Origin of the sequence: Raineya orbicola (assembly GCF_002843425.1) — a bacterium.
Lineage (GTDB): Bacteria > Bacteroidota > Bacteroidia > Cytophagales > Thermonemataceae > Raineya > Raineya orbicola.
The window spans coordinates 1-53,116 of the sequence record NZ_NKXO01000026.1; the positions used below are offsets into that span (position 1 = coordinate 1).

The following is a 53,116-nucleotide window of genomic DNA, read 5'->3' on the forward strand; positions in this document are numbered from 1 at the left end:
AGCTCTGCTATTTTGACCTGTTTCAGACCTTCTTTCCGTAATTTGAAAACCATATCATATAAAATTGCTCTATCCATAATTTTCTCTTTTTTCTGCAAATATAAATCTTATTATTGATTATCTATAACCTCCCAACGAATGGCAAGTAGCGGCACATTGGTAGTATAAACTACCTCTTCGGTGCGACTGCCGTCAAAGATTTTATCCCAAAAACTGCGTTTGTGTGTGAACATTACAAGCATATCAGGCTTATACACGCGTACAAACTCCTGCAAACCGCCGTGAATATCATTTTCTTTGCGGGTTTGCATAAAAAAGAGTTCTATTTTAGAATAAGCTAATTTTTCTCGCAATTCTGCAATAAAACGCCGATTAGGGAAACTATCTAATTTCACCATTTCAGGATAATTGGGATATACGTGTACCAGTTGAAGTTGAGCTTCAAAAATTCGAGTAAATTCCAAAACTTTACTAATTTTAGTTTCAGGGTTGATTAAGTCGGTGGCAAGAGCAATTTGTTCAATTTTCCCACCCCGATAAGAAGCTGGCACAGCAATTACAGGAACTTTTGAGTTTTGAATGGTATTAGAGGCATTGCTACCGAAAAAAAGTTTTTTCATTCCGCTTGCCCCTGTAGTTCCCATTACAATCAAATCGGCTTTGTACTGCTCGGCTACTTCGGCAATGCTTTCACTCACAAGAGGGCTTAGTCGTACTACATAAGCAACTTCTCTTTTGGTAGAGGCTTGTACGCCAAGAGCTTCTATGTGTTTTTGGAGCTTATCTTTTTGCAAAATAGTATAATTTTCCAAAGCCTCGCTGTGTTGCTGTCCTGTGAGATTGACAGGAATTTCGGGTTGCGAAACATTTACAAACACAAAACGGCAAGGTTCTTCCTGATTGATACGCAAAGCAAGTGTTACAGCCAAATCGGCATTGGCAGAAAAATCCGTAGGAATGATAATGGTCTTCATTGCTCAAAAGGGTTTGGGGTAAAGTTATTAAAAAAACACAAAAGCCCAAGATAACTTTTCTCATTTTTTTGGCTGATTTTGTAACTATATCTAAACTTACGCCAAATTCTTACTTCTTATTTCTACTTCTCAAACACAAAAAAATAAAGCATACCCATAAGGTATGCCCTATTTGTATTCCTTCGTTTTTTTTCTTGTTTAGCTATGCTTATTATTTTCTTATAGAGTGCGAGAAGTTGCGTTAGTTACAGGAATTTGCATATTAATAGTACCACTGGCAGCTCCTGTGTTGCCATTGAGGACTTGAGCTACTGCATTACCATTGCCATCGGCATTGCCACTATGGTCTTGTAATTGCAAATTAAGTGTTAGAATACCTGTACTAGAGTTGTAGCTGATAGAGGTGATATTGATAGTATCAGGGTTATTGAGCTGGGTATCCGCTAACCCCCCCAAACTTTTTATGTGCAAACCACCTGTTACAGAGAAACGAAGTTGCCCACCTATAATTATTTGTGAAATATTTGAGGCATTCATCGCTCCTATATTAGCCGCAGATGATTGTATAAAAATGTTCAGTGTGGAACCTAAATTATTAGTCAATTAATTATGAGAGAGCCATTACTACTGTTTGTATTGTAATTGTACATCACCGGTTGAGTTAATCTATTCAGTGTAGTATTATCATCAGCGGGGCTACCTCCTAAATGGGTAGAATTATCGTTCAATTTTGCTCCACTCAAAGTAATGCTTACAGGAGTAGCCAAAGTAATAAAGGCATCTTGTCCGTTAGAGCCATTAGCTCCTGCGGGGCCTTGAGGTCCTGCGGCACCATCTTGTCCTGCAGGTCCTGGGTCGCCTTTGTCCCCTTTGGGTCCTTTACAAGCTCCGAACGTGAGTAACAAGCCGAAAAATACGGCTACAAAAATGCGAGTTGTGTAAGTGAGTTTTTTCATAATTTTTGTTGGTTTTAAGTGAAAAATTAAAAAATCTAATTTCTTACCTTCAAGTATTGTTCCAAAAAATTAAAAGTTAGGTTGCTATTGAGTAAATGGTAAAAGATTTTTCGCAAATGGAATAAAATAAATTTTTATTGATATTTAGAAGGAGATTCTTTGTGTTTGCAACAATATTGCAAGTTTCGTGAGTGGCTACTTTTTTTGCGTAAAAGGTAGTTACCTTTTTATGATGTTTTGTATAAATAAGTACAAAAAACACTTCTGTATGTTTCACTCACTAAAAAGTATTTTGCCTATGAAACAACTTGTACAATTCATTGTAGATTTAGAGGAAAATTGCCCCTTGCATACGGCATTTGAAAAAATCAGGAATTTACCTTTTGTGAAAACGGTGTATCTGAACACTAAAAAATTTTTAGAAATCGCCGACCGCAAGCAAACCTATCAAATTCCTTTTGATGAAATCATTTCCTTGCAAGCAATGGGCAATTACACGCAGGTATTTACTACCGAAAAGACGTATTGTTTTTCGTGTTCCCTGAAAAAGCTATTACAAAAGTTACCTGACGAATTGTTTGTACGTCCTCATCGATCCTTTGCAGTAAATAGAATGTTTGTAAGAACTTGGGGAAAAGACGTTTTGGAAATTTCCACAGGAGAGAGTATTCCTATTTCAAGGCGGAAAAAAACTGAATTAAGCGTTGCTTAAATACCCTTAAAAAAGCCTTCTTTGAAGGCTTTTTAGTTTTTCTTGAAAAGCGAATCTACAAACTCGGCTCGGTTGAACACTTGCAAATCTTCAATTTTTTCACCCACTCCAATATATTTCACAGGAATTTTGAACTCATCAGAAATGCCAATCACTACACCACCTTTGGCAGTGCCGTCTAATTTGGTAATCGCAAGAGCTGTAACATCGGTAGTTTTAGTAAATTCACGAGCCTGCATAACGGCATTTTGTCCTGTACTGCCATCAAGTACAAGCAAAACTTCGTGAGGAGCATCGGGAATAAACTTCTGAATAGTTTTTTTCATTTTGGCAAGCTCGTTCATCAGATGCAATTTGTTGTGCAATCTACCCGCTGTATCAATAATAAGCACATCTGCTTGCATTTCAGAGGCTTTTTTAGCCGCTTCAAATACTACACTGGAAGGCTCTTTGCCCATACCCAACTCAATAACAGGCACGCCTACGCGTTCCCCCCAAATTTTCAGTTGCTCTACTGCCGCCGCCCTGAATGTATCCGCCGCTCCCAAAACTACTTTTTTGCCTTTCAAATGATATTGAGCCGCTAACTTACCAATTGTTGTAGTTTTTCCCACGCCATTTACGCCTACTACCATTATTACGTAAGGGTGATTGAGCTTGGGAATTTCAAAATCTGCCAAATCTGCGGATTTGTTTTCTTGCAAAAGAGCCATAATCTCTTCACGTAAAATCTTATCCAGCTCTTCGGTATTAAGGTATTTATCGCGTTTCACACGCTCCTCTAAACGTTCTATAATTTTCAGGGTTGTTTGCACGCCTACATCTGCCGAAATCAAAATGTTTTCCAGTTCGTCTAAAACCTCTTCATCAACTTTGGATTTACCCGCAATGGCTTTGCCTAATTTGGAAAAAAAATTCGTCTTGGTTTTTTCTAAACCCTTATCCAGTGCTTCTTTTTTTTCTTTGGAAAACCAACCAAATAGTGCCACAATCGTAAAATTTTTGATAAAACTTTGGCAAAAATAAGGTTTTTTTGAATTTTTGAGAAAAAAATAAGCGGTTTATGCTGAAAAAAAGAAACTTTTTGCCCGAAAACTTTCAAGTGCAATCTTGGGAAACTATTTTACCTTTTTATCAAAATCTTTTAGAAAGAAAAGTTACGAGTGTATATGATTTGCGTCAATGGTTCAGAGATAGGAGTGAATTAGAAAGTATGCTTTCCGAAGATTTGGCTTGGCGTTATATCCGAATGACTTGCAACACGGCTGATGAAGCACTTGCCCAAAGTTTCAATGATTTTGTCAGCCGTATCCAGCCCCACGCTACCGAATACACACACAAACTCAACGAAAAATGCTTGCAAAGCCCTTTTCTTGATGAATTGCAAAATCTTGAACCTGCTTTTCGTATTACGATTCGCTCCTTGCGTAAGCAAGCCGAAATTTTCAGACAAGAAAATATCCCTTTACTCACCGAACTGCAAATAAAAGAGCGTGAATACGGAGCTATTGCAGGAGCTATGACTATCACTTGGGAAAATGAGGAACTTACCCTACAACAAGCCTCCAACTTACTTGATGAGCAAGACCGCAATATCCGTGAAAATGCTTATCGGGCTATTCAGAATCGCCGTCTGTCTGATAAAGACAAATTAGACCATTTGCTTTCTGAACTTATTCGTTTGCGTCATCAGGTTGCAGTAAATGCAGGTTTCAAAAATTTCAGAGATTATGCTTTTGCCTCTTTGGGTAGATTTGACTACACCCCCCAAGATTGTTTCGCTTTTCACGAGGCTATCAAAAAAGAAGTTATGCCCCTTGTCAATGAAATTTTTGAAAGACGTAAAAAGATTATGCGTTTGGATAGCCTCCGCCCTTGGGATTTGCAAGCTGATGCTAACGGCTTACCCCCGCTTAAAGTCTTTGAAACTACTGATGAACTTACCGAAAAAACCATTGCTTGCCTTGATAAGTTAGACCCATTTTTAGGCAACTGCCTTCGTAGAATGAAAGAAATGGGGCATCTGGATTTGGCTTCTCGCAAAAATAAAGCCCCTGGTGGCTACAATTATCCGCTTGCCGAAACAGGCTATCCTTTTATTTTTATGAATGCCACTTCTAACTTACGAGATTTAACTACTTTGCTTCACGAAAGCGGACACGCCGTTCATTCTGTTTTATGCAAAGATTTGGAAATCAATGCTTTCAAAGACCCCACTGCCGAAGTTGCCGAACTGGCTTCTATGAGTATGGAACTCATTACGCTTCCTTTTTGGGATATTTTTTTCAAAAATGAACAAGAACTCAAAAGAGCAAAAAAAGAGCATTTAGAGGATATTTTGAGCGTGCTTCCTTGGATTGCCTGCGTTGATAAATTTCAACATTGGCTCTACGAGAACCCCGAACACACCATAGAACAAAGAAAAGAGGCTTGGGTAAGCATTTACAATGAATTTTCGCCTCAAATTGTAGATTGGCAAGGTTTAGAGCATTTCAAAGCCTACCATTGGCAAAAACAACTGCATATTTACGAAGTGCCTTTCTACTACATTGAGTACGGCTTTGCTCAACTTGGTGCTATTGCCGTATGGCAAAACACCCAAAAAGACCTTAAAAAAGGCTTAAATGCGTATTTAGATGCCCTTGCCTTGGGTTATACGAAAACAATCCCTGAAATTTACCAAACCGCAGGTATTTCGTTCAATTTTTCAGCAGAGTATATCAAAAATCTGGTGCGTTTCGTTCAGCAAGAATGGGAAACCTTATAGGCTCTTTATGGCAAGCTCATCAAAGCTGTGGGCTTGCCACTTGCTCCTACAACAAATTACAATTATTCACAACAAAGCCTCAATAATGTTATCTACGCTAATTCTTTCGGCTTCGGCTTTGAAATTGCGTACAATCCTATGGCGTAAAATTGGTTTGGCTACTGCTTTTACATCTTCTATATCAGGCGAATATTTGCCGTGAAGCAAGGCGTTGCATTTAGCCCCAACAATCAAATATTGCGAAGCTCTGGGACCTGCCCCCCACTCCAAATATTCATTGGCTTCTTTGGAAGCGTTTTGTGTATGCGGACGTGTCTTTTGAACCAATTTTACAGCGTATTCTACCACATTATCTGCTACAATTACTTTCCGAATAAGTGTTTGGAAATATAAAAGCATTTCCGCATTCAATATTTTTTCAAGTTCTACTTTTTGCCCCGAAGTAGTGTTTTTCACTACTTGTACCTCGTCCTGATAGCTCGGATAGTCTAAAATCACATTGAACATAAACCTATCCAATTGGGCTTCGGGCAAAGGATAAGTTCCTTCTTGCTCAATGGGATTTTGAGTGGCAAGCACAAAAAAAGGTTTAGGCAGTTCGTAGCGTTTGCCCGAAATAGTTACGGCATATTCCTGCATTGCTTCCAAGAGTGCCGCTTGCGTTTTGGGGGGAGTACGGTTGATTTCATCAGCCAAAATAATATTGGCAAAAATGGGACCTTTGATAAATTGAAAATTGCGGTCTTTATCCAAAGTTTCAGAACCCGTAATATCCGAAGGCATTAGGTCGGGGGTGAACTGAATGCGATTGAAACTCAAATCCAGCACCGAAGCAAGCGTTTGCACGAGTAAAGTTTTGGCAAGCCCAGGAACTCCAACCAGCAAACAATGCCCTTGTGAGAATATAGAAGTGAGCAAAAGTCTTACGGTTTCCTCTTGACCTATGATGACCTTCCCGATTTCTTTTTTGAGCTTTTGGTACGATTGAGCAATAGCATCGGCGGCTTCTACATCAGACTGAAATGGTGTCATAGCTTTTTGGATTGTGAAACGTAAAAGTATAAAATTTCGTATTCCCTACAAACTACTGCAAGCAGATTTTGTTTGTACGGAAGGCAATTTGGCGAATTGAAAACCTTTTTCAGAGAAATGCTGTAAAAAACGGGGCAAGGTATAAATTAAATTCCGAGTTGCCTTAATGTTGTCGTGAAAAACCACAATAGAGCCGTTTTCAGCGTGTTGAATGGTGTTTTGCAAACAAACTTCTGGGTCAAGGTCTGGGTCAAAGTCATAAGAAAGCACGTCCCAAAGAACAATTTTCAATTTTTTTTCAATTTCTTTTCTTAAACCATAAGCCAATTTTCCGTAAGGCGGGCGAAAAAGAGTGTTTTCTGCTTTTTTTTCTTGCATCACATTTTGGCAAAGTTGAATATCCTCTAAATATTCATTCTTTCCGACCTTCCAAGCATTGAGGTGATGATACGTATGATTGCCTATTTGATGATTTTCTTGCAAAATAGTTTTGAAAATGGAAGGGTGCTTACGAATATTATCACCTACGCAAAAAAAAGTAGCTTGGGCTTGATACTTTTGCAAGGTTTCCAACACAAAAGGGGTAAGTTCGGGAATGGGACCATCATCAAAAGTGAGGAAAATCGTAGGTTTTTCTTGAGGCAACCGCCACCAAAAAGATTGAAAAATTTTGGGTAAAATAGCAGGAACTTTGAAATATCGCATCAAGGTAAAATTTTGCAAGAAATCATTGTAATATCATCTTGAAGCGGTGTTTCTTTCCGAAAATCGTTCAGTGCCAAAATAAATTCGCTGTGCAATTTTTCCAAAGGATAATATGCCCATTTCTTGAGCAAAAGAGCTATTCGCTCATCACCAAACAATTCATCTTGGGCATTGGCGGCTTCACTTAAACCATCAGTGTAAGCAAAAATAAGGCTTTCCTCTTTTAGAATCATTTGGGCTTCTGCTACAAAAGGCAGGGGGTCAAAAATACCCAAAACCGTAGTACCTTGTTCCAAGCGTTGCAAGTGCCCGTTAGCCATAAGGAAAGGTGGATTATGCCCTGCATTGATGTAGTGCAAAAGATAACTTTGGTAATCGTAGGTAGCTACAAAAAAAGTAATAAAGTTTTCGCCTTGTGCGTTCTGTAAAACCAAATAGTTTAGCTCGGCAACTATATCTCGTAAGTTTTGTGTTTGGCGGGTAATGGTACGCAAAGAAGCCTGAAAGTTAGCCATCATCATAGCCGCCGCAATACCTTTTCCCGAAACATCAGCTATGCAAAACAAAAATTTTTCTTTCCCCAAAGGAATAAAATCGTAATAATCGCCTCCTACGGTGAAGTGTGGGGCATAATACGCCGAAATCTGCAATTTTTCGGTTTGTGGTAAATTTGTAGGACAAAGCCTTTGCTGAACTCTGGCGGCAATATCCAACTCTTTACGAAAAACTTCTTGTTCTAATTGCTTTTGGGCAAGTTTTTTGTTTTCAATCGCCACAATCAGAATATTGGTAAGTGTGCGGATAAAATCCGTATCCAGCTCATTATTTTTACTTGCCGAAGCAAACAAAAAAGCAAGTGAATTACCTTTATGAAAAACAGGTATCACCCATTCAAATTCATTAAAGGTTTCTGCAAATACACTTTCTTGCACGGGTAAAACATTTTGAGGTGCTTCTGGTAGGAAACGCTCAAAATCAAGAGTTGCTACAAGATTTTTTGTACCAAAATGCGTTTTGCAGTACCAATTACCAAAATCATTTACCCAAAGAGCCATTTTCTGAAGGCTCAAATTACCTCGCAAAATAAAGTGATAAATGCGGTACAAATGGTCTTCGGGCATATTGTTGTTGATAGCCTGCGTGATTTCTAGCAAAGCCCCCAGCGAAAGTTCCTTTTTTTGCAGAAGAGTATTTAAGGCAATCATTTGACAAGCGTTTTAGGGTCGTAGGCATCGCGTAAGCCATTCCCTAATAAATTGAAAGCAAGCACTAAAAGACAAATCGCCATACTCGGATAAAAAATCAGATGCACTCCCAAACCTGTATCCGAGCCAATGAAATCTTTGCCTTCGGAAACCATCATTCCCCACGAGGGCGTTGGTGGTTGAGCACCCATTCCTAAAAAGCTCAACCCTGCTTCGGTAAGAATAGCGGCGGCAAAATTTGAGCTAATCATCACAATCAGCGGACCAAAAAGGTTAGGCAAAATGTGCCTGAACACAATACGGAAATTGCTCAAACCCAAAGCACGAGCCGCTTCAATATACTGCTTTTCCTTGATAGCCATAATTTCGCCACGCACCAAGCGAGCAATTTCTACCCAAGTGGTAAGTCCCAAGGCAATAAATGCCCCCAAAACCCCTCTCCCCAAAGCCAAACTAATGACAATCACCAGCATAATTTGCGGAATAGACCACACGATAGTCATTAGGAAATTGATAGCATAATCTATTTTCCCACCAAAAAAGCCTGCAAGCGAACCCAAAGTTACCCCCAATATCACGGAAATAAATACTGCCACCAACCCAATTCCCAAAGAAATTCGCGTGCCTAAAATCAGACGGCTAAGCAAATCTCTGCCCTGTTTATCTGTACCCAAAAGAAAAGTACGTTTTTCAATATTTTTTTGCTCAAACTCGCTGATAATTTCAGCCTTAGTGGTCTGATTGATTTTTCCCTCGTAATCAATATAAAAAACCTTTTCTCCCTCCGTATAATAGGGCTTCCCATTGAATTTTTCTGCATTAGATAGATTTTTAAGCCCATTCAATTCACCTACATACAAAGACTTTACCGCAGCAACAAGGCTGTATTTTTCCTTCTTGGGCGAATCGTCTTTGTTAGTTACCCCTTCCATAATGTAGGTAACTTCCAAAGTTTCTCTATTCACCTGATAGCTTTTGATAGGTACAATGGTGTATTCGCTAGGCAAGCCAAAAAGCATTTTTTCAAAAAACGAAGGCTTGTGTTGAGGAATATTTTTATGCTTTTTCAGAAAAGTAACTTCATAGCCCGGGGGTTTGAGCTTTACATATACCGAGCCGTCATCGGCATTAGGTGTACTATCGGGCATTATCAAATAGCCCAAAATAGCCACAATTACCGCAATAATTACCACCACTAAGCCCGCAACAGCAGTGATATTGCTAAAAAAACGCTTCTTTACGTAATATCCGGGCGAATGATGTACTTCTTCTTTTACAGCTTGCATACTAACGGCTATTATGAGCTAAAAGTCCTTCTTTGGTAGCTAAATAATAATAATTGCGAAAATTTTCCTCAAAGCCTTCGGTACTGCTTACCACTTCTGAAAACTGATTCAAAAAACATTTTACCCAACCTTTTTCAATCATTATTTTAAGAGTATTTTTTAATGTTGCTTCGTCAATTCCTGTGGCTTGCTGTATCTTGGCAAAACTTTCAACGAAGTAAATTTGGTCAAGCACTTCAAATTCAAGTTCGTTCATAATGTCGGCTTTTCCATTCATAGCTTTTCAATCGGCTTATCAGGGCAAAAAAAACTGCATAAACAGGGTACAAAACAAATAGAATAGGTATCCAGAAAGCTAGCTTTTTTTGCTGAAAAAAACGTAAAACGGCTGTCAAAAATACAAATTCTGCCACAAATTTGAAAACAAGTAAGCCCAAAACTACCCAAGTTTTTTCAAAAATCCAAAAAGGAAGCACCAAAACAGAAAGGTTTGCAAGAAAAACAAATACTGCAAGCATTTTGGCAAAAGAATTTTGGTAATGCTCCCACTTGCTCGCCCAACGCTTGCGTTGATGAAAAAACTGATGCCAGTTTTCATTAGCTTGCGTACTTACAAGCACTGCTTGTGATTTGAGAAATTGTACTTTCAGGGGAAATTGCTTTGCTATTTTGTGCATCAAAAACTCATCATCTCCCGAAGGAATATGCTCCGAGCCTGCAAAACCACCAACTTGCTCAAAAATAGCTTTGTTGTAAGCAATATTTGCCCCATTGCACATCGTAGGTTTTCTCAAAGCCACGCAAACTGCCCCCGTACCTATGAGGCTGGCAAACTCAACAGCTTGCCATTCTTGAAAAAAACTATCTTGGGCAAATATACGTACAGGCATACTTACAAAATAAGCGTCTGTCTGCTGAAAGTAGTTCAAAATAGTACTTAACCAAGAAATAGGCACTTGGCAGTCGGCATCAGTGCAGACAATCCATTTTCCTTCTGCCCGACTGATAGCTTGTGTAATAGCCCGTTTTTTGGGTGAAAAAATATGAGAAAATGTATCATTTCGTAAAATTTGGCTATTGGGCAAAGAATTCTGAGCCTTTTTTACAATTTCTAAGCTTTCATCTTCCGAAAAATCATCAACCCACAAAATTTCCCAGTATTTTTGGGGCAAATCTTGCCGAACCAAATCTGCTATTAGTGCAGGTAAATTTTTCGCTTCATTCCGAAAAACAACTACTACTGATAAGCATTTACTCTCTGCTTCTTTGGAGAAAGGTATAGGGTGTGAGATTTCTCCCCTGTTTTTTTGGAGCGATGCTTGGGCAGAAAGGTTTGCCCACACCCAACTAAAATAAAGCACCATTCCCGCATAAGCCAGAATAAGCAAGGCAACAATTGCCAAAAAAAACATCACAAATTACGCAATTTGAGTTCTTTCAGAAAGTCGGCAAGAGCTTTTTGATAAGTTTTGCCGTCTTTTTCTTTGATTTGTTGCAAATTTTTTTTCAATGTAACGATTTTTTTTTGCTCTGACGCAGTTTTTTCGTAAAGTATCTGCGTGTGCCGAAAAGGAAAGGTTTCGTCTTTTAGAGAATTGAAAAAGAGAATAGGTTTATCCAAGTCTGCTATTTCTTTTTCCACATTTAGCCAATTTGGTACTACCCAACGAACATTAAATATCGGGTATAAATCTTGCAAATAGCTTTGTAAAGATACAAAACCATTTTCAACAACAATTCCCGCCAAACTCATTTCATTACCAAGTCTTATAGCAGAGTACGTCCCAACGCCTTCGCCATAAAACAAAATTTTATCAGAAGGAACGTCTAATGTACTTGTCAGGTAGTTGTAGGTAACCAGTGCCGTTTGATACAATTTTTCAGGATTTTCAACAGATTGAGTTTGCTCATTGAGAATATAGTTTGGTGTTATTACATTCATTCCCAAATAGTTCCAAATTTTATATCGCCAGATATTTTTTTCTGAATGATACAACTTATCCGAATTTTGCAGATACAAAAGCCAAATTTTATTTTCCGACTTACTCGGAACAATACAGGCTTCAATATTTCCATAAGAACTTGGCAAAGAAACTTTCTCATATTCCAAGCCAAACTGCTTCATTTTTTCAGAAAAAAAGAAGGTTGGTACTTCTACAAGGCTCGGAAAAGCAAGTTTCTGAAAACTACTCTTTAGCCAAAAATAGCCTCCAACATAAGCTCCAAAAAGCAAGATAAATAGTCCTATGAAGGCTTTTGTTCTTAAATTTTTCAAGGATTGCTCAAAATTTTTGAGTAAAAACGAAATTGGCACGAATTTATGAAAAATTTTACGTAAATTGCCAAAATTTTTGATACACTAAATAAAATTCCCAATGCTCATTGTTGAAAACACCTATATCTCTGACGATATTGCCGAATATTATTTCAAATGTGATTTAGAACGTTGTAAGGGTGCTTGCTGTGAAGCAGGCGATTTGGGTGCTCCGTTAGAAGAAAGCGAGCTTTCTATTTTAGAACAAATCTTTGAACAAGTAAGACCCTATATGTCTGAAAAAGGCAAAGAAATTGCCGAAAAACAAGGTTTATACATTTTAGATAGCGACGGCGATTTTTCTACAACTACCATTGAAGGAAAAGAATGTATCTTTGCTGTAAAAAATGAAAAAGGCACTTGGTCTTGTGCCATTGAAAAGGCTTACCAAGAGGGTAAAACCGAATTCCAAAAGCCTATTTCTTGCCATTTATATCCCGTACGCATCACCAAATACGACCAATATGAGGCTATCAATTATCATCAGTGGCACATATGTTCGCCTGCTTGCGTATTGGGTAAAAAAATGCAAGTAAAAGTATTTGAGTTCCTTAAAGAGCCGCTAATTCGCAAGTATGGAAGTCAATGGTACGAAAAGCTCAATCAAGAAGTAATGGAATGGGAAAAAAGACGAATAAACCACTAACTATGGCTTGATTTTCGCTTGTGAATTTACCAAATTCAACAACCCTACCTTATGAAGCAGACCGCTTTTCTTTGGTTTATACTTTTTTCTTTGTCTGGCTGTAAGCATTACCACAATGTTACGGCTCATTACAACGCTTATTTTTTGGCAAAAGAAAAAATGTTAGAAGCTGAGAAAAAAATTTTTAGCAGTCGTAAAGATAATTACAATCGAATTCTGTACGTCATTCCGCTTTTAGATACCAATATGCTCAAAGGAATGAAAACTGACTTTGACGATTGCATCAAAAAAGCCGCCTATGCCATAGAACGCCACGAAATTAGCAACTGGACTGATGACTCTTACCTGCTTGTGGGTAAAGCACGCTTCTATAATCGCGAGTTTTCTGATGCTACCAATACTTTCAAGTACATCAATGGCACTTCCAAAGATAAAGTAATGCAAGAAAAAGCACTCATTGAGCTAATGCGTACTTACATAGAAACCAATCAGTGGAATGATGCCGATATGGTTAAGAATTATTTACGTAAGTTTGAAGTAAGTAAATCCAACTTATCTCAGTACTATTTGGTTCAGGCTCATCTATACCGCCTTCGTAAAGATTATGAACGCACTGCTAAAAGCCTAGATTTGGCTTTGCCCGATATAAAAAGAGGCGAAAAAAAAGCACGGTTACTCTTTTTACAAGGACAACTCTACCAAAAACTGAAAAATGATAAAAAAGCCTTTGAATACTATGCCCAAGTTATTAGAAATAAGCCCCCTTACGAGCTTGAACTACAAGCGAATTTGGCTATGATGCTTACGGGCGATTCTGCTAAAATTTTTTCTCTCAAAACGCAAAGAAAACTTGAAAAAATGCTCAAAGATTTCAAAAATCAAGATTACCTTGATGAAATCTATTACGATTTGGCTATGCTTGAACTCAAACGTAACGATTTACGCAAAGCTGTAAGTCTGCTCCAAAAATCTGCCCAAGCCAAAGGTACAGGCGGGCAAAAACCTTATACTTTTTTGCGTTTGGCGGAAATTCATTTTGATAAATTACGTGATTATGAAATGGCTAAGCTATATTACGATAGCACAATGGCTCTTTTGCCCAAAGATGAGGAAGGTTATGAAAAAATTGCCAAGCGTTATGAGGTGCTTGATGAGTTTATCAAATATTTGCGTATTGTTCAGCTAGAAGATAGCTTACAAAGAATGGCAAAAATGCCTGAAAATGAATTAGACGCTTATTTAGAAACAAGCATTGCCAAGCAGGTAAAAGTTGAAAAGGATTTACAAAAAGCTCGTGAAAAAGCCAAAAAGCAAGCTGAAGCCGAAAAGGAGCTTTTAGGCAAAAATACCTTGCAAGAAGAAAAAAACCGCCAAAATAGCGAGTGGTACTTTGATAATACCGCCCAAGTAGAGGCAGGCAGAAAAGAGTTTCGTCAAAAATGGGGAAACCGCCCGCTTGCCGATAATTGGCGTATTTTGAGCCGTATCTCCAATGAAATTGATGAAACTATTCCCAAAGAAAACCTAACCGCCAAAGAACAAGCCATTGCAGAACAAGAACAAATCCGTGAGGAAGTAAATAACCGAAAAAGAGCAGTAAAATCACAAATTCCACGTAGCCCAGAGGCTTTACAAAAATCTTTGCAAAAATGGGAAAATGCTTCGCTCAATTTAGCCAAGCTGTACCATTTCCAACTTGATGAACTACCCGATGCCGAAAAAACTTATTGGAGCATACCGCAAAGGGTACAAAACTCCGAATATGAACCCGAAGTGTATTATTTGCTGTATTTGCTCTATAATCAGCAGAAAAACACTTCAAAAGCTCAGGAATTGCGAAACCTCATTTTCCAAAAATTTCCTAATTCTATTTATGCCAAACTCATTGAAAACCCCAATTATTTAGCTGAAAGCCAAGCTCAAAACGAGATTACACAGAAAGAATATGCCGAAATTTACGAGAACCTCTACGAAAAACGTCAGTATGAAGCAACTATCAAGGCATTAGACGAATTGCAAAAAAAGTATCCTGAAAATTCTATTCCTGATAAAATTGAAGCTCTAAAAATCATTGCTACAGCCCGTTTGCATAAAAAACAAGAAAAATTAGCCGAAGAATTGGAAATGTTTTTCCAAAAATATCCTGATAGCAAAATTATTCAGCATTTCAAAAAAATTGCTGGACTAAAAAAAGAGTGAAAAGTATGCCGTAAAACACTCTCCGAACAAAAAAAAAATCAAAATTTGTTCTTTTTTCAGAATTTGCTTACTTTTGGACAAAAACCGCAACGCAAATGAATTCTACTGCAACACATTCGTACAAAGATACGACTATTTTCAACCTCATTGAGCAAGAATATAAACGCCAATTGCACGGCATAGAACTCATAGCTTCCGAAAATTTTGTTTCTGAGCAAGTAATGCGAGCTATGGGAAGCGTACTTACTAACAAATATGCCGAAGGTCTGCCTAAAAAACGTTATTACGGCGGCTGTGAAGTAGTTGATGAAATTGAACAAATTGCCATTGATAGAGTAAAAGAACTTTTTGGAGCAGTTTGGGCAAATGTGCAACCTCATTCGGGGGCTCAGGCAAATGCGGCGGTGATGCTGGCGGTTCTAAAGCCCGGTGATAAAATTTTAGGTTTTGACCTTTCTCACGGCGGACATCTCACACACGGCTCACCTGTCAATTTTTCGGGTAAGCTCTATCAGCCTTCTTTTTACGGCGTAGAACCCGAAACTGGGCTTATCAATTGGGATAAAGTAGAAGAAATTGCTATGCGAGAAAAACCCAAACTCATTATTTGCGGGGCTTCAGCTTATTCTCGCGATTGGGATTATGCTCGTTTGCGTGCCATTGCCGACCAAGTAGGAGCTTTGCTAATGGCAGACATCTCACACCCTTCGGGGCTAATTGCCAAAAAACTGCTAAACGACCCCTTGGAATACTGCCATATTATTACCACTACTACCCACAAAACCCTTCGCGGTCCTCGTGGAGGCTTGATAATGATGCGAAAAGATTTTGAAAACCCTTTTGGTTTGAAAAATCCCAAAGGAGAATTGCGAATGATGTCTGAACTTTTAGATTCAGCCGTTTTCCCTGGTACGCAAGGCGGACCTTTGGAGCACGTCATTGCCGCCAAAGCAGTAGCCTTCGGCGAAGCATTAGAGCCTTCTTTTGCTGAATATGCCCAGCAAGTGCGTAAAAATGCCCAAACTATGGCACAAGAATTTATACGCAGAGGCTACAAGGTTATTTCTGGCGGAACAGACAATCACTTAATGCTCATTGACTTACGCTCCAAAAATCTTACAGGCAAACTCGCCCAAGAAACCCTTATCAAGGCTGATATTACTATCAACAAAAATGCCGTTCCTTTTGATGATAAATCACCTTTTGTAACTTCGGGTATGCGTCTGGGGACGCCTGCTATTACTACACGAGGCTTGAAAGAAAACGATATGCTTCAAATTGTAGAATGGATTGATGAAGCTCTGCAAAATCACGATAACGACACCAAGCTCAACCAAATCCGTGAAAAAATAAATCTACAAATGCAGAAATATCCGCTTTTTGCTTACTAAATAAGCTAATTTAAGCCTTATTTTTTGAATTAAAACCCTAATTTACAATGTAATATGAAAAAATTTGCTTTTCTTTTTGCTTTGATGTTTGGAGTAATGCTGGCTTTTGCCCAAGAAGCCTCAGACTTGCAAGAAGTACAAATCAAAACTTCGGCAGTATGCGGAATGTGTAAAAAGAAAATTGAAAAAGATTTAAGTTATGAAAAGGGGGTTGTTAGTGCCGATTTGAATGTAGAAACTAAAATCGTAACCATCAAATACAACCCTAAAAAAACAAATGTTACCAAAATCAAAAAGGCTATCAACAAAGCAGGCTACGATGCCGATGAGCTACCTGCCAACCCCAAAGCCTACAAAAAACTACCCGAATGTTGTAAAAAAGATAACAAAATACATTAGAGATGGGCAGAAAATTTTAGCTTTGCAGGGGCTAAAATTTTCTGCTCCCTTTACCAAATTATGAATGACTATGCAAGTCAAAAAAGATGAAAAACCCATTTTAGGCATCACCTTAGGAGACTACAATGGCATAGGTCCTGAAATCGTATTAAAGGCTCTTGCCGATACTCGTCTGCTTGCTTTTTGCACACCCATTATCTATGGCTCTCTGAAAGTTTTGAGCAAGTATCGTAAAATTTTGCAGATTGAAGAATTTAATGCTATTCTTATCAAAGATGCCGAACAAGCAAACCCCCGCAAAATCAATCTTATCAATTGTTTTGATGATGCCGAAGTGCAACCCGGACAAATAACTGCCGAAGCAGGCAAAGCCGCCTTTTTATGCCTTGAAGCCTGCACCAAAGACCTCTTGCGTGGCGTTTTACAAGGTGTAGTTACTGCTCCTATCAACAAATACAATATTCAGAATGAGCACTTTCAGTTTGTTGGGCATACCGAGTATTTTACTGAAAACTTCGGTGTAAGCGAATCGTTGATGTGTATGGTAAGCGAAAAGCTAAAAGTAGCTCTGCTCACAGGGCATATTCCTTTGAAAGAGGTTGCGTCTAAAATTACCAAAGAAAAATTGCAAAGCAAACTTGGCTTGCTCATTCGTACTTTGCAGAAAGATTTTGGGGTGCAGAAACCTAAAATTGCTGTACTTGGTCTAAACCCTCACGCAGGCGAAGAGGGACTATTGGGTACGGAAGATATTGAAATTATTGAACCCGTAGTGCGTGAAATTCGCAAACAAGGCAATTTAGTATATGGTCCTTTTCCTGCTGATGGTTTATTTGGTAGTGGTAAATACGCCTCTTATGATGCTATTTTAGCTATGTATCACGACCAAGGATTAGTTGCTTTCAAAACTTTGGCTTTTGAAGAAGGAGTAAATTATACGGCGGGTTTGCCCATTGTACGCACCTCACCCGACCACGGCACCGCTTACAATATTGCAGGAAAAAATCAGGCAAATCCCAATTCTATGTTACAAGCCATTTACACGGCTTGTGATATTATCAAAGCCCGACAAGGACTGAAATTAGCAACGGCGTGACGCTATGAAATTGTGCAAGTTTTTGGTTTATTCCTTCACTTTACTCTTTTTTGCTCTCACAGGTTTTTCCCAAGATTTAGACCGAGTTCGTAAAAACCTTCAAAAGCTCTGTTCCCCCGAATTCAATGGCAGAGGCTATGTAAAAAAAGGTGATTCGCTGGCTTCCGCTTGGATTGCCCAAGAGTTTGAAAAAATTGGCTTACAGCGTTTTGAAAACTCTTATTTTCAAAATTTTAGCACAAGTATCAACACTTTTCCCAAAGAAATTCAATGCAGTTTGGATAACAAAAAATTGATTTTAGGGAAAGATTTTATTATCAGTGCCGATAGTCCTTCGGCTTTTGGTAAAGTTCGGATAGTTTTATTGGATACGCTTCTCTTTTCAGACAAAGACCGCCGTAAAAAGTTTTTTGAGCAAGACTTCCGAAAAAAAGCCTTGGTCTATCCCATTCGTTGGTCAAAAAAATTTGCCGAATTGAGCCGTAGTGAAATGGAAAAATTAGAACAGGCAAGCGTATGGATTTCTTTGCACCCCAAACTCACTGCAAGCGTTTCTGTATGGCAAGATAAAATACCTGAAATTCAAATTTTACAAAGCGTTTGGAAGCCTACTTACAAGCAAATCAATTTTCATATCCGCAATAAGTTTATTGAAAAATACAATACCCGTAATGTGATTGGCTACCTCAGAGGTACTATACAACCCGATAGCTTCGTAGTTTTTACAGCTCATTATGACCATTTGGGTAGTATGGGCAATATTTATTTCCCCGGTGCTAATGATAATGCCAGTGGTATAACTATGCTTTTAGAACTTGCTCATTATTATCAGCAAAATCCTGCTAAATATTCCGTAGCTTTTATAGCTTTTGCCGCCGAAGAAGCAGGACTCATAGGCTCACAATTTTACACACAAAACCCTTTGTTTCCTCTTGCACAAATTAAAGTTTTGCTCAATTTAGATTTGGTAGGCACAGGAGATGAAGGGATTACGATAGTGAACGGAGCGATTTTTGAAAAAGACTTTGAAATCTTGCAAAAAATCAACGAAAAATATCAGTTACTACCCAAAATAGCCAAAAGAGGCAAAGCCGCCAATTCTGACCATTACTTTTTCTCAGAAAAAGGTGTAAAAGCCTTTTTTATTTACACAATGGGTGGCATAAAAGCCTATCACGATATTGATGATAAACCTGAAACACTACCCCTAACAAAGTACAAAGAGCTTTTCAAGCTCATTACCGAGTATATCAAAGTATGTGAATAAATTTTTGCTTTTTTTGGAACGTTTTTTGAAAAAAATTGTTACCTTTGTTACCTAACCTCAATAGCTTAAAACACTATTTTTCAACGCATAGCCTTATATTTCTGATGTAAAGGCTATAAAAATTGAAACTGCTATGAACATTACCTACAATCACCCTTACGGCTATATTGCAGATGGCAAAGTTTTTTTGAAAGGCTATTTGAACTATCCTGATAGAGAAATTGGAGTAGTCAAAGAAACTGATGAAAAATCTATTGAATATTTTGAAAAACGCTATGCCGAACTTTGTGAAAAAATCAATAAACTTGAACAAGATATTCATCAAGCCGAAAACAAAGGCTCTTATCTAATGAAATTGCTCCACCTTCGCGAATATACCCTACAATTCAAAGGATTGGGCGATTTTCCTGTATTACTTTCTCGATTAGATGAATTGGAGAAGTTTCTACGTTCTTTGATAGAGCAAAACAGACAACGCAATTTGGATATTAAAAACCAAATTCTTGCCGATTTGGCTCTGCTCGTAGATGAAACCGATTGGAAAACAACTGATGCCAAAGTAGAAGAACTCAAACAACGTTGGATTCGTACAGGGGCAGTGGAGGAATCGCAACAGGCAGAAATGGAAGATCATTTTACAAGACTCATCAAGGCGTATTATCAGCATAAAAAAGAGCATTTCAAGCGAAAAGCCGAGGAGGTCAAGAATAGGCTTAATCAATATCGCCTGCTTGTGGATAAAGCCAGCATTCTTAAACTTTCTGACGATTTTGAAGCTACGGCATTAGCTTTCAAAGAAATGCAACAACAATGGAAAACCATTGGGAAAGTACCTCAAAAAAAATTAGAAAAATATTGGGAACGCTTCAAAAAAATCAATAATGAGTTTTTTCACCGATACAAGCAGTTCAAGGAAGGAGTACCTGTGGAGCAAATCAAACCATTAGACCCTTTGGAGCAAGCTCGTATCATTCAGGAAAAACTTTGCAAGCGTGCTGAAAGTCTGATTGGTGTAAATACTGAAGCTAGCGTAAATGAAGCCAAACAGCTACTTGTAACTTGGAAAAACGAAGTCAATAACCCTCGCTACTTGGATAAAAATCTTGCCAATCGTTTTCGTTATGCTTGCGATAGAATTTTTGAAGAAAGCTACCTAATGAAAGTAGTAATGCGAAAGTACCCCGATTTTTATCAAAAACCCAAATTAGACCAGTTCCGTATCAAAACCAGTTTCCTACGAGAACTTATCCGTAAAGATGAGCAAGAAATTCATATTGCAGAAAGTAGCGATAACTATAAACCCGAACACAAAAGTTTCAATTTAGCTACACAAAAGCGTAAGGTTCAGGTGAAAAATATAATGCTTGAAGAGTTTGATAAAGAACTCAAAAAACTTTATACACCACCCAAAAATTTTCAGAAAAACTATATTCCCAAAAAATAAACCCACATATTTTTGTTTTTTGTACATTTTTGGTAAATTGTTGAACTATAAATTTTGATGCCTTATGTATTGGACTCTTGAATTAGCCTCGTATTTGGAAGATGCTCCCTGGCCCGCTACCAAAGATGAACTGATTGATTATGCGATTCGTTCAGGAGCACCTATGGAAGTAATTGAAAATTTGCAAGAACTTGAAGATGATGGGCAACCATACGAAAACATTGAAGAAATCTGGCCCGATTATCCAACTAAAGAGGATTTCTTTTTCAACGAAGACGAATATTAAAACGAAAAGCTAACCATTCAGGTTAGCTTTTTTAGTTCTGTGTCATTTTTAGCAAAATTCAAACTTTTAGATATTCATCTTACCCCTAACAACTTAATATTTTTGCAAAAAAATGAGAAGCCTTAAAAATCTCCTGATAAAATATTCGTATTTTCAAGGCTCAAAAAGATTGTTCAGTGGCTAAAACAAAAACAACCTTCTTTTGTCAGAGTTGTGGGTATCAGTCGCCCAAATGGTTAGGCAGATGCCCCTCTTGCCAACAATGGAATACCTTTGTAGAGGAAATTTTAGAAAAAACCGAACCCAGCAAAGGCGAATGGAAAAGTAGTACTTCCACGAAAATCAGCAATAAGCCCAAATTGCTTGCAGAAGTAGATTTTGAGGCTCAACCGCGTATGCTCACACCTGATAAAGAACTCAATAGAGTTTTGGGTGGGGGTATTGTGGCGGGTTCTTTGGTGCTTATTGGCGGTGAGCCGGGTATCGGAAAATCTACGCTAATGCTTCAAATCGCTTTGGGTTTGCGTGGAAAGAGAGTTTTGTATGTTTCAGGAGAAGAGAGCGAACAGCAAATTAAAATGAGAGCAGAACGCCTGGAACAAAAGGGGGCAGAGTGTTATTTGCTTTGCGAAACCTCCACACAAAATATTTTCAAGCAGATTGAAAATTTAGAGCCTGATATTGTGATCGTGGATTCCATTCAGACACTTCATTCTGCATTTATTGAATCTTCGGCGGGTAGCATTTCGCAAGTGCGAGAATGTACCGCCGAACTAATGAAATTTGCCAAAGAAACTGCCACCCCCGTTTTTCTCATAGGACATATCACCAAAGAAGGGACACTTGCGGGTCCGAAGGTTTTGGAACATATGGTGGATACGGTTTTGCAATTTGAGGGTGATAGACATTTGGCATATCGCATTTTACGGACTACCAAAAACCGCTTTGGTTCTACTTCTGAATTAGGCATTTACGAAATGCTTGCCACAGGTTTGCGAGAAGTAAGCAATCCTTCGGAAATACTTATTTCGCAAAGAGAGGAAACTTTAAGCGGCGTGAGCATTGGGGCAACGATGGAAGGAAATCGCCCTTTACTGATTGAAGTGCAATCTTTGGTAAGTCCTGCCACTTATGGCACGCCTCAACGCAGTAGCACAGGCTTTGATAGCAAACGGCTCAATATGTTGCTGGCTGTTTTGGAAAAAAGAGGAGGCTTTCGGCTAAGTACGCAAGATGTTTTTCTGAACATTACAGGCGGTTTGCGTATAGAAGACCCCGCTATTGATTTGGCAGTGTGTTGCTCGGTAGCTTCCTCTTATGAAGATATTCCTATTTCGCCGAAGATTTGCTTTGCCGCCGAAGTGGGCTTGGGAGGAGAAATTAGAGCCATTAGCCGAATAGAAAATCGCATCAGCGAAGCTGAAAAGTTAGGCTTTGAAACTATTTTTATCTCTCGTTACAACCTTAAAGGCTTACAAACCTCTAATTTCAAAATTCAAATCAAGGCAATGAGCAAACTTGATGAGGTATTTAGAGCCATTTTTTGAAAATTATTCTTGTTGAGGTTCGGGGAATTTCATCGTAAAACGAGGCACAGCAATTGCCGCAAGCAATTTTTGCCGACTAATATCAGGAAACAAATCAGAGCCGACTTGAATATTTTGCACTTTGCAGAGTTTTGCCCAGCCTTTCCCTTGTGGGGTAGTGTGTAAAAGTGTTTCTTTTCGCCACTGGTAAAAATGAAACGGAAACCACGCTGTATTTACATAAAAAGGCAAGCCGTAAGGTTTGATTTCTGCACTGAAAAAGTTTCTCTCGTCTTTGCTTACCACGAAACGTTCAAAACCTTTTTCTACTTTTTCCCAACGAAAATCAGCAAGTTCTTTGGGAATACCCCAGTTTTCAATGCCATTCCATACGCTTTCGTAGGTAGAAACGTAAATTTTGGAAATATGAAAAGCCTTTCTTTGTCTGAACTGAAAAAGACCTGGAATGAAAAGCAGTTCTTTGTACGCCCCCACAGGTGATTCAGCATAATCTACAAGCATAACACTGCCCACAATACCCTTAAATTTATCTAACAAGTGCTTGGGTAAAAAGCCATTTTGTTCTATAAAAGTTTTTTCAAAACGATACAGCAAGATATAACCTTTTCCATACAACACCCAAGGCGGTCGGGCAATAGTGTTGGGAATTTTATCCATAAATGAATATTTTGCAAACAATTTATCAATTCTTTGATAAAAACACAAGTACGCAAACAAGTTTCCGTCTTTTTTTGTATCTTTGCACCTTCAAAAAATACAAGCCTCTATGAATATCCGAAATATTGCGATTATTGCTCACGTAGATCACGGAAAAACTACTTTGGTAGATAAAATGATTCACTCTGCCAAACTTTTCAGAGAAAATCAGCAATTTGATGACCTGATTTTAGACAACAACGAACTTGAACGTGAGCGTGGTATTACAATTGTTTCTAAAAATGTTTCCATTCGCTACAAAGATACTAAAATCAATATCATAGACACACCCGGACACGCCGATTTTGGAGGCGAGGTAGAGCGTGTGTTAAAAATGGCTGATGGCGTATTGCTCTTGGTAGATGCCTTTGAGGGTCCTATGCCTCAAACGCGTTTTGTACTTACCAAAGCCATTCAGTTGGGCTTGAAACCTGTTTTGGTTATCAACAAAGTAGATAAACCCAACTGCCGTCCCGATGAAGTACACGAAGCTGTTTTTGATTTGATGTTCAATGTAGGTGCTAACGAAGAGCAGTTAGATTTCGTAACCCTTTATGGTTCTGCCAAACAAGGCTGGATGAGCTATGACTGGAAACAGCCTACCACCGATATTACACCGCTTTTAGATACCATTTTGAAGGTTATTCCTCCTCCTAAAACCGAGCAAGGTTCTTTGCAGATGCAAATTACCTCTCTGGATTACTCCAACTTTTTAGGCAGAATTGCCATTGGGCGTGTGTATAGGGGTGAAATTGCCGTGGGTATGCAAGTGGCTTTGTGTAAAGCCGATGGTTCTGTGAAAAAGATGCGTGTGAAAGAATTGCAAACCTTTGAAGGCTTAAACCGAGCCAGTGTAGAAAAAGTGCAAGCAGGTGATATTTGTGCCGTAGTTGGTTTGGAAGAGTTTGAAATTGGCGATACTATTGCAGATGTAGAAAAGCCCGAAGCTCTGCCAAGAATTGCCATTGATGAGCCTACAATGAGTATGCTTTTCACTATCAATAACTCACCTTTTTTTGGTAGAGATGGCAAATTTGTTACTTCTCGCCATTTACGAGATAGATTGCTCAAAGAAACAGAAAAAAACCTTGCTTTGCGTGTAGAATTCACCGACCGCGAAGATACCTTTATTGTCTATGGCAGAGGTATTTTGCATCTTTCTATACTGATTGAAACGATGCGTAGAGAAGGTTATGAGTTGCAAGTAGGACAGCCACGCGTGCTTTTCAAGGAAATAGAGGGGCAAAAACACGAACCTATTGAAACGCTTGTGGTTGATGTTCCTGAAAATGTAGCAGGAAAAGTAATAGAACTCGCCACCCAACGCAAAGGCGAACTAATGGTAATGGAGCCCAAAGGCGATTTGCAACATTTGGAGTTCAAAATTCCTTCTCGTGGGCTAATTGGCTTGCGAAACTTGGTGCTTACTGCTACCCAAGGCGAAGCCGTGATGACACACAGGTTCATTGGTTATGAACCCTACAAAGGCGATATTCCTGAACGTACCAGTGGTTCGCTGATTTCCAAAGATACAGGTCCTGCTACGGCTTACTCCATTGATAAATTGCAAGATAGGGGCAAATTTTTCATTGACCCCGGCGAGGAAGTCTATGGTGGGCAAATCATCGGCGAACATACACGCGGCTCTGATTTGGTTGTAAATGTTCAAACAGCTAAAAAACTGACAAATGTGCGTGCCGCAGGCTCTGACGAAAATGTAAAAATTGCTCCCAAAGTGCAGTTTTCTTTGGAGGAAGCTATGGAGTACATTCAGAAAGATGAGTACGTGGAAGTAACCCCCACGGCTATTCGTATGCGTAAAATTTACCTCGACGAAAACGAAAGAAAACGAATGGAAAAGGAGTTCAGTTAGGTATGCAAAAATTTCTGATTGTAGGATTGGGTAATATTGGCTCGGAGTATGCTCTTACTCGGCACAATATTGGTTTTATGGTAGTGGATAAACTTGCCTCTATGCAAGAAGCTAATTTCCAAACCGACCGCCTTGCTGATGTTGCCGATTTTAAGCATAAAGGAAAGCATATTTTTTTAATCAAACCCTCAACTTATATGAATTTGAGTGGCAGGGCGGTTAATTATTGGAAACAAGAACTTAAAATCTCGCAGGAAAACATATTAGTCATTACCGATGATGTGGCTTTGCCTTTTGGAAAAATCCGTTTGCGTAGCAAAGGCTCTGACGGCGGACACAACGGATTAAAAAATATTCAAGAAGTGCTTCAAAGTCAGGAGTATGCTCGTATGCGTATTGGGGTAGGTAACAATTATCCCAAAGGTATGCAAGCGGAGTATGTACTTAGTCCTTTTTCTACTGACGAGCAAAAAGAGTTACCTAAGATTTTAGAAACAGCTTCTCAAGCAGTACTGACTTTTTGTTTGGAAGGTATTAGCAATGCAATGAATAAGTTTAATAGCAAAGGCTAAATATCAGATTAAGACGCTTGCGAGGTTGCAAACTGAGCAAAGCGTTCTTCGTCATAGATAGTTTGTAAGAAAGAAGACTCAAAAATTTTGAAACCGCCCTGCAATTTGCAAGCATCTTTACCTAACTGATACATCGCTACTGCTACGGCTTTGGCTTCTATGGGGCGATACTTTTTTAAGCCTCCTACCATCATAAATTCAAGCCCTTTGGCAATTACTTTGCCAATCTCTTCGCCCAAACGAAACTCCGACCTTTCGCCAAGAAGCAAAGAAGGGCGAATAATATGCGTACTTTTGAATTGCAAATGTTCAATAGCCTCCTCCACTTCACCTTTTACGCGATTGTAGTAAAAAGTGGAGCTTTTGCACGCCCCCATAGCAGTAACTATGGAAAAGTGGCTTGCTCCATTGAATTTAGCAATTTTGGCAATTTCAGTAGGATAGACGAAATCTACTTGGTAAAATTGTTCTTTCGTTTTTGCCTTTCTGATAGTTGTTCCCAAACAGCAATACACATCATTGGCTTTGATGAGATGAGCGTAAGCCTCCAAGTTTTCAAAATCAATAATATGTTGGCTAAGTTTGATATGTTGTAGAGAAATAGGCTTGCGGGTGAGAACAATAACTTCCTGATAGTAGTCATCTGCAAGCATTTGCTCCAAAAGGATAGACCCTACCAAACCCGTAGCACCTACGAGTAAGGCAGTTTTTTTATACGAACAGCCCATTAGAACAACCTGGTTGAATTAGCACTTTTTCGTAAAAATAGCTTGCAAATCTAATCATTTTTTGTGAAAAATCTAAATTTGCAAGAAAATTTATTGCCAAACATCTATTCTATCCAAGTAACTTTTTCTTGAATAGGTTTGCGAGAAGCATCAGGAGAAGGTTTAGCGATATGACCTACATACAAAAAGCCTAAAAATTTATCATTTTCGCCTAGCCCGAAAAAAGATTTGGCTTCGGGGTAATACGTAATACCACCACTCCCCCAATATACTCCCAGTTTGTAGGCAGTAGCAGTAAGATACATATTCTGAACTGCACAGGCAACCGCTTCAATTTCTTCTATTTCAGGTACTTGTTCGTGGCGTTTCATTCCAATAGCGATGATGTGCGAGGCTTTGAGGGGTTTCGTGAGCAACATTTGATAAGTTTTTTCACTGAAAGCCTCTCCTTGATTTTTTTCTTTATACAAATTTGCCTGAAATTCAGCTAATTTTTTAAGCCCCTCGCCTGTAAAGACTACAAAACGCCAAGGTTCAGTTTTTTTATGTGTAGGTGCCCAATTAGCATTTTCAAGCATTTGCCAAATGATAGCATCATCAACTTTTTTGCCTACCTCAAATTGCTCGGGATAAGTAGAACGTCTGTGGCGAATAATCTCATTGATTTGCGTAATCATAGTGTTTAATCGTTGGTAACATTAAGAATTTCTATCTCAAAATAAATGGGGTCAAAGGGGAAAACTACGAAAGAGCCTGAGTTATTCGCCGAGCCAGTTCCTTTATAGGCTTGACTGGAAGGGATAAACAAGTAACCCTTTTCTCCTTTTTTCATCAAAGGAATGCCTATTCGCCACCCATTGATAACATTACCAATAGGTTTGAAAGTAAAGCTTTGGTTAGCATCAAAAATGGTATTATCAATCACTCGACGTCCAATGTATTTCACGGTTACCGTGGAAGAATCCCGTATTAGATCGGTAGTGCCTACATCAGTAAGACTAAAAATTACACCATCTTTATTTTGTGTAACGGGAACATTCAGTTCAGTAATTTTATCGGCGATAAACTCTGTTTCACTTTTCACATCAACCAGTTCTAAATCTACCCGAATAGCCGAATAAGGTGGCAAGAAAGGTGAAGAAGCCGTGCCATAGCCCATTGTGTGGTTCATCAACAAAATAGCTTTCTGCCCTTTGAATAGTTTTTCTTTACCAAGTTGCAAGAAAATATCTATTCCACGAGGCGTAATCAGGGTTCGGTTGTTACCTGTGGGGTTGAGCAGTGCAAAAGTTAGAGTTTTACTACCCGATAGCTTATAGTTGGTATCTATGGGGGTTTCAGAAGGAATTAGGCGTGTTTCGTACTTAATAATCACGTGGCGAAAAGTGGTATCAGGCGTTTTGCTTTGGGGCGAACCAAATATTTGATAATAAATGCCATTTTCGTCTTTTTGCATTTGCAAACCTTTTTGAGCAATGTAGCTCTGAATTTCTTGCTCATTGCGAGAAAGTTGTTCTGCCAAAAAATCGGCATTAGGGTCTTTGCGTTTGCAAGACCCAAGCAACCCAAAAGTAAAAAAGATAAAAGCAAAGGTTTTCAATAGTTTCATATTTCGTATCGTACAAGTTTATTTTTTGTTTTCAGCGTTTTGCTTATTGGGTTTTATATCAATAAGTTCTACTTCAAAAAACAAAGTTGCAAAAGGTGGAATAACCGAGCCCCCACCCATTGCACCGTAGCCTAAATTAGAAGGTATAAGCAATTGGGCTTTTTCTCCTTTGCGAAGTAAAGCAATTCCCTCGTCCCAACCTTTGATTACACTACCCATTCCCAAGACAAACTGAAAAGGCTCGTTTCTGCTCAAAGAGCTATCAAAAACTTTGCCATCTAATAACTTACCTGTGTAATGCACATAGACGGTATCATATTTTTGAGCTTGGGGATTTTGAGGAGCAGTTTTGGTGATTTTATAGTAAAGCCCCGAAGCCGTTTTTTGCAAATCAAGTTTATTTTCCTTGATATAGGCTTCTAATTTAGTTAGCTCCTCGGCCTCTTTCTTTTTAAGGTCTTCTTGTTGCCTTTTTTCAGCTTCTTGAGCTTCTTTTTGCACTTGTTCTTTGGTTTTCTTTCCTGTAATTCTCACCCAATACTCAAAAAATACATTTTTTTTACCTTTCAACTCTTGGGCAAATTGATCAAAGAAAGGGTATCTTTTCACCAAAGTATCCAAAGAGATTTTAATTTTCACACTATCACCTACCTGCAAGAAAGGTAAAACTTCCGTAGGCATACCCTTTTCAGGTTTTACAAGCACAGAAAAGCCTTTACGAAAGTTTGTATCAATTTTAGCTCTTTTGTAGGTGTTATCTACTTCAATGGTATCTACTTTGCTGATAAGGTGCATCATTGCATATTCTCCTTCCATCAATTTTTCTCCTTTGGGGTTGCGTTCAAGAATTTGAAAGATAACTCCCGAGGGTAGTTTTTCTTCATTGCTGGCGGTTCGGCGAGGCTTTTCACAAGCAAGTAATGCAAAAAGCGAAACGACTAATACAAAAATAGTGAGAGGTTTCATAAGATTGTAGGTAAAATTGGAACTCATAAAATAAACTATGTTTTTACTTTGAGCAATTCTTCTTTTTTCTGTTTGATAATTTCTAAAAACTTCTTTTCAGTTTCTTGCAAGGAAAGATAGCAAGTACCTCCTGCGGCATTTTTATGCCCACCACCATTGAAATATTGAGCCGCCAAATCATTTACCGAAAAATCTCCTACCGAACGAAAAGAAAGTTTAATGTTTTCGCCTCTATCAATCATAATAGCAGCAAGTACAATACCTTCAATAGAAAGAGCGTAATTCACCACCCCTTCGGTGTCGCCTGTTTGTGAGTGAAATTGCTTTAACTCATCAGCTGTAACCGTAATGTAAGCAGTGCGATATTCGTGTAAAACTTTGAGTTTTTGGCTCAAAACATAACCCAAAAAACGTAAGCGTTGCTCGGAATTGCTATCATAGATGAGATTATGAACTTTGGTAGTATTTACGCCAATATCAATCAGTTCGCCTGCAATTTCGTGAACTCTACGAGTAGTAGTAGGGTGTTTGAACGAGCCCGTATCCGTGAGTATGCCTGCATACAAAGCCTCACCAATAGGAACATCAATTTTGTCTTTATCACCTAGTTCGGAGATAAGTTCATAAATCAATTGTGCAGTAGCGGCGGCTTTGACATTGTGGAAACTAAAAGTAGGTTGAATGGAAGGGTTGATGTGGTGATCTACAAGTAAAGTTTTAGCAGAACCATTAACGCTTTGAAATATAGGAGCAATCTCTTCCAAACGAGGATAACAGGAAAAATCCAGATAACAAATCAAATCGGCATTTTTCACAGCTTGTTCTACTTCGGCTGTATTTTTTTGGTTGTAGATAAGTACCTCTTCGTTACCGGGCAACCAGTGTAAAAATTTAGGGTAATCACTTGGGCTAATAACTTTTACATTATGCCCTAATTTTTTCAAATATCCTGCCCACCCCAAAGATGAACCCAAAGCGTCTGCATCAGGTTTATAGTGTGTAGTAATAATGATATTTTTAGGCGTGGCTAAAAACTCCTTCAACTGACTTACATTTTCCATCACTGCCAATTTGGAACGCAAAGTTGCAAAAAATCAATCCGAAAAACAATTTTTTCCAAAAAAATTACTCATTTCGTAGCTTACGTGCCAATTCCTCTACTTGTTTTTGTAGGTCATTTTCTTTCTGAAGCGGTCTGAGAGAAAGCAAATCAGGCTCTATGCTGGTGATAATCTGTTCCAAATTTTCAACCCGCTGACGCAAACGCTCGTTTTCTTGCAAAAGAAAATCAATGTTTTTGCGGTCTTTTTCTGAAACTCCTCCTTTTTCTAATTCCATTCGTCTTAATTTCACATAATAGCCTCCAATAATCGCTACCAAAGGGATAGAAAATACTAAAACAGAAGTTATGATTGCGGGATTTAGAAAAACAAGCAGAACATTCATACGCATATGTAAAATTTAAGCAAAATTACGAAGTTTTTGGCTGAAAATCAAATTTTCAGGCTTTGCAAAAGTTGTCTGTAAGCCTCCTCGTGGCTATTCGTAGGCAATTGACAGGCTTTATTAAAACACACATAAAAAGTAGTTTGGTTATTGAGAGCCGTGCGGTTTTCCAAAAGAGGAATTTCTATATCAGTACCAGAGCCTGCCGCAAGTACCTTATTAGGAAAAAAGTGCTTTTCTATACTTCTGTGGGCTTCTTTGTAATTTTCGCCTATAATGGCTACTTCTGCTGTAGGCGTAAGTGTATAAGCAAAAAGCAGAGCCCAGTTGGCTGTAAATTCTACATTTTTGAGCAAAAGTTGTTTTATTTGCGATAATACGCCTGTGGCTATTTCTTGATAATTCTGTTTTTCAAGCAAAATGCCCAAGAAATACAAATTATGAGCCATTATAGAATTAGAAGCAGGGATAACATTGTCAAAAATTTCCTTCTTACGAGCAATGAGCCTTTCAGCGGAGCTATCGGTATAGAAAAACATTCCTTCGTTGTGGTCGTAGAAATTTTGCAAGGTGTAGTCGCAAAGTTTTTGAGCCAAAAACAAATACTTTTTTTCAAAAGTTGCCTGATACAAAGCGATGAGTGCCTCAATAGTACAGGCATAATCTTCTAAAAATCCCTTTTGCTTGGCTTCATTGGTCTTATAGCTGAATGTATGATACAAAAAGCTCTCTTGTGAGTTGAAAAGTTTAGCTAAAAGAAATTCTGTGTGATACAAGGCAGTAGCTAAAAATTCTTCGTCATCAAAGGCTTTATAGGCATCTAAAAGCCCTTTTATCATTAAGGCATTCCAAGAGGTGATGATTTTATCATCACGGCTGGGCGGAACACGCTTCTGACGCACTTTCAGCAAAGTTCCTTTCCATTGCCTTACTTTTGTTTGTAGCTCTTGTAAAGGAATTTGATGCTTTTGAGCAAATTCTTCGTCTGTAAGATTTTTGTAAAGAATATTGTTGGCGTATTCCCAGTTGCCCTGCGGCAAAACATTGTAGTAGGCACAAAAAAGCTCGGTATCCTCCCCTAAAATTTCTTGAAGGTGTCTTTTTTTCCAGACATAATATTTACCTTCTTCTCCTTCGCTATCGGCATCCAGAGCAGAAAAAAAACCTCCTTCGGTTGCTTCCAGTTCTCTTTGTACAAATTCAAAAACTTCGTAAGCAATTTCTTTGTAAATAGGATTTTGGCTAAAATGATAGGCTTCGGCGTATAACGTAAGCAATTGGGCATTATCGTAGAGCATCTTTTCAAAATGAGGCACAAACCATTCGGAATCAACCGAATAGCGGGCAAAACCGCCTCCTAAATGGTCATAAATACCCCCGAAAGCCATTTTTTGTAAAGTCAGATGTAAATGTTTTTCGGCTTCTGCATTTTTGGTTAGAAAAACATACATTAACAAAAATCGCCAAATGCTTGGCATAGGAAATTTAGGGGCTTTATCAATACCGCCGTGCAAACTATCAAAGTTTTTAGCAAGATTTTGATACATTTGCTCTAATTCAGCAAAAGTATTGGACGAATTTTGAGGCTTTAAGCCGTATTTTTGCACTTCGCTTTGGTTGAGAAATTGCGAAAACTCCCGAGCCGATTCCAGCAATTCAGCACGATTTTTTTTGAAAGCATTGGCGATATTCAAAAGTAAGTGCTTCCAATTTTGAGGCGGAAAGTAAGTTCCTCCGTAGAAAGGGGTTTGGTCGGGCATTAGAAAAACATTCAAGGGCCAGCCACCTCGCAAGCCCATAGCGTGAATGGCGTCCATATAAATATTATCCACATCAGGGCGTTCTTCTCTATCTACTTTTATGCAAATGAAATGCTCATTCATTATATCAGCTATTTCTTTGCTTTCAAAACTTTCACGCTCCATCACATGACACCAATGACAAGTAGAGTAGCCAATGCTTACAATAATGGGCTTATCTTCTTGCAAAGCCTTTTGCAAAGCCTCCTTGCCCCAAGGATACCAATTTACAGGATTATGAGCGTGTTGAAGCAAATAAGGGCTGGTTTCGCGAGCAAGTGCGTTCATAGTTTTTGTAAATATTTGATTATTAGATAGCTACCTGCGAAGTGAGCTTTACCAAACTACCATTTTGGAGTATAGGTACAATTTCGTACACATTTTTTTGCAAACAAAATTCTATATCTTTTTGTATGCCTAAATTTTTCAGGCGTTGTACGTGAGAACAGAGACTTACAAAAGCAAGTAGGTTGCCTTGATGAGTTAAATATAGCGATTGAGCTAATAAAGCGGAATCATTGGCGGTTGAAAACTCTTGTGAAAGTTCCTGTACCAAAGCCCCTGCAAAAAGCGTATCTTCTACATTTACTTGCCCTTTCCAGCCTGCACAAGCTATTAAAACGTCCCCTTGTTGTTTTTTAAGATAATTTGCAATTGCAGATAAGTTCAGGAATGCCCCTACAACGATTTGCTTGGCACTTTCGGAGAGTTTAATAACTTGTGTGCCATTTGTAGTAGTAAAAGCAATTTTTTTGCCCTGCAAGTGGGAATCCATATAGCTAAAAGGAGAATTGCCCAAATCAAAGCCTTCTACTTTTTTGCCGTCTCTTTCAGCGGCAACAAGATAGCCCTGCAATTGCATAGATTTACAGGTTTCTACATCTTGCAAGGGCAAAATACTTTCTACTCCACAAGCCAACGCAGTAACCATACAAGAGGTAGCTCGCAGAATATCTACCACTACCACGATTTTATCATTAAGGTTGTGCAGAGAAAGTAAATTAGGCGAAAAGCAGACTTCAATAGTAGGCATCAAAGACCAAATTTTCCAAAGTCTAAATTGGGCATATCGGGCATAATACCACCCGCTATATTCTGAAAGTGTTCGGCTATTTTATTTTCAATTTCTTGCATAGCTTTGTTGATAGCCGCTGCAATCAAGTCTTGTAACATTTCTTTTTCTTCGGGCTTGATAAGTTCATTATCAATTTCTATGCTGATAACTTGTCTATTCCCATTTACGGTGGCTTTTACCAAACCTGCTCCCGATTCGGCAGTTGCAGAGAGATGTTTCAATCCTTCCCGAGCTTCTTGAAGTTTAGTTTGCAATTCTTTTACCTTACCCACCAAATTACCCAAATTGAAATTCATAGCGAAAAGTTTTTGATTTTATGAATAATAAGGACTAATCATCAGATACACAATTACACCTGTAATTGAAACATACAACCACACAGGATAAGCGATTTTGGTCATTTTTTTATGCTTGGCAAAATCTTTTTGCAAAGCGTAATACAAAGCCAAAAGTACAAAACGTACCACTCCAATAGAAAGTGCAATATGGCTAATGAGCACAAATAAATATACAGGCTTCCAAGCATTGTCAGGGTAGGCGGTACTTTCGTTGGAAAAATGATACAATACATAGGTTACCAAAAATAAACTACCTAATGCAAAAGAAGTAAGCATCACGTTTTGGTGAGCCTTGATTTTTTTCTGTTTGATAAAAACCAACCCCAAAATGAGTAAAATAGAAGTAAGTGAATTGATAACAGCATTTAGATGAGGTAAAAATTTCGTCCATTCACCTAAATTTACTTTGATGCGAATGCCCAAAAGCACTGCTACCGCTACGGGAATAGCAATAGAAAATACATTTACCAACGTTTTATTGAGCAGTTGAGGTTTGGTAGCTTCGGTTTGCATAGCTGAAAAATTTTGATAGAAAACAAAGAAAAGCCTCAAAAGGTTTCAAGACTTAGAAACTTTGCTATTTTTGAGCTGAAAAGATTCTAAAAAGTTTTTTTGCTCTTCATTAGTAGGATTGCGTTTGGTATGAGAAATACCTAACTGATATAAGCGATTGCCCACCAAATAAATACGATACACCAAAAAAGTATTTTTTTGGCTACCCGCTTTCAGCGAAATGCCGGGAAAGCCACTAAGTTCAATCTCTTTGTTTTCAAAAATCTCTTCCTTCGGGAAACCCATTTTATCAATTACTTGTTTTTCCTGATTTTGCAAGAATTTTTTTTCTCCCATTTTTTGGATAACCCCTTCTTTGTAATCTCGGAAGTATAAAATGTAATTTACTGAATCTCCCATTTGCACAGAATATTCCACGTCTCTATCGGTAGAGTCTTCTACCCGTAAAGGCATAGCAGGGAAATTGATAACAAACTCTTCTTCTTCAATGGTAAAATGAGCAGGCGTAGCAAGTTCTGTGGTATCTGGTTGTATTTTGGAGGTTTGAGAACTATCTTTGGTGAGATTTGTAGGTTTTTGTTTCTGATTTTTACAAGCAAAAAGACTAAAAAAAGCTAAAAACAAAAAAAGAGGCTTCATATATTTAGGTGTGAATGATGTATGATTATTGCAAAATTAGAAATTTTTATTTGAAAAACCAAAAATTAGATTGGCAAGTATAAATCAATGCGAGTATATTGGCTCTCTTCGCTGGAAAGTTCAATATAGCCTTTTAGTTTTTCTAATGCCTTTTTTACCATATAAAGTCCTAATCCGTTGCCTTGTGAATTTTCATTGCCTCTAAAAAACATATCAAAGACTTTTGATTGCAAATTTTGGGGAATACCTTGTCCTTGGTCTGTAATGCGTATCAGGTAGTTTTTTTTCTGCTTTTCCGCAAAAAAATCAATGATAATGGGCTTTTTCGTAGAAAAAATAAGAGCATTTTCCAAAATATTTTCCAAAGAGATTTCTAAAAGAAACGCATCTGTCATAATATCACTTATCCCTTGAAAGGAAAAGTGTATCTGCTCTGGTTCAATGTCCCATTTCTGACGAACTTTTTCTAAAACTTCACCAACAAATTGCTTAATCGCTACCCTCTGATGCATTACTTGATGATGATTGATTTGATAAAGTTGCGAGAGCTTTTTAAGCAGAGAATCCATCTTGATAAGCGTAAAATGGATTTTATCAAAGAGATTTTGAGTGTTTTCGGTAGTTGTATCCATTTTACCTAATAGGCATAATCCCATAATGGTTGTCAGGGGACCTCGCAAGTCGTGGGCAAAGCGATACATATAAGTTTCTAATTCTTGGTTGGCTTCTGAAAGTTTTTGAGTTCGCTCTTTTACAATGTTTTCTAAATTTTCATTGAGGGCTAAAAGTTCAGAGTTTTGTAGTTCAATAGTGGTTTTTTGAAAGTTGATTTCATCATTTTTTTGTTGGAGTGTTTCTGAAAAGCGTTGAATGCGTTTAGCTCTATGAATAGCGGCTACCGCCACTACCACAAAAAATACAATAATGAGGACATAAATGATATTTTGCAATAAATCGTTTTTGCGATGCATTGAGATTTCTGCCTCACGCTTCTCTAAATCTCTTTTTCGTTTTTCTTCTGCTATGATAGAGGATTTGTCAATTTTTTCAATAGTATCTCGGATTTGCTTATGTTGCATCAAATACTTGAACGCATTGGGGTAGTCTTTTTGGGCTTCGTAAATTTCGGCAAGTGTGATAGTAGCTTCTTTTATTCTACGCTTTTGAGCATACTTGCGGGCTAATTTCAGGCTTTGTTCTGAGTAAAAAAGAGCCGTATCTAGTTTCCCTTTCTGTAAATAGGCTATTCCCAAATTGTTTAGCGTGGCAATACTTCTCTCTTCTAGGTTATATTTATCACGAATAGCTTTGGCTTTCAGCAAATATTTCAGGGCAGAATCAGGCTCTTTGAATTCGTTGTAAATCAAACCAATATTGTTGTAAGAAACGGCTATATCTTGCTCTAATCCCAATTTTTTTTGCAAAGCTAAATTTTTGAAAAATATACTAATAGCTTCGTGATATTTCTGACGTTCCCAGTAAATCACTGCAATACCATTGAGGCAATAAATTTGCTGTTTGGCTAGGTTGTTTTTTTCTGCAATTTCAGCTCCTTTTTCATACATCTCTATTGCTAAATCTTGCAAACCCTGTTCAGCATTGATAAAGCCTAAATTGATGTAGCTCTCCGCTACTCCTTTCCAGAATTGCAGTTTTTCAGCTTTTTCCAGAGCCTCAGTAGCTACAATATAAGACTGAAACTCATCAACTATTCGGTATTGTTTGCTGATGAGATTAAGTAAATTTACTTTTTCAGTATCTAAACGGGTACTTTCTAAAAGTTTTTGTAAGCTATCTATACGTTTGCGAGCAATGTGTATGTACTCGCTACCTATGCCTACATCTTGGGAAAATAGTTTTGTACTACACAGCAATAGCAATGCGAAAATCAGCCATTGTTTATATTCCCCTTTTGTCGCCATAAATTAGAATATGCAGTCTGTCGGTGTAATTGAACTGATATTGCTTACAAATTTCTACAAGCCACTGCTGTTTTTTCCGCAAAATAGCAGGTTTTGTTCCTTGGGGCATCAAATATACTTTATCGTGAAAGATAGCATATTTTTGGATAATTTCCAAAATTTCATCAAGGTCTTTGGGGCTATCTACTACAAATTTGAAATTGGCTTTATCATTTTGGGCAAAAAAATGAATAGCTTTGGGCTTCAGTCGCTCTTGTAGCCGAACTTTTGAATTTTCTAATTTTAGCGAAACATTGTATTGATTGGTAAGAGCCTCTAATTCGGGAATAGGAATAATGGTGCCGTTGGTTTCAAATTCTATATGATATTGCGGGTTTTGCTTTTTGAGCTGAGCCAGCAGGGACAAAAGTTTTTTTTGTTGAACAAGCGGCTCACCACCAGTAAAAATAAGACGATGGCAGTTATATTTTTGAATCTCTGCAATAATTTGCTTTTCAGTAAGTTTGATAATGCTATCCGCTTTATTGAATTTTTGATAGTTTGGATTTTTATCATTTAGATGAGGGTAATTTGTACCTTCCCAATTCCAAGTGTAATCGGTATCGCACCAAAAGCAGTACAAATTGCACAAAGAAAGGCGAATAAAGATGCTCGGCTTGCCTATGCTTTTACCTTCCCCTTGTATGCTGTAAAAAATTTCAGGCTTTTTGTCTAATTGGGCTATCTGCAACATAGAATTTAGAAAAAAAATTTTTTTTGGATTGGGTTACTTTTGCAAGATTTTTGCATTAAAGTTATCAGTACTTCTTTGAAAAATCCAATAATTTATGAGTAACGGTCAAAAAATATTCGTGTCGTTTATAGTAGGAGCCGCCGCTGGCGTAGTAGCTGGGCTATTACTTGCCCCTAAAAGTGGTAAAGAAACTCGCCAAAAAATTGCCAAAAAGGCAAGCGAAATCAAAGATGCTCTTGAAACCCGTCTGAAAAGTTTCAAAAAAGAAGAAACTTACTAAATAAAAAGGGCAAAAGCCCTCTTTATTTCAACATTTTGAGAGCCCTTTCAAGAGCAGAAATAAATACATCTACTTCGTCAAAGGTATTATAAACAGCAAAAGATGCTCGTGTAGTGCCTTCCAAGCCCAAGTATTTCATCAAGGGTTGGGTGCAGTGGTGTCCTGTTCTGACCGCTACTCCTTGCGTATCCAAAAGCGTACCTACATCTGAATGATGTATGCCCTCAACTACAAAAGAAAGCACACTGGCTTTGTGTAAAGCCGTACCAATAATTTTGACACCTTCAATCTTTTGGATTTTTTCGGTAGCGTAAGAGAGTAATTCTTGCTCGTGTGTGGCAATATTTTCTTTGCCAAGTTCATCTACAAAATCAAGAGCTTTGCCCAAGGCAATAACATCGGCAATATTGGGCGTACCTGCTTCAAATTTGAAGGGTAGTTCGTTGTAGGTAGTTTTTTCAAAAGTTACTTCTTTTATCATTTCACCGCCACCGTGGTAGGGGGGCATCTGCTCTAAAATTTCTTTTTTGCCATACAAAGCTCCTATGCCCGTGGGGGCATACACTTTATGTCCTGAAAAAGCGTAAAAATCGCAGTCTAAATCTTGGACATCAATGGGCAGATGCACGGCTCCCTGAGCCCCATCTACTAAAAATTTTGCCCCTACACTACGAGCTTTGCGTATCATTTCCCTGATTGGGTTGATTGTCCCCATAGCATTAGAAATATGTACCACCGAAACAAGTTTGGTGCGTGGAGAAAGCAGTTTTTCGTATTCGTTGAGCAAAATTTCGCCGTTTTCAGTAATGGGAATCACTTTCAAAACCGCTTTTTTCTCTTCGCAAAGCATCTGCCAAGGTACAATATTAGAGTGATGCTCCATTGTAGAAATGATAATCTCGTCGCCTTCTCCTATGAATTTTCTACCAAAAGTGCTTGCTACAAGGTTTATTCCTTCCGTGGTGCCACGCGTAAAAATAATCTCTTCACTGCTTCGGGCATTCAGAAACTTGGCTACTTTCTCGCGGACTTGTTCGTACATTTCAGTAGCCTTTGCCGCAAGGTAATGAGCACCCCGATGAATATTGGCATTGTAAGAAGTGTAATATTCTCGTAAGGCATTGATAACCGAAAGAGGCTTTTGAGAGGTTGCGGCATTATCCAGATACACTAATTTTTTGCCGTGAACACTTTGCCCCAAAATAGGGAATTGCTCACGTATCGCCTGAATATCTAAACTGCTTGCAGATTTCATACTTTACAATTTTTTGAAAAAACGTATTTGAGGGCGAAAGGGTTGCAAAAAATTCAATTTTCAAGAAAAAATTTGTTCAAATCAAGAAAAAATCATAGTTTCGGTTACCAAATCTTGCAAAAAAGTATAAATGCAAAAAAGGTATAATTTTTGCTTTTTTGTTTTTTGTAGTTATTTCACCAAAATTTTGAAAACAATGCAAAGAAAACTACTATCTACTGTCATAATTTTTTTACTTGTGTTTTTTCAAGTAAATGCCCAAGGCAACTTTGCCCGATTGAAGTTAGAAGCGGTCAGACAAGCACCTAATCTTATTATCAGAGATACTGATACTGATGGCAGTGGAAACTTGTATGTTACGGGTTTTTTTAGTGGTACGGTATCTATTCCTACCTCACCAACTACTACCGATTTAGTTTCTGCTGGCGGAACAGATATTTTTGTAATGAAAATAAACCCTTCGGGAAATATTGAGTGGGCTTTTAGGATTGGTGCTGGCTCTGATGATAGAGTCAATGCTATCAAAGTAGATAAAATGAATAACCGTCTCATCGTAGCAGGGCATTTTGCGGGGAACGGAGTAGCGGTATCAGTAGGAGGTTCTTTGACAATAGGTTCTTATTTACCAACAGATACAGATGCATTTTTTGTAGCCTACGATTTGAGCAAAGGTTTCAATGATACTGCATTTGCTATTGCCGCCAAAGTAATTGGTGGGGCAAATTTTCAGACGCTCTACGCTTTGGAGGTAGATAATGGCGGGAGAGTATATGTAGGTGGGTATTACCAAAGTACCTGCACACTTGAAACATCCCCCTCACTAATTTCTCTTCCTAACCCTGGATCAGGCTTTGAGGGCTGGGTTGCTCGGTATGATTTTATCGCAGGTTCCTCTTTTCAACATCAATGGTCTGCTCGGATAGGAGCAAATAATGCCAATGATAATGTATATGATATAGCCATAGAAGAAGGAAATTGTTATGTAGTGGGTTATGCTTCTTTTGGGGCAACTATCAGTGGGAGTCCTACTGTTTTTCCGGGAAGCTCAAGTGGAAATGCTTTTCTTGCAAAGCTATCTATAAGCGGAGGTGCAGTAACAGATTTTGTAAATATCGCATCGGGGGCTTCGGGCAGTGATGCACAGAAAATAAAATTAAGAGGCAATTACGCATTTATTGCAGGCACTTTCGGAGGAACAACCGACTTCAATCCAACTGCTGGAACTACGGACTTGGCTTCAGCGGGGGGAAGAGATGTCTTTGTAGCAAAGTATGATGTTTCCTCTGCTCCTAATCTTTTGTGGGCGGCACGCATAGGGGGCTAATAACACTATCTGGGACGAACTCGGTAATATCGCTTTGCAAGGCGATGATGTAATTTTGGCTTGCTCTCACATAGGCAATGCCACCTACTCACGCAAATTAGGTGCGAATTTAGGTAGTAATTTCAATATGGCAGGAAGTAATTTTGATGGCACGTTGCTGAAAATATCAGGCGACAATGGTAATTTGCAATGGTATCATAGCATTTCGGGAGCGAATGAGGACAAATTAAGCTCTCTAGCTCTTTTTAATGATAACGATGACTGGTATTTGTGGGGCGTGGGAAGTTTTCAGGGTAACGTAGATTTTAATTTTGAACCCAATATCTCAGAGGTAATACAAGGTCATTCAGGTTCTACTTTTTACGCTAAATATCGTTTCAAATTGCCTCAAAGTATAGATATGGCTTCTTTTTCAACGAATACGCTCCCTGATGGCAGAATACAACTTTCTGCCCAAACAGATGCCAACCTACCTGAAGTGAAGTTTTTTTCTACCAATACAAAAGTAGCACAAGTAGATAATGCTAATATTCTTACTATTTTCCCTATTTTTGAGGAAGACGAGGCACTCATTCGGGCTTATCATTCAGGAAATACTTTATTTTTGCCTACTGATACGGTTACATTGATGAAAATAAATAGCTACTCGCTTGTAAATCACCTGCAAGGAGGTTTAGAAAATCAATTAAATATTTTCCCCAATCCTACAAGCGATTATTTTATTTTGAAAAATAAAAACTCCTCTATTATTATAGAAAACATAGAAATTTTTGATACTTTTGGCAAAAAAGTTGCGTCTTTATTACAACAAGATGAAAGATACAACATCAAGCATTTAAGCAAAGGCATTTATTATTTGTATATCCTCACCAATGAAGGAGGAATTAGGCGGAAACTAATCAAAAATTAAAGTTAAAAAATATTATGCAAATCAGCGTTTTATTCTTTTTTCTTTTGGGCTTATGGCATTGGGGGTTGGCTCAAACACCGCCTTCTTTGAAGCAAGAACCTATTAAGCTACTGAAAGAACAGAAAAAAATCATTATTCCTTATCGTATTAGCGACAATAGTGATTTTAAGTATGAGTATGATGTCAAGGTATTTGTTTCGCAAGATAGCGGCAAAACCTACAAAGAATTAGAGAAAATCAAAGGGCATTATGGTAAAGACCTTTTAGCAGGAGAAAAGCAAATCTGGTGGTTTTATGAAGAGGAAAATCCCGATTTTGATGGGTTGAACCTTAAAATAAAAGTCAAGGCAGACTACAAGCCAAGCGTATTTAATCTAATGAACGCCAATGCGATGAAATACTCGGCACTTTTGCCCGGTTTAGGACAAAATAAAGTCAAATATCCAGGGACTTGGAAAAACAGATGGGTGCTTACTCCTATTGTAGTCTATGGCTTAATTGGCGGAAGCATCTTGATGAATATCAAGGCTTATGAAACTTATGATAAATATTTAGCGGCTCAAACGCGTAGCGAAGCCCAAAATTTATTTTCAGAAGCCAAAAGACAAGAATGGCTTTCGTATGGTATGGCTTTTGCTTCTGCTGTAGTATGGGCTACCGATATTGTTTTGGTTGGCACAAGAGGCACGAAAAATGCTATTGAAAAAAAGCGTATCCTCAAAAAGAACCAAGAAAAAGATGCTGAAATAGGAATAGGTATAAATCAAACCTTTTTACCTCAGCTACACTTTCAACTAAAATTCTAAAACTATGAAAAAACTTTACATTTTTATTTTATTATTGCAAGTGAGCTTTCTTTGGCTAACTTCTTGCTCGCTTATTGAGCGGATTAACGCTCTGCGTATTACGGAAATAAACTTTATAGGCAATGGTTTGCAAGCTACAGTAGTAAGCGAAGTGCTAGATACCGAAAAGAAAAAAACAGCCACTGAACACGGATTTTGCTGGGCGATTGGGGTTGTTCCTGAACTTGGAACATCTTACACTGATAGCATTATGCTCGGCGAAAAAGCCAACGAAGACCAACTTTTCAGTGCAACCATAGAAAGATTGCTCCCCGATACCGACTACTACATTCGCTCCTTTTTGATTGTAGACGGGAAAATCAAGTACAGCTTGCCCGAAAAAATCCGCACACGCGAAATTCGTCCCGAAGATGTGCTGATTTCCATTACTAGTTCCGTAATGGGGCAAGATAGCGTATTTTTGTATGGCATTGTGAATAAAACACGCTTTGAGTTTTTAGCTCCTATTACAGTTACCCAGTATGGTACTATCATAGCCTCCGAACCTGATTCTACCAAAGGAATAAGTAAAACCGAAACTAACTTTGTACCCAATGTTATCAATAATTTTCTGCATAAATATGCCATACCTAATATACCGCCTCCTACTATTACGTTACCCCAACCTTTGCAAGGGGCTTTATTTGCTTGGGCTTTTGTAGATTTTTACAGAAATGATACCCCCTCACAGATACGTCGTCTTTACACGCGAAGGATTATTTTAAGAAAAAGGTAACTTTTATGCTCATAGCTTTTCAAATGTTTATTCTGTTTTTAGGTTTGCAAGAAGAACCGCAAAAATTGCTTATTCGCAAATGGGAACTCAAAGAAGTAGTAATGGGAAAAAATAAAATGATAATGCAAGCTGTACCCAATAGACGAGCAGTAGTGTATATGGAATTTTTTGAAAATGGCAAATGTGTAATTACCTCTCAACCCGCACAAAGCCCACCCAAAGAAAACAAGTGGAGCGTTTTACAAGAAGAGAGTAATTGGATTTTGCATATTGAAGCTGAAAATGAGTTCGGCGGAAAAGTGAAACAAAAATTTAAGATAGAAAAAATTACTAAAAAAGAGTTAATTTTGAGCCTTGGTGAAAAAGATGATAAAGAAACCTATTTTTACAAGGCGATAAAATGAAAACAGAAACAACTTCCAAACTTCCTTTTGATGTAATTTACGAAGACAATCATCTACTTATTGTCAATAAACCTTCGGGAATGCTCGTACAACCCGATGAAACAGGCGATAAGGCTCTTTTAGATTATGCCAAGGAATACATCAAGAACAAATACGAAAAACCCGGAGCCGTTTTTTTAGAGGCAGTTCATAGAATTGACCGCCCCGTAAGCGGCTTGGTAGTACTGGCTCGCACTTCCAAAGGTTTAGAGCGAATGAATGAACTTTTCAGAGAGCGAAAAGTTCAAAAAATTTATTGGGCGGTTACACGCCAAAAACCTCCTAAAAAAAGCGACAAACTCACGCATTGGCTTTTGAAAGATGAACAGAAAAATCTTGTAACAGCCTACGATTATCCTCACCCCAAAGCCCAAAAAGCCGAGCTACGCTACCGAACTCTTGGCTACCTGAATGGATATACCTTGCTGGAAATAGAACTGCTCACTGGCAGACCTCACCAAATTCGCACTCAACTTGCTAAAATTGGCTCGCCGATACGGGGTGATGTCAAATATGGCTATCCCAGCCCCAATAAAGACCAAAGTATCAACTTGCATTCTCGCCGCTTGTATTTTGAACACCCCATCAAAAAAGAAAAAATGGTTTGTGTAGCACTCTTGCCGAATGAACCTTTTTGGCAAGAATTTTTAAGCCTTGATGATGAAAAAATCAAGCCTAAAAATCTTGAGTTTCGCTATGAAGGCTAAAAACATAAAAAGTTTTTAGAAAAAATTTGACAAGAATAGCTTTTTTTGTACCTTTGCACTGCCCACGACCAGCTCCTGCTGAACTCCCCCAGGGTTGAAATACACAGCAAGGGTAGGTGGTTGAGCGGCGGTGGGTTTTTTTTCTTGTAAAGTGTTGTAATGATCAAGCAAGCTACCATTCAATTTGCAAATCAACTCTTTACATTTGACCTTTCTCAACCTTACGATTTATCGCTTCCTATTCAAGAAGGTTTTGAAAATCCCAATTGTTACTGGGCTGAACCGCCGCATTTTGAAACTATCCGAGCAGGGGATTTTGTGGGCAGTGTGGCTTTGGGTGGTTCTTGCAATTATCAAAAAATTACACTCACTCCTCACGGCAACGGCACACATACAGAGTGTTACGGACATATTTCTGCTGAAAAGGCAACGATCAACAACTTGCATAAAAATTACTTCGCATTAGCTCTGCTCATTAGCCTTGCTCCTCAAGAACAAAATGAAGACAAAATTATTTCTTGGAAGCAGATAGAGCCTTTTTTAGACAAAGATATTCCCTTTGAGGCTCTCATTATTCGCACTTTGCCTAACGAAACAAGTAAAAAAACACGTAATTACAACCAAACCAATCCGCCTTATTTGGATAGCCTTGTAGGGAGAAAACTTGCGGAAAGAAACATTCAACATCTACTTGTAGATTTGCCTTCGGTAGATAGAGAAGTAGATGGCGGAAAACTCGCAATGCACAAAGCCTTTTGGCAATACCCTCACGCTATTCGCCAAAACGCTACTATTACAGAGCTGATTTTCGTTGAAAATGATATTCCTGATGGCATTTATTTGTTAAACCTGCAAATTATTAGTTTAGAGACAGATGCTTCACCCAGCAAACCTATCATTTACCCGATGATACCCAAATAATTGTTTGATTTTTTATTTCAAACCTTTAATAAAATCCTTAATAGCGGGGTGTTCCAAATCCTCGGGAATATCAATACAATAGCTTTCAATATCAGTAATGGCAATACGAATATTAAAACCATTTTCCAACCAACGCAATTGCTCCAATCCTTCGGCTTGCTCCAAATTAGAAGGTTCTAACTGCGTAATTTTTTCCAAAACATCACTGCGGTAAGCATACATACCGATATGTTTGTAATAGTCAAATTTTTGTAGCCATTCTTCTTGGGGAACTTGATGCAGGTAGGGAATGGGGTGTCTGCTAAAATAGATAGCCTCCATTTCGGCATCAAAAACAACTTTTACTTCGTTGGGGTCAAAAAGAGTTTCTTCGTCTTCAATTTTTTTGATGAGCGTCGCAAGTTCTACGCCTTTTCTATCCAAAAGTACTTTGGCGAGTGTATCAATTTGTTCGGGCTGAATAAAAGGCTCATCACCTTGAATGTTCATCACATAGTCAAAGCTACCTTCAATTTTTTGGAGAGCCTCAAAACAGCGGTCTGTACCGCTGGGGTGTTTGGTAGAGGTCATAATAGCTTGCCCGCCAAAATCTATCACGTGGTCGTAAATTTTTTTATGGTCGGTAGCTACAATGAGTTTAGAAAGCGAATTAGATTGTGCCGCTTGCTCATACACGCGTTGAATCATAGATTTCCCTTTGATTTCGTGTAAGGCTTTTGCAGGAAAACGTGTGGAAGCATAGCGTGCAGGAATAATTCCGAGTATGGAAGTCATATACCACAAATAAGTTGGTTTGGTTTCAAAGGTAAGCAAAAATGCCTTGTTTGCAAAATTTTTGAGGAATTTTGGATTTTTTTACTTTCGTAAATTGCTGTATGTTGTTATTGACTTGTATTGATTATGCCATAGCAATTGCCGCCACGCTTACAGAAAGGGCTTCAGCTTCCAAAAGAGCTTTACCACAAGCCTCTAACGTAGAGCCTGTTGTGATTACATCATCAACTAATAAGATATGCTTATTTTTGATAGTTTCAGGTTTTTGTACCTCAAAAACCCTGCTTACATTTTCCCAACGTTCCCAGCGACTTTTTTTCGTTTGTGTTTCAGTAGCAGTGTTACGAATGAGGGCAGATGGCTCAAAATGGCTTTGTAAATACGAGGCAAGCCCTTTGCCAAAATATTCGCTTTGGTTATAGCCTCTGATTTTGAGTTTTTTGGGGTGTAAAGGCACAGGTACAACTACATCAAACTGATTTTTCAACTCGGAATTGTTCAGCTCACTACTGTACCATTCACCCAACATTTCGGCAAGTTCAGGCTTATTTTGATACTTAATTTGGTGTAACATTCTTTGCACCTTTCCAGATTTGGTAAATTTCAGAAAAGCCAATCCGTAACGGATAGGCATTTTTCCATAAAATTTCTGACAAATTGGATTTTCTTGCGGGTTGATTTTATGAAAGTTAGTAAAAGGCAAATTGGCTCGGCAAGTTGTGCAAATTTTCTTTTCGCCTGAAAGCAAAATTCCCTGACAACCGTAACAGCAATCAGGGAAAAAAAGATGGAGAAAATCAGTCCAAAGTATTTTCATTTAGTTTCTAACTTTCCTAAGCGTAGTTGTTCGGAAGTCTGGCGTAAAATGCGATAAGTCTCGGCTTTATTAGCTTGCAAGAAGGCTACTTCATTCATTTCGGCTTTGAACTCATTCTGGGCTTTTTCTAACTCATCGCTGATTCGTTTTTCCATTTTATTGAGCCGTGCATATACTTCTTCTACTACGGCGTTCAGGTGGTTTTGGTCATTAGAAATAGCTTCATCAATTTCTTCGTAGAGTTTTTCTACTTTACTTCGCAAGTCTTTGGCATCTTTGCCAATAATAAATTCTTTGATAGCTCCGAGTTTGGTCATTTTAGCTTTGGTAACTCCTGAAATGCTGTCTTCATCATTGATAGTGATGTATTCTTCCTGCCTGCGGAATTTTTCGGCTTCGGCGAGCAAACGAGGCAAGGCTTTGTAAATATCTTGCATTTGCAGTTGCATTTGTCGGCGGTTTTCTTCAATCACAGTAGAAAAAAGCGACTTTACTTCTGCGAGTTGCTTTTCGTAGTCTTTTCGGTTTTCGGAAATGATAGACGTAAAAAGGTCTTTCATTCCTTGAAATTTTACTTCCAATTCTTGCCTATCGGGGTTGATAACCGCTTCTTTGAAGCTATTTACCTCTTCGGTAGGGAAAACATCAGGTTTTTTGAAGCTATCGCTTTTGTTAATATCCTCCATAGTTTTATTGAGCTAAAGTTTTAGAGATGTCCTCAAAAATATTACCCAAAGTGCTTTTGTAGATAGCATTGCGGCGATGTTGTTCAAGTTCAGCACGTAAAGCATTTTGCGTAGCAATAATTTTTTCAATAAGACGAGCTTCAACGGCTTCAATAGATTTGAGCAACTCTATTTTCACTTCATCAACTTTTACAGAAATTTGAGTGCGGTAATTTTCAACGGTTTTGCGTAGATTTTCTATTTCGCCGTTGTAGGTGCGGATTTCCTCGCCAAAAATAATTCGTTTGATTTCCTCTAATTTACTGCTTGATGAAGCGGAAGTATCGTTAAAATTTTCCATACTTGTTTGATTTAGTTGATTACTTGCCTAAGTAGTACGAAGGTTTGGCAAGTTACGAAAAAAAATTAAACAAAAAAAGTGTTTTCTAAAAAACAAAAAAAATACCTTCAAGAAATGAAGGTAAAGCTTTTTAAGTAAAAGACGATGCTATCCCAAAATGATAATGATAGCTTAACTTTGTTGTCCTTTTTTTGCCGCAAATTCTTTCTTGATAGCTTCTACATCTACTTTTTTCATAGGAGGTAGAGCAATCAGGCGACTGATAGCCTTGTTGCGTGCTTTGGCACGAGCTATATTTTTGCGATTTTTTCTTTGTAATCTGGTAACTGCCATTGCTGTAAATTTTAATGCCTCTGAAATTGAGGCACAAAGGTAAAATAAAAATTCTAAATAAGCAAGTTTGATTTAATTTTTTGTTGCCAAGTCTTAAAAAATGAGCAAAATTTTTGAGTTTTATAGAGTACAAGCCAATTAAGGCTAAAATTTTTCAACTTCAAAAAATTCCCTTTGGGTCTGCAAATTTTCCTTATATTTGCAAAAAATGTTAGATGTTCAAAAAATTGTTGAAAACCTAAAAAAATGATTCCCGAAGCAATTATTCAGAAAATTACCCTTTCCGATGGCAGAGAAATTACCATAGAAACAGGAAAATTAGCCAAACAAGCCTGTGGTTCAGTAGTGGTACGTATGGGAGGGACGATGCTACTAGCAACCGTAGTTTCTGCCGAAAAAGCCGATGAAAACCCGTCTTTTTTTCCTCTTTCCGTAGATTATCAAGAAAAATTCGCCGCCGCAGGGAGAATACCCGGTGGCTTTACTAAGCGAGAAGGCAAACTCTCTGACCAAGAAATTCTGATTAGCCGTTTGGTAGATAGAGCCTTGCGTCCTCTTTTTCCCGATGATTACTACAACGAAACGCAGGTTAATATTTTTCTCATTTCTCACGACCCCGAAGTAATCCCCGATGCACTCGCAGGATTGGCAGCTTCGGCAGCGATTATGGTTTCCGATATTCCTTTCAATGGACCTATGGCAGAGGTACGTGTGGCTAAAATCAATGGGAAATTGGTCATCAATCCTACCCCCGAAGAACTGGAGCAAAGCACTTTGGATATAATGGTAGGAGCTTCGGAGAAAGATATTGTGATGGTAGAAGGCGAAATGAAAGAAATTTCAGAAGCCGAGATGCTAGAAGCTCTTAAATTTGCTCACGAAGAAATTAAAATTCTTTGTCAAGCTCAAAAAGCATTAGAAGCCAAAGTCGGTAAAACCCAAAAAAGAACTATTGAAGTAAAGCAAGACCTTGAACTTCGCGAAAAACTTTTTGCTGAATATTACCCTAAAATGTATGCGGCAGCTCGCCTACTGCAAGCTAATAAAGAGCTTCGCAAAAAAGCCTTCAAAGCCGTTGAAGAGGAGTTTTACAATAGCTTACCCGAAGACCATTCAGTAGATTTGTATTTAGCAGATAAATATTTTCACGAAATACAAAAAACTGCCGCTCGTAATTTAGCTCTTGATGAAAAATTACGCCTTGACGGCAGAAAAGCCGATGAAATTCGCCCTATTTGGTGCGAAGTAGATTATCTACCTATGGCTCACGGCTCTTCAATTTTCACTCGTGGTGAAACGCAATCTCTTACTACGGTTACTCTTGGAACAAAACTTGACGAAAAGCAAATAGACCTTACTACCCAACAAGGCTTTGAGCGTTTTATCTTACATTACAATTTTCCTGCTTTTTCCACAGGAGAAATCAAACCTAATCGCGGTCCCGGTCGCCGTGAAATTGGACACGGAAATCTCGCTCAAAGAGGTTTGAAAGCCGTTTTACCCCCCGAAGACGAAAACCCTTATGTAGTTCGTATTGTTTCGGATATTCTGGAGTCCAATGGTTCATCATCAATGGCGACCGTATGTGCGGGTACACTTGCTCTGATGGACGCAGGCATTCAGATTAAAGCCCCCGTAGCAGGAATTGCTATGGGTATGATTTCCGATAGCAAAACAGGCAAATATATTGTACTTTCTGATATTTTAGGCGATGAAGACCATTTGGGCGATATGGATTTTAAGGTAGTAGGTACAGAAAAAGGCATTACTGCCTGCCAAATGGATATAAAAGTAGATGGGCTTTCTTACGAAGTGCTTGCCGAAGCTCTGGAGCAAGCCCGAAAAGGTCGTTTGCATATCTTGGAAGTGATGAAACAATGTATCGCTGAACCTCGTCCTAATTTGAAGCCTCACGCTCCACGCATTGAGGTCATCAAGATTGACAGAGACCAAATTGGAGCAGTTATCGGACCCGGTGGAAAAGTAGTGCAAGAAATTCAAAAAGAATCAGGGGCTACGGTCGTATTGGAAGAAAAAGATGGTATCGGCATTGTCAATATTTACGCCAGCAACGAAGATTCTTTGAATAAAGCCTCGCATCGTGTAAAAATGATTGTGGCTATCCCCGAAGTAGGTGAAGTTTATACAGGTAAAGTGAAAGCTATTCAGCCTTATGGAGCATTCGTAGAGTTTTTGCCGGGCAAAGATGGCTTTTTGCATATTTCAGAAATTAAATGGGAACGCTTGGAAACCATTGATGGAGTGTTGGAAATCGGCGAAGAAATACTTGTCAAACTCATTGAAATTGATAAAAAAACAGGTAAGTACAAACTATCGCGTAAAGCTCTTTTACCCAAACCCGAAAAAGCTAAAAGTTAATTCTGAATAAGCCTGTTTTTTCATAAAATTTTGAAAAAGTAAATTTGAAATTCAAGGTGCAAATTTGGTTTTGCCCCTTGAATTTTCAAGCGATTGAAATAGTAGTTTCTGAGATGAATAAAGACCGAGAAAAAATTTTACAAGCCATTCACAAGGCTTTACAAACGCCTTCTGTGAAACCTGTCAGACCTGATTTCAATACTTCTATTTACAATCCTGACGAAAAAAACGAAGACTGGGCTATCCTTTTTGCCCAAAACCTAAAAAAAGTGCAGGGTGAGTTCTGCTATTGTACCGATGAAAAGGATTTTATTGCTAATTTACTCGGACTTATTAAGCATAAAAAAGCAAATGAAATTTTTGTTTGGGAAAAAGAACTGCAAAATTTTTTAGAAATTACAGATGTTCCTTTTCAAAAAAACACCCAAAACCTAAAAAATGCAGAAATTGGTATAACTTCCTGCGAATATCTTATAGCTCGTACGGGGAGTGTTTTGGTGAGTAGCAAGCAAAACTTGGGCAGAAGCCTTAGTATTTATCCCCCTATTCATATTGTTGTGGCATTTGCTTCGCAAATAGTGTATGATGTAGAAACTGCTCTTGCGAAAATGCGAGAAAAATACAAAGTTTTTCCCTCAATGCTTTCGTTTATTACAGGACCGAGCCGAACCGCTGATATAGAAAAAACCCTTGTGCTGGGTGCTCACGGACCAAAAGAATTACACGTTTTTCTCATTGACAATAACTCTTGAATATTATGGCAAAGAAACCACCCTTTGAAAATGCGCCGCAAATAGATGTAGAACTTCCCGCTGAACTTGCCGAAGGTTCTTATTCTAATTTGGTAATGATTTCTCATTCTCCTACCGAATTTGTATTTGATTTTATCACGATGCTTCCGGGGCTTCCTAAACCCAGAGTAATTTCTCGGATTGTGATGTCTCCCGAACACGCTCAGAACTTTCTGAATGCTCTCAAAGAAAATATTGAAATGTATGAAAATAGCTTTGGGAAAATTAGAAGCGGTAATATCACAATACCTTTCGGGAAAATCGGAGAAGCATAGGCTAAATCGGATAGTTTCTTGAACTTTTTCCATACGAATAAAGTTATTTTGTAAATGTTGCAACGGGGTGCTTTGAAAGGCTTACTTTCAAGGCTGAGAATATACCCGAAACACCTGATGTGGATAATACCAACGAAGGGATTGCAAATTGAAACGTGCCTTTGCATATTCAAATAGCATTTGCCCTTGTTGGTCCAGACAAGGGCTTTTTTTATTTACAACCTTCATCATTTATGGAAAATACATCAAACACCAAATTATCTGTTCTTATTCCTGCTCATTGGCAAAGTTGGCAGAATCGCCCTGAATGGTTTTTTAATCGTCAGCATACCGATACTTACGAGCTTTGGTACGAAGGACGCTACAAAAGAGCTGAAATTTGGCAAAAAAAAGTAATGGAACAATTAGTTTCCAAAGATAAACGTATAAAAACTTTACTGGAATTTGGCTGTGGAACAGGACGTTTTACGCGTTGGTGGAAAGATATTGGCATTGAAGCCACAGGAGGCGATATTTCACCTTTGATGCTTTCACAAGCTCTGCAACTCTTTGACGGCGACCTTGTAATGGCAGACTCTCACCATATGCCTTTCAAAGACCATACCTTTGATGCACTTGCTTTCATTACAACTTTTGAGTACTACAAAAAACCTGTGCAGGTTATTCAGGAAGCGGCAAGAGTAGCCAAATACGGTATCGCAATGGGAATGATGAATCGCAACTCCTTAAAAGTAGTTCGCAGACGCATACAACAATTTTTCGGTAAAAATCCTTTTTACGTTACGGCTACTTTCTACACTCCGCAAAAACTTATCAAAATTATTGATACAGCCCTCAAAGGACGAAATTATAGCATTGAATGGACTTGTACAGGTCTGCCAAAATGGTTTCCTGTTCAGCAGTGGGGCTTGCCTTATGGCGATTTCTTTGGTTTATATGTGCAATTTAACGATGTAGCTTAATAATGGAAAAGCATTTAGGAAAAGTTGAACAGAATTTTTTAGAAAATGTAATTGCCAAACAATGTGGTGCAGAGCAGGCGAGTTTGCGAGTAAAACCTCAATTTGGGGTAGATGTGGCGGTTATTGAGCTTGCAGGCGGTCAGGTGATGGCTATTACCAGCGACCCGCTCTCGCTTATTCCTTCTTTGGGGCTTGCCGAGTCGGCTTGGCTTTCAGTGCATTTGCTTGCTAACGATATGGCAACGACAGGCTTTTCGCCTATGTTTGCCCAATTTGTCTTAAACTTACCTGATTGGTTTTCTAAAAGCGATTTTCAGACTTACTGGGGGCATATTCATCAATTTTGCAAAGAAATAGGCGTCGCTATTACAGGCGGGCATACGGGGTTTATTGAAGGACAAAATTCTACCATTGCAGGCGGTGGCACTTTTTGGAATTTCTGCCCTGCTGACCAAATTCTCACTACCACTCAATTACGCGAAGGAGATGTGATTTTAGTTACTAAGCAAAGTGCCATTTCATCGGTAGCCATTTTGGCAATGAGCTTTCCGCAGACTATTCAAAATAAACTTGGTAAAGAAGTTCAGCAGAAAGCCGCTGAAATGTTCTACCAAACCAGTTCCTTAAAAGATGCTCTTGCGGCAAGTAACGGCAAACCGCAATCCGAGGGCATCTCTGCTATGCACGATGTAACCGAAGGAGGCATTTTAGGAGCTATCTATGAAATGGTATCCGCCGCCGATAAAGGTGTTTTAGTCTATGACAATAAAATCCCCGCCGATGAAACCATAAAGGCTGTTTGCGGTTTGTTTGAATTAGACTACCGCTATTGTGTGGGTGCGGGTTCTATGATTATTGCTTGCTCACCTGAAAAGGCAGAAAGCATTAGCAAACGCTTGCAAAGGGAAAATATCCCCTGTACGCAAGTAGGTGAAGTGAAAAACAAAAGTTTCGGTAAAAAATTACTGCAAAACGATAAACTGCTGGATATGCCTTACTTTGATACAGACCCTTACTGGCAAGCGTTTTTCAAAGCCCTGCAAAGTGGTTGGAAGTAAAAATTTTGCGGTTTTTATCAATATGACCGCCAAGTTATGAATTAGTGGATATTGACGGCGTTTAATTTAACAAAATTAAGAAAGATTTCATCATTAAGAAAATCCTTATTGTTTTTTTGTGAGGTATAAAAAAAATACTTATAGC

Annotated in this window: 57 protein-coding genes and 1 riboswitch; of the genes, 26 read left to right on the forward strand and 31 right to left on the reverse strand. The window is 38.4% G+C overall.

Annotation, left to right across the window (positions count from 1 at the left end; all coding sequences use genetic code 11):
- Positions 1-110: 110 nt before the first annotated feature.
- The 3 genes from Rain11_RS08765 to Rain11_RS14000 all read right to left on the reverse strand — a co-directional run bounded on the left by Rain11_RS08765 (position 111) and on the right by Rain11_RS14000 (position 1,930).
- Positions 111-974: a universal stress protein gene (locus tag Rain11_RS08765; RefSeq protein WP_101358984.1), complete on the reverse strand. Its 864-nt coding sequence runs from the start codon at positions 972-974 to the stop codon at positions 111-113.
- Positions 975-1,193: 219 nt separating this feature from the next.
- Positions 1,194-1,577, reverse strand: a complete 384-nt coding sequence (locus tag Rain11_RS08775; protein WP_133121549.1) for a hypothetical protein — start codon at positions 1,575-1,577, stop codon at positions 1,194-1,196.
- Entirely contained in the window at positions 1,574-1,930 is a 357-nt protein-coding gene (locus Rain11_RS14000) for a collagen-like protein (RefSeq protein ID WP_207764441.1), read from the reverse strand. The genes Rain11_RS08775 and Rain11_RS14000 overlap by 4 nt, the downstream gene beginning before the upstream one ends.
- Before the next feature lie 298 nt (positions 1,931-2,228).
- Here Rain11_RS14000 and Rain11_RS08790 point away from each other — a divergent pair, with 298 nt between their 5' ends.
- On the forward strand, positions 2,229-2,642 hold the full coding sequence (locus Rain11_RS08790) for a LytR/AlgR family response regulator transcription factor (RefSeq protein ID WP_165778103.1): 414 nt from the start codon (positions 2,229-2,231) through the stop codon (positions 2,640-2,642).
- A gap of 32 nt (positions 2,643-2,674) precedes the next feature.
- On the opposite strand, the gene ftsY is transcribed toward Rain11_RS08790, so the two are convergent.
- Positions 2,675-3,631 carry a signal recognition particle-docking protein FtsY gene (gene ftsY / locus Rain11_RS08795; RefSeq protein WP_101358989.1) on the reverse strand — a complete coding sequence of 319 codons (957 nt, stop codon included), beginning with the start codon at positions 3,629-3,631 and terminating at the stop codon, positions 2,675-2,677.
- Between the two features lie 74 nt (positions 3,632-3,705).
- Between ftsY and Rain11_RS08800 the strand changes: the two genes are divergently transcribed.
- Positions 3,706-5,409, forward strand: coding sequence for a M3 family oligoendopeptidase (locus Rain11_RS08800; protein ID WP_101358990.1), 1,704 nt, complete (start codon positions 3,706-3,708; stop codon positions 5,407-5,409).
- Positions 5,410-5,475: 66 nt separating this feature from the next.
- Here the strand turns inward: Rain11_RS08800 and Rain11_RS08805 are convergent, their stop codons facing one another.
- Genes Rain11_RS08805 through Rain11_RS08835 form a run of 7 tightly spaced genes read right to left on the reverse strand, consistent with a single transcriptional unit; the run spans position 5,476 to position 11,912 of the window.
- A complete protein-coding gene (locus Rain11_RS08805; RefSeq protein ID WP_101358991.1) occupies positions 5,476-6,441 on the reverse strand; it encodes an AAA family ATPase in 966 nt (321 codons plus the stop codon).
- Positions 6,442-6,486: 45 nt separating this feature from the next.
- Positions 6,487-7,146, reverse strand: a complete 660-nt coding sequence (locus Rain11_RS08810; protein ID WP_101358992.1) for a polysaccharide deacetylase family protein — start codon at positions 7,144-7,146, stop codon at positions 6,487-6,489.
- Entirely contained in the window at positions 7,146-8,351 is a 1,206-nt protein-coding gene (locus tag Rain11_RS08815) for a PP2C family protein-serine/threonine phosphatase (protein ID WP_101358993.1), read from the reverse strand. The genes Rain11_RS08810 and Rain11_RS08815 overlap by 1 nt, the downstream gene beginning before the upstream one ends.
- Positions 8,348-9,637 (reverse strand): ABC transporter permease, encoded by a 1,290-nt coding sequence (locus Rain11_RS08820; RefSeq protein WP_101358994.1) that lies wholly within the window; start codon positions 9,635-9,637, stop codon positions 8,348-8,350. Before Rain11_RS08820 ends, Rain11_RS08815 begins: the two co-directional genes overlap by 4 nt.
- Before the next feature lies 1 nt (position 9,638).
- Complete coding sequence (locus Rain11_RS08825; protein WP_101358995.1) at positions 9,639-9,893, reverse strand: transporter; 255 nt, start codon at positions 9,891-9,893, stop codon at positions 9,639-9,641.
- Positions 9,880-11,049, reverse strand: coding sequence for a glycosyltransferase (locus Rain11_RS08830; protein ID WP_101358996.1), 1,170 nt, complete (start codon positions 11,047-11,049; stop codon positions 9,880-9,882). Before Rain11_RS08830 ends, Rain11_RS08825 begins: the two co-directional genes overlap by 14 nt.
- Positions 11,049-11,912, reverse strand: a complete 864-nt coding sequence (locus Rain11_RS08835; RefSeq protein ID WP_133121551.1) for an alpha/beta hydrolase family protein — start codon at positions 11,910-11,912, stop codon at positions 11,049-11,051. The genes Rain11_RS08830 and Rain11_RS08835 overlap by 1 nt, the downstream gene beginning before the upstream one ends.
- 100 nt (positions 11,913-12,012) lie before the next feature.
- On the opposite strand from Rain11_RS08835, the gene Rain11_RS08840 reads away from it, so the two are divergent.
- The 9 genes from Rain11_RS08840 (at position 12,013) to radA (ending at position 22,226) form a co-directional block, all read left to right on the forward strand.
- Complete coding sequence (locus tag Rain11_RS08840; RefSeq protein WP_101358998.1) at positions 12,013-12,597, forward strand: DUF3109 family protein; 585 nt, start codon at positions 12,013-12,015, stop codon at positions 12,595-12,597.
- A 51-nt stretch (positions 12,598-12,648) separates the two neighbouring features.
- A complete protein-coding gene (gene porW, locus Rain11_RS08845; RefSeq protein ID WP_101358999.1) occupies positions 12,649-14,796 on the forward strand; it encodes a type IX secretion system periplasmic lipoprotein PorW/SprE in 2,148 nt (715 codons plus the stop codon).
- A gap of 95 nt (positions 14,797-14,891) precedes the next feature.
- Positions 14,892-16,187 carry a serine hydroxymethyltransferase gene (gene glyA, locus Rain11_RS08850; RefSeq protein ID WP_101359000.1) on the forward strand — a complete coding sequence of 432 codons (1,296 nt, stop codon included), beginning with the start codon at positions 14,892-14,894 and terminating at the stop codon, positions 16,185-16,187.
- 54 nt (positions 16,188-16,241) lie between these two features.
- Positions 16,242-16,586, forward strand: coding sequence for a heavy-metal-associated domain-containing protein (locus tag Rain11_RS08855; protein WP_101359001.1), 345 nt, complete (start codon positions 16,242-16,244; stop codon positions 16,584-16,586).
- A gap of 70 nt (positions 16,587-16,656) precedes the next feature.
- Complete coding sequence (gene pdxA, locus Rain11_RS08860; protein WP_243390572.1) at positions 16,657-17,682, forward strand: 4-hydroxythreonine-4-phosphate dehydrogenase PdxA; 1,026 nt, start codon at positions 16,657-16,659, stop codon at positions 17,680-17,682.
- Between the two features lie 4 nt (positions 17,683-17,686).
- The gene (locus Rain11_RS14005; RefSeq protein ID WP_207764442.1) at positions 17,687-18,949 is read left to right on the forward strand and encodes a M28 family metallopeptidase; all 1,263 of its coding nucleotides are present in this window, start codon (positions 17,687-17,689) and stop codon (positions 18,947-18,949) included.
- A gap of 133 nt (positions 18,950-19,082) precedes the next feature.
- Positions 19,083-20,393: a DUF349 domain-containing protein gene (locus tag Rain11_RS08870; protein WP_101359003.1), complete on the forward strand. Its 1,311-nt coding sequence runs from the start codon at positions 19,083-19,085 to the stop codon at positions 20,391-20,393.
- A gap of 64 nt (positions 20,394-20,457) precedes the next feature.
- The gene (locus tag Rain11_RS08875) at positions 20,458-20,679 is read left to right on the forward strand and encodes a DUF2795 domain-containing protein (RefSeq protein WP_101359004.1); all 222 of its coding nucleotides are present in this window, start codon (positions 20,458-20,460) and stop codon (positions 20,677-20,679) included.
- A 176-nt stretch (positions 20,680-20,855) separates the two neighbouring features.
- Positions 20,856-22,226 carry a DNA repair protein RadA gene (gene radA, locus Rain11_RS08880; protein ID WP_101359005.1) on the forward strand — a complete coding sequence of 457 codons (1,371 nt, stop codon included), beginning with the start codon at positions 20,856-20,858 and terminating at the stop codon, positions 22,224-22,226.
- Between the two features lie 3 nt (positions 22,227-22,229).
- Here radA and Rain11_RS08885 read toward each other — a convergent pair whose 3' ends face one another.
- The gene (locus Rain11_RS08885) at positions 22,230-22,883 is read right to left on the reverse strand and encodes an acetoacetate decarboxylase family protein (RefSeq protein WP_101359006.1); all 654 of its coding nucleotides are present in this window, start codon (positions 22,881-22,883) and stop codon (positions 22,230-22,232) included.
- A 109-nt stretch (positions 22,884-22,992) separates the two neighbouring features.
- Here Rain11_RS08885 and typA point away from each other — a divergent pair, with 109 nt between their 5' ends.
- Together typA and pth are read left to right on the forward strand one after the other, a co-directional pair.
- Positions 22,993-24,795, forward strand: coding sequence for a translational GTPase TypA (gene typA, locus Rain11_RS08890; protein WP_101359007.1), 1,803 nt, complete (start codon positions 22,993-22,995; stop codon positions 24,793-24,795).
- Between the two features lie 2 nt (positions 24,796-24,797).
- Complete coding sequence (gene pth / locus Rain11_RS08895; RefSeq protein WP_101359008.1) at positions 24,798-25,367, forward strand: aminoacyl-tRNA hydrolase; 570 nt, start codon at positions 24,798-24,800, stop codon at positions 25,365-25,367.
- A gap of 8 nt (positions 25,368-25,375) precedes the next feature.
- Here pth and Rain11_RS08900 read toward each other — a convergent pair whose 3' ends face one another.
- The 13 genes from Rain11_RS08900 to Rain11_RS08960 form a co-directional block, all read right to left on the reverse strand.
- Positions 25,376-26,095 carry an NAD(P)H-binding protein gene (locus Rain11_RS08900; RefSeq protein WP_101359009.1) on the reverse strand — a complete coding sequence of 240 codons (720 nt, stop codon included), beginning with the start codon at positions 26,093-26,095 and terminating at the stop codon, positions 25,376-25,378.
- Positions 26,096-26,199: 104 nt separating this feature from the next.
- Complete coding sequence (locus Rain11_RS08905) at positions 26,200-26,772, reverse strand: nitroreductase family protein (RefSeq protein ID WP_101359010.1); 573 nt, start codon at positions 26,770-26,772, stop codon at positions 26,200-26,202.
- A gap of 5 nt (positions 26,773-26,777) precedes the next feature.
- Positions 26,778-27,704 (reverse strand): FKBP-type peptidyl-prolyl cis-trans isomerase, encoded by a 927-nt coding sequence (locus Rain11_RS08910; RefSeq protein WP_101359011.1) that lies wholly within the window; start codon positions 27,702-27,704, stop codon positions 26,778-26,780.
- 18 nt (positions 27,705-27,722) lie between these two features.
- A complete protein-coding gene (locus tag Rain11_RS08915) occupies positions 27,723-28,697 on the reverse strand; it encodes an FKBP-type peptidyl-prolyl cis-trans isomerase (protein ID WP_101359012.1) in 975 nt (324 codons plus the stop codon).
- Between the two features lie 8 nt (positions 28,698-28,705).
- Entirely contained in the window at positions 28,706-29,731 is a 1,026-nt protein-coding gene (locus Rain11_RS08920; RefSeq protein ID WP_101359035.1) for a DHH family phosphoesterase, read from the reverse strand.
- Between the two features lie 64 nt (positions 29,732-29,795).
- Complete coding sequence (locus tag Rain11_RS08925; protein ID WP_165778104.1) at positions 29,796-30,116, reverse strand: hypothetical protein; 321 nt, start codon at positions 30,114-30,116, stop codon at positions 29,796-29,798.
- A 47-nt stretch (positions 30,117-30,163) separates the two neighbouring features.
- Positions 30,164-32,203 carry a thioredoxin domain-containing protein gene (locus Rain11_RS08930; RefSeq protein ID WP_101359014.1) on the reverse strand — a complete coding sequence of 680 codons (2,040 nt, stop codon included), beginning with the start codon at positions 32,201-32,203 and terminating at the stop codon, positions 30,164-30,166.
- A gap of 22 nt (positions 32,204-32,225) precedes the next feature.
- On the reverse strand, positions 32,226-32,948 hold the full coding sequence (locus Rain11_RS08935) for a 2-phosphosulfolactate phosphatase (protein ID WP_101359015.1): 723 nt from the start codon (positions 32,946-32,948) through the stop codon (positions 32,226-32,228).
- Positions 32,948-33,286, reverse strand: a complete 339-nt coding sequence (locus Rain11_RS08940; protein ID WP_101359016.1) for a YbaB/EbfC family nucleoid-associated protein — start codon at positions 33,284-33,286, stop codon at positions 32,948-32,950. Before Rain11_RS08940 ends, Rain11_RS08935 begins: the two co-directional genes overlap by 1 nt.
- Before the next feature lie 18 nt (positions 33,287-33,304).
- Positions 33,305-33,841, reverse strand: coding sequence for a DUF420 domain-containing protein (locus Rain11_RS08945; RefSeq protein ID WP_101359017.1), 537 nt, complete (start codon positions 33,839-33,841; stop codon positions 33,305-33,307).
- A 45-nt stretch (positions 33,842-33,886) separates the two neighbouring features.
- A complete protein-coding gene (locus tag Rain11_RS08950) occupies positions 33,887-34,480 on the reverse strand; it encodes a hypothetical protein (protein WP_101359018.1) in 594 nt (197 codons plus the stop codon).
- Between the two features lie 65 nt (positions 34,481-34,545).
- Positions 34,546-36,402, reverse strand: a complete 1,857-nt coding sequence (locus Rain11_RS08955; RefSeq protein WP_101359019.1) for a tetratricopeptide repeat protein — start codon at positions 36,400-36,402, stop codon at positions 34,546-34,548.
- Positions 36,380-37,135: a 7-carboxy-7-deazaguanine synthase QueE gene (locus Rain11_RS08960; RefSeq protein ID WP_243390573.1), complete on the reverse strand. Its 756-nt coding sequence runs from the start codon at positions 37,133-37,135 to the stop codon at positions 36,380-36,382. Before Rain11_RS08960 ends, Rain11_RS08955 begins: the two co-directional genes overlap by 23 nt.
- A gap of 94 nt (positions 37,136-37,229) precedes the next feature.
- Between Rain11_RS08960 and Rain11_RS08965 the strand changes: the two genes are divergently transcribed.
- On the forward strand, positions 37,230-37,415 hold the full coding sequence (locus Rain11_RS08965) for a YtxH domain-containing protein (protein ID WP_101359020.1): 186 nt from the start codon (positions 37,230-37,232) through the stop codon (positions 37,413-37,415).
- Positions 37,416-37,437: 22 nt separating this feature from the next.
- On the opposite strand, the gene Rain11_RS08970 is transcribed toward Rain11_RS08965, so the two are convergent.
- Positions 37,438-38,670 (reverse strand): cysteine desulfurase, encoded by a 1,233-nt coding sequence (locus Rain11_RS08970; protein ID WP_101359021.1) that lies wholly within the window; start codon positions 38,668-38,670, stop codon positions 37,438-37,440.
- Between the two features lie 196 nt (positions 38,671-38,866).
- Here Rain11_RS08970 and Rain11_RS08975 point away from each other — a divergent pair, with 196 nt between their 5' ends.
- The 7 genes from Rain11_RS08975 to Rain11_RS09005 all read left to right on the forward strand — a co-directional run bounded on the left by Rain11_RS08975 (position 38,867) and on the right by Rain11_RS09005 (position 44,556).
- The gene (locus Rain11_RS08975) at positions 38,867-39,994 is read left to right on the forward strand and encodes a hypothetical protein (protein ID WP_133121552.1); all 1,128 of its coding nucleotides are present in this window, start codon (positions 38,867-38,869) and stop codon (positions 39,992-39,994) included.
- Between the two features lie 34 nt (positions 39,995-40,028).
- Entirely contained in the window at positions 40,029-40,904 is an 876-nt protein-coding gene (locus tag Rain11_RS08980) for a T9SS type A sorting domain-containing protein (protein ID WP_101359023.1), read from the forward strand.
- A 14-nt stretch (positions 40,905-40,918) separates the two neighbouring features.
- Entirely contained in the window at positions 40,919-41,710 is a 792-nt protein-coding gene (locus Rain11_RS08985) for a DUF5683 domain-containing protein (RefSeq protein WP_101359024.1), read from the forward strand.
- A 4-nt stretch (positions 41,711-41,714) separates the two neighbouring features.
- On the forward strand, positions 41,715-42,485 hold the full coding sequence (locus tag Rain11_RS08990) for a hypothetical protein (RefSeq protein WP_101359025.1): 771 nt from the start codon (positions 41,715-41,717) through the stop codon (positions 42,483-42,485).
- 5 nt (positions 42,486-42,490) lie between these two features.
- Positions 42,491-42,889: a hypothetical protein gene (locus tag Rain11_RS08995; RefSeq protein ID WP_101359026.1), complete on the forward strand. Its 399-nt coding sequence runs from the start codon at positions 42,491-42,493 to the stop codon at positions 42,887-42,889.
- Positions 42,886-43,635 carry an RluA family pseudouridine synthase gene (locus tag Rain11_RS09000; RefSeq protein ID WP_101359027.1) on the forward strand — a complete coding sequence of 250 codons (750 nt, stop codon included), beginning with the start codon at positions 42,886-42,888 and terminating at the stop codon, positions 43,633-43,635. The genes Rain11_RS08995 and Rain11_RS09000 overlap by 4 nt, the downstream gene beginning before the upstream one ends.
- Before the next feature lie 159 nt (positions 43,636-43,794).
- Complete coding sequence (locus tag Rain11_RS09005; RefSeq protein ID WP_101359028.1) at positions 43,795-44,556, forward strand: cyclase family protein; 762 nt, start codon at positions 43,795-43,797, stop codon at positions 44,554-44,556.
- 12 nt (positions 44,557-44,568) lie between these two features.
- Here Rain11_RS09005 and kdsB read toward each other — a convergent pair whose 3' ends face one another.
- From kdsB to Rain11_RS13900, 5 genes are all read right to left on the reverse strand, one after another.
- Positions 44,569-45,330, reverse strand: a complete 762-nt coding sequence (gene kdsB / locus Rain11_RS09010; RefSeq protein WP_101359037.1) for a 3-deoxy-manno-octulosonate cytidylyltransferase — start codon at positions 45,328-45,330, stop codon at positions 44,569-44,571.
- A 124-nt stretch (positions 45,331-45,454) separates the two neighbouring features.
- Positions 45,455-46,147: a ComF family protein gene (locus Rain11_RS09015; protein WP_101359029.1), complete on the reverse strand. Its 693-nt coding sequence runs from the start codon at positions 46,145-46,147 to the stop codon at positions 45,455-45,457.
- Positions 46,144-46,833, reverse strand: a complete 690-nt coding sequence (locus Rain11_RS09020) for a hypothetical protein (protein ID WP_101359030.1) — start codon at positions 46,831-46,833, stop codon at positions 46,144-46,146. The genes Rain11_RS09015 and Rain11_RS09020 overlap by 4 nt, the downstream gene beginning before the upstream one ends.
- A 4-nt stretch (positions 46,834-46,837) precedes the next feature.
- On the reverse strand, positions 46,838-47,173 hold the full coding sequence (locus Rain11_RS09025) for a hypothetical protein (protein WP_101359031.1): 336 nt from the start codon (positions 47,171-47,173) through the stop codon (positions 46,838-46,840).
- Positions 47,174-47,344: 171 nt separating this feature from the next.
- Positions 47,345-47,506 carry a hypothetical protein gene (locus tag Rain11_RS13900; protein ID WP_165778105.1) on the reverse strand — a complete coding sequence of 54 codons (162 nt, stop codon included), beginning with the start codon at positions 47,504-47,506 and terminating at the stop codon, positions 47,345-47,347.
- A 246-nt stretch (positions 47,507-47,752) separates the two neighbouring features.
- On the opposite strand from Rain11_RS13900, the gene pnp reads away from it, so the two are divergent.
- From pnp to Rain11_RS09050, 5 genes are all read left to right on the forward strand, one after another.
- Positions 47,753-49,885, forward strand: coding sequence for a polyribonucleotide nucleotidyltransferase (gene pnp, locus Rain11_RS09030; protein ID WP_101359032.1), 2,133 nt, complete (start codon positions 47,753-47,755; stop codon positions 49,883-49,885).
- Between the two features lie 113 nt (positions 49,886-49,998).
- Positions 49,999-50,637: a LutC/YkgG family protein gene (locus Rain11_RS09035; protein WP_101359038.1), complete on the forward strand. Its 639-nt coding sequence runs from the start codon at positions 49,999-50,001 to the stop codon at positions 50,635-50,637.
- Between the two features lie 5 nt (positions 50,638-50,642).
- Entirely contained in the window at positions 50,643-50,951 is a 309-nt protein-coding gene (locus tag Rain11_RS09040) for a DUF3467 domain-containing protein (RefSeq protein WP_101359039.1), read from the forward strand.
- A gap of 53 nt (positions 50,952-51,004) precedes the next feature.
- A riboswitch (TPP riboswitch) is annotated at positions 51,005-51,109 on the forward strand.
- 75 nt (positions 51,110-51,184) lie between these two features.
- The gene (locus Rain11_RS09045) at positions 51,185-51,913 is read left to right on the forward strand and encodes a class I SAM-dependent methyltransferase (protein WP_101359040.1); all 729 of its coding nucleotides are present in this window, start codon (positions 51,185-51,187) and stop codon (positions 51,911-51,913) included.
- Between the two features lie 2 nt (positions 51,914-51,915).
- Complete coding sequence (locus tag Rain11_RS09050; RefSeq protein ID WP_101359033.1) at positions 51,916-52,971, forward strand: AIR synthase family protein; 1,056 nt, start codon at positions 51,916-51,918, stop codon at positions 52,969-52,971.
- Positions 52,972-53,116: the final 145 nt, after the last annotated feature.

Coding starts and splice junctions, on each gene's coding strand:
- glyA (WP_101359000.1), top strand. CDS start 14,892: ATGAATTCTACTGCAACACATTCGTACAAAGATACGACTATTTTCAAC.
- Rain11_RS08990 (WP_101359025.1), top strand. CDS start 41,715: ATGAAAAAACTTTACATTTTTATTTTATTATTGCAAGTGAGCTTTCTT.
- Rain11_RS08995 (WP_101359026.1), top strand. CDS start 42,491: ATGCTCATAGCTTTTCAAATGTTTATTCTGTTTTTAGGTTTGCAAGAA.
- Rain11_RS08940 (WP_101359016.1), bottom strand. CDS start 33,286: ATGAATTTCAATTTGGGTAATTTGGTGGGTAAGGTAAAAGAATTGCAA.
- Rain11_RS08830 (WP_101358996.1), bottom strand. CDS start 11,049: ATGTTTTTTTTGGCAATTGTTGCCTTGCTTATTCTGGCTTATGCGGGA.
- Rain11_RS08855 (WP_101359001.1), top strand. CDS start 16,242: ATGAAAAAATTTGCTTTTCTTTTTGCTTTGATGTTTGGAGTAATGCTG.
- Rain11_RS08790 (WP_165778103.1), top strand. CDS start 2,229: ATGAAACAACTTGTACAATTCATTGTAGATTTAGAGGAAAATTGCCCC.
- Rain11_RS08825 (WP_101358995.1), bottom strand. CDS start 9,893: ATGAACGAACTTGAATTTGAAGTGCTTGACCAAATTTACTTCGTTGAA.
- Rain11_RS08965 (WP_101359020.1), top strand. CDS start 37,230: ATGAGTAACGGTCAAAAAATATTCGTGTCGTTTATAGTAGGAGCCGCC.
- Rain11_RS08910 (WP_101359011.1), bottom strand. CDS start 27,704: ATGAAACTATTGAAAACCTTTGCTTTTATCTTTTTTACTTTTGGGTTG.
- Rain11_RS08985 (WP_101359024.1), top strand. CDS start 40,919: ATGCAAATCAGCGTTTTATTCTTTTTTCTTTTGGGCTTATGGCATTGG.
- Rain11_RS08915 (WP_101359012.1), bottom strand. CDS start 28,697: ATGAGTTCCAATTTTACCTACAATCTTATGAAACCTCTCACTATTTTT.
- Rain11_RS08810 (WP_101358992.1), bottom strand. CDS start 7,146: ATGCGATATTTCAAAGTTCCTGCTATTTTACCCAAAATTTTTCAATCT.
- Rain11_RS08815 (WP_101358993.1), bottom strand. CDS start 8,351: ATGATTGCCTTAAATACTCTTCTGCAAAAAAAGGAACTTTCGCTGGGG.
- typA (WP_101359007.1), top strand. CDS start 22,993: ATGAATATCCGAAATATTGCGATTATTGCTCACGTAGATCACGGAAAA.
- Rain11_RS08955 (WP_101359019.1), bottom strand. CDS start 36,402: ATGGCGACAAAAGGGGAATATAAACAATGGCTGATTTTCGCATTGCTA.
- Rain11_RS08920 (WP_101359035.1), bottom strand. CDS start 29,731: ATGGAAAATGTAAGTCAGTTGAAGGAGTTTTTAGCCACGCCTAAAAAT.
- Rain11_RS09035 (WP_101359038.1), top strand. CDS start 49,999: ATGAATAAAGACCGAGAAAAAATTTTACAAGCCATTCACAAGGCTTTA.
- Rain11_RS08840 (WP_101358998.1), top strand. CDS start 12,013: ATGCTCATTGTTGAAAACACCTATATCTCTGACGATATTGCCGAATAT.
- Rain11_RS08870 (WP_101359003.1), top strand. CDS start 19,083: ATGAACATTACCTACAATCACCCTTACGGCTATATTGCAGATGGCAAA.
- Rain11_RS08805 (WP_101358991.1), bottom strand. CDS start 6,441: ATGACACCATTTCAGTCTGATGTAGAAGCCGCCGATGCTATTGCTCAA.
- Rain11_RS08945 (WP_101359017.1), bottom strand. CDS start 33,841: ATGCAAACCGAAGCTACCAAACCTCAACTGCTCAATAAAACGTTGGTA.
- Rain11_RS09040 (WP_101359039.1), top strand. CDS start 50,643: ATGGCAAAGAAACCACCCTTTGAAAATGCGCCGCAAATAGATGTAGAA.
- Rain11_RS08960 (WP_243390573.1), bottom strand. CDS start 37,135: ATGTTGCAGATAGCCCAATTAGACAAAAAGCCTGAAATTTTTTACAGC.
- Rain11_RS08800 (WP_101358990.1), top strand. CDS start 3,706: ATGCTGAAAAAAAGAAACTTTTTGCCCGAAAACTTTCAAGTGCAATCT.
- Rain11_RS09005 (WP_101359028.1), top strand. CDS start 43,795: ATGATCAAGCAAGCTACCATTCAATTTGCAAATCAACTCTTTACATTT.
- Rain11_RS09025 (WP_101359031.1), bottom strand. CDS start 47,173: ATGGAAAATTTTAACGATACTTCCGCTTCATCAAGCAGTAAATTAGAG.
- Rain11_RS09020 (WP_101359030.1), bottom strand. CDS start 46,833: ATGGAGGATATTAACAAAAGCGATAGCTTCAAAAAACCTGATGTTTTC.
- Rain11_RS08950 (WP_101359018.1), bottom strand. CDS start 34,480: ATGAAGCCTCTTTTTTTGTTTTTAGCTTTTTTTAGTCTTTTTGCTTGT.
- Rain11_RS08930 (WP_101359014.1), bottom strand. CDS start 32,203: ATGAACGCACTTGCTCGCGAAACCAGCCCTTATTTGCTTCAACACGCT.
- Rain11_RS08935 (WP_101359015.1), bottom strand. CDS start 32,948: ATGCCTACTATTGAAGTCTGCTTTTCGCCTAATTTACTTTCTCTGCAC.
- Rain11_RS09000 (WP_101359027.1), top strand. CDS start 42,886: ATGAAAACAGAAACAACTTCCAAACTTCCTTTTGATGTAATTTACGAA.
- Rain11_RS14000 (WP_207764441.1), bottom strand. CDS start 1,930: ATGAAAAAACTCACTTACACAACTCGCATTTTTGTAGCCGTATTTTTC.
- Rain11_RS08905 (WP_101359010.1), bottom strand. CDS start 26,772: ATGATTACGCAAATCAATGAGATTATTCGCCACAGACGTTCTACTTAT.
- Rain11_RS09015 (WP_101359029.1), bottom strand. CDS start 46,147: ATGAAAATACTTTGGACTGATTTTCTCCATCTTTTTTTCCCTGATTGC.
- Rain11_RS09050 (WP_101359033.1), top strand. CDS start 51,916: ATGGAAAAGCATTTAGGAAAAGTTGAACAGAATTTTTTAGAAAATGTA.
- Rain11_RS08975 (WP_133121552.1), top strand. CDS start 38,867: ATGCAAAGAAAACTACTATCTACTGTCATAATTTTTTTACTTGTGTTT.
- Rain11_RS08820 (WP_101358994.1), bottom strand. CDS start 9,637: ATGCAAGCTGTAAAAGAAGAAGTACATCATTCGCCCGGATATTACGTA.
- Rain11_RS08765 (WP_101358984.1), bottom strand. CDS start 974: ATGAAGACCATTATCATTCCTACGGATTTTTCTGCCAATGCCGATTTG.
- Rain11_RS09045 (WP_101359040.1), top strand. CDS start 51,185: ATGGAAAATACATCAAACACCAAATTATCTGTTCTTATTCCTGCTCAT.
- Rain11_RS14005 (WP_207764442.1), top strand. CDS start 17,687: ATGAAATTGTGCAAGTTTTTGGTTTATTCCTTCACTTTACTCTTTTTT.
- pdxA (WP_243390572.1), top strand. CDS start 16,657: ATGCAAGTCAAAAAAGATGAAAAACCCATTTTAGGCATCACCTTAGGA.
- porW (WP_101358999.1), top strand. CDS start 12,649: ATGAAGCAGACCGCTTTTCTTTGGTTTATACTTTTTTCTTTGTCTGGC.
- pth (WP_101359008.1), top strand. CDS start 24,798: ATGCAAAAATTTCTGATTGTAGGATTGGGTAATATTGGCTCGGAGTAT.
- Rain11_RS08925 (WP_165778104.1), bottom strand. CDS start 30,116: ATGAATGTTCTGCTTGTTTTTCTAAATCCCGCAATCATAACTTCTGTT.
- Rain11_RS08900 (WP_101359009.1), bottom strand. CDS start 26,095: ATGGGCTGTTCGTATAAAAAAACTGCCTTACTCGTAGGTGCTACGGGT.
- Rain11_RS13900 (WP_165778105.1), bottom strand. CDS start 47,506: ATGGCAGTTACCAGATTACAAAGAAAAAATCGCAAAAATATAGCTCGT.
- pnp (WP_101359032.1), top strand. CDS start 47,753: ATGATTCCCGAAGCAATTATTCAGAAAATTACCCTTTCCGATGGCAGA.
- Rain11_RS08885 (WP_101359006.1), bottom strand. CDS start 22,883: ATGGATAAAATTCCCAACACTATTGCCCGACCGCCTTGGGTGTTGTAT.
- Rain11_RS08970 (WP_101359021.1), bottom strand. CDS start 38,670: ATGAAATCTGCAAGCAGTTTAGATATTCAGGCGATACGTGAGCAATTC.
- Rain11_RS08875 (WP_101359004.1), top strand. CDS start 20,458: ATGTATTGGACTCTTGAATTAGCCTCGTATTTGGAAGATGCTCCCTGG.
- kdsB (WP_101359037.1), bottom strand. CDS start 45,330: ATGACTTCCATACTCGGAATTATTCCTGCACGCTATGCTTCCACACGT.